Source organism: Gemmatimonadota bacterium, assembly GCA_016713785.1.
Classification (GTDB): Bacteria; Gemmatimonadota; Gemmatimonadetes; order Gemmatimonadales; family GWC2-71-9; genus JADJOM01.
In genome coordinates this window covers 1-57671 of record JADJOM010000001.1, presented here as the reverse complement: position 1 = coordinate 57671, position 57671 = coordinate 1, and the positions used below count along the sequence as shown (strand labels likewise).

Here is a 57671-nt window from a genome sequence, read left to right as displayed (position 1 = left end):
CTGCCACCTCTTCCGCCATTCCATGGCCACCCTCCTGCTCGATGGCGGCGCCGACGTGCGCGACGTGCAGGAGATCCTCGGCCACGCGAACCTTTCCACCACCGCCCGGTACACCCACCTCGCCATCGGGCGCCTGCTGGCCGTGCACGCGCGGCCCATCCGCCGAACGGCGCGGCGGCTAGACCGGCGCTACGGCGGATCGAGATGGACCACGAATGGCCCGGCCGTCCGACTGCCTGACCGCACAACCGACGCACCGGTCGCCACACCGGAACGGCTCGACAGGAGCCCTCGTGGACAGCATGTTCTATGATGCCCTCGGGCGCCGGGTGCGGAAGCAGATGGCCGCCGCGGACGAGTACTACGTATACGAGGGCGCCCAGGTCATCTTCGACCTCAACGCCGCGGGAACCGTGCTGCGGGAATACGCCTGGTATCCAGGGGGCGTGGACCAGCTCCTGGCCCTGCGGACCACGACCCCGGTCAGTGATACCCTGGCGGCGATCCTTGACCCGATCAACGGCACCGTGCGCGGCCTGGCCCGGCTCCGGACCGGCGCCAAGGTGAAGGAGTACGCCGAGGCACCCTGGGGCGACGCGGTCGCGGACACGGGGGTCGTGGTGCGGTACCGCTTCGCGGGGCGGGAGTACGACAGCGAGAGCGGGCTCTACTACATTGGGCCACAACCTGTGCGGGTCCTCGGGCAACGATCCGGTCAATGTAGTGGATCCGTGGGGATTGGATCCGTTGTGCGGGGAGGGCTGGGTTCAGATCGTGACCCGTGGCGTAGACGAGAATGGTGTCCCGACTTGGGATTTGAAGTGTGAAAAAGCGGGAGGAGCAGGAAACGGCGGCTTCATCGGTCCAGGTACGGGTCGCAACGCGCCTCCGGGGTCGTCATTTCCTCACCGGCCTGCAGGTCCAAGAGGCAGGGGGGCAGGCGGGCCTCGGGGGACTACGACAGAGCAGGATGGCTCCGGCCCACGCACTTCCACTCTCCGCGAGTGTGCCGCGAGGGGCCGCGAGTACTACCGCGACGGGCTGGGTAACCTGGCCGGAAGGGCGGCGAAGGTGTCATGGCGCTTGGCCGAGTCTATGCAACGGGTTCGATCCTGGGGCGGCGCCTTCCGTTCACTAGCCTAACTCAGCTGGCGTCCCGGGCCCCAGAGGTATGGGAGGTATGGCCACATCCGACATCTCCTATGGCAGGCTCGCTCGCCCTCGCTCCCAACCTCGCGGCGGTAGGGGCACAGGTGCTCAATACCGTAGGTGTCCTCGGGTGGGGCTTGACGGGGGGCGAGTGGGTCGGAACAGCAGCAATGTGCGCCTATAACTCCTCATGGTACGACTATTACTAGCATGCAGTGCCGTGCGATGGGTACGATGCCGCGCGATCTCAGTGCGCGGCAGCAATGATGAGGGATGTCATGGTGCTTGAGCGGAAGGGCGTGTCGCTATGGAGAAGGCTCAATCAGCCCCTCTCCGAACGGCACATGACTGCCATTGGAACATTGGGCTTCCTTGCTTTCGGCCTCAGCGGGCTCCTGAGTATGGTGGAGGGTGCACCATTCTCTGGAGAAAGAGCGCTCAGTCTGGTGGTGGGGATAGTCATGGGCGTCCACTGGCTTGGCTCGGCCCGTCGTACGAAGTCGTCCGGTGGAACTTCGTAGCACCATCCCCACAGGCGCGGTAGTTGACCGGCCCGCTTTGTCTGGTCCATTTGCTGCCAACGGTGATGGGGGCGAAGGATGCGGGCGTTTGTGCCGATGGGAAATGGCGCAGGCCTTGTCGTAATGGAAGAGGGCACTATGCCACCTGACGGCACGGAGACTGAAGTCGATTTCTGGACGTTTCTGCTGCTTTACGTCCTACTTGTCTCTGTTGGCGTAGCCCTCGCGCTCGCGGGCTCTAGGTTCTTATACCTTGATGGTACCTCAATTGTGGTCGCGTACTGCGGCGCGGTCTTCCTCTTTGCGGCGATTGAACGGCCCAGGGTGCTCTTCGTTGTTGTCCGGAGCATCGGGTGGTTCGCCTTGCTTCCGAGGCCGCTCATCAAGGCCCTCCTCATGATCTCCGGGGTGTTGCTGCTATTCGGAGCGCTCACGGGCAAGTTCCACTAACGTTGCCTTGAGGCCCGGTGACACGAGCTCGGTCGGCGCGGGGAGACCCGCTCCGTGGCGGCTGCGGCCGGCGTCGCGATCGTCACCGGAACAGACGCCCTTCTGGTCCTCGTCGCGCCCGGCCCGTCCTTCTGGCGTGAGGTGTCCCGATGCGGCGTGCGGAAGGCCCGATCATGAAGTACGCGATGCTCTACGCAACGGGGTCCTCTGTGGTCGCTGCGGTGCAGTACAGCCAGTCCGGCTGGGTACGAGCATCCCCTCCGCACCTCCCGATCGGCGTGACTGTCAGCCTGAACTTTGCTGGGGCGGCGATGGTGGGCCTTCTCGGCGATAGAGTGCGACCGCATGCCACGACGCGCTGGCGGGCCGCCGGGCTCGGCGCCGTGGTGTCGCTGCCGGTATTCCCCCTGGTCTATCTGACCGCCATGCCGGGGAGCATGACCCTGCGGCAGATCGTGATCGCCGTGGCGCTGTGCGGAGTGGTGGGAGCCATGTTTGGTGCGGCCGGATGGCTGCCAGACGAGTAGCTCCTCGTGGCCGGGTGGGCGTCACGCCCCGATGAAGGGCGGGCCGCCGGGATGCTGGGGGCTGAGTGCGCCAGACGTCCCCTTCGTCGGCTCGGTGAGCCGGGCTTTCTGGGGGGCTCTCGTGGGCCAGGCGATGTCTCGGTGAATGGTCAGCGATCGAGCACTGCGCCCGGTCAGCCGGTGCGCACCCACGGAGGAGGCATACGGCATGGCGTTCCCGAACCGCGCCTGCCTGCGCGTGACCGCGCTCCTTGCTGGGGGTGCAGGCACCTTCGCGTGTGGTGGCGCCACCACGAACGGCGCCGCGCAGTTCCAGGGGGCGATGCCGCAGGACTCAGCGGCCCTGGTGCGCGCCGGCCAGCGCGCGCTCGAGTCCACGCTGCCAAAGTCCGAGCGGCCGATGCTCGAGGTGGCCAGCTTTGTTCGGGATGCGGCGGGTGTGGTCGTCTCCTTTCTTCCCAAGCCATTGGCGCCGGGCGGAGGGTGTCGTCAGGGTATTCAAGGACGGACGCATCGTTGTGCTCGAACGCTGGGAGTAGTCGTGGCGCCTGGCGCGGCGCCCGGCGGTGATCCTCGGGCGGGAGTCGCAATGGCGACGAGCGGCAACATCACATGCGGTGGTCGTCGGTCCGCTGGCGGCGCTCCGGCTGCGGGCGGCCTTCTCCGACCCCGAGGAACCGTGACCGGGGTCGGGCCCGCCGGGCGGGACCCACGGTCAGGGGTGCTGGGCCCGGCCGCGCGGTAGCCCTGGCTGCCTTGTCAATGCCGATTGAATGTGGGACACTCGTGGCGGGTGAATCTGGGACACGAGTAGGGGGCTGAGCCCTATGGGGAGCGGGGGGCCTCCGCGGGGGTCGGCCGCCCAGCGGCGGTGGTGGAGTCGGCCTGGAGGCGGCGGGCCAGGTCGCGGTGCTGGCGGAGGCGGTAGCTGTTGCCCCGGATGTTGACGATGTGGCAGTGGTGGACGAGGCGGTCGACGAGGGCGGCCGCCATGACGTCATCCCCGAAGATCTCGCCCCAGTCCTCGAAGCCCTTGTTGCTGGTGAGGATCGTGGAGGCGTGCTCGTAGCGGCGACTCAGGAGCTGGAAGAACAGCATCGCCCCCGTGCGGGTGATCGGGAGGTAGCCGATCTCGTCGATCACCATCAGACTCGGAAAGACGAGCGTTCGCAGGCGGGGGCCAAGCGTCCGCCCGCCTGGGCCTCTTCGAGCGAGTGCAGCAGGTCGGCGAGGGTGGTGAAGTAGACCCGGCGTCCGCTCTGGGCGGCGGCCACGGCGAGCGACAGCGCCAGGTGCGTCTTGCCGACGCCCGGCGGCCCGAGCAGGACGACATTCTCCTTGCGCTCCAGAAAGCCCAGCGTGTGCAGACTGTCGATCTGCTCGCGCTTGACCGACGGCTGGAAGCTGAAGTCGAAGTCGGCCAGGGTCTTCACGGCCGGGAGCCGCGCACTCCGCATGGCGGTCTGCAGGCGGCGCGCATTGCGCAGCTCGATGTGGGCGCCGAGCAGGGCGGCGATGGCCTCGCCGGGGGCCAGGGCGCCATCGTCACAGCGCCGGAGCACGTCGTCGAGCGCCTCGAGGGCGCCGGGCATCTTGAGATCGACGAGCTGCGCCTGGACGCGCTCGCGGAGTGACGGGGCGGTGGGCGCGCGGCGGGTCATGCCTCCACCCCGCGAGCGCCGCGTGGGCGGCGAGGCTCCGGTGCTCCACGACAACCTGGGGCACCGCGAGCGGACGCGGGGGGCACGGCGCGTGGGGGCGGCAGGAGCGACACATAGGGCCGCAGCGGCAGCGGCTGCAGCCGCGCCCTGCTCCTCGGCCAGGAAGCGCACCGCGGGGACCACCCCGGTGGTGCCGTGCACCCGCGGATTGGCCACGGTGTCGAGCCAGTGGGCGACCTGTGCATTGAGATCAGCGTCGCTGACGAAGGTGCGGCCGTAGAGGAAGCTGCCCCGCAGGTAGCGGATGGGGCGCTCCACTTTGCCTTTGGTCTGGGCGCGATAGGGCCGGCAGACCCGGAGGCGGAAGCCATAGTGCTGGGCGAAGCGCTGGCACTCGGGATTGGTGAGCAGGCCGCCGCCGGCGAGGCGATCGTCGTCCGGGTGAGGACGCTCCGCATCTGGTCGAAGAGCAGGTGGCGCGGGACACCGCCCCAGTCGTCCAGGCAGGCGGCGAGCCCGTGCTGCAGCGTCCGCAGATCCTGGCGGGGATAGAAGCGGACCCACAGCAGGCGCGAGTAGCCGAGCACGACGATCAGCGCGTAGCGGATGCCCCAAGGAAGGCGGCAGTGCGCGAAGTCGACTTGGGCCTGCTCGCCGGGCGCAGTCTCGAAACGCACGACGGGCGCCGACGCGGGACGGAGGGTCCCGACGTAGGCGCGCAGCTGGGAGTAGCCGCCCGGGTAGCCCGCGGCGCGGCACTCGGCGAAGAGGCGGGTGGCCTGCAGCGCGGGGAACTCCGCCAGGCGGGCGTGAATCAACGGGTGATACGGCGCCAGTTTGCTGGGCCGCGGCGGGCGCGGGCCGTAGCGCGCGCGCAGGGTCTCGAGCGGGACGTCGAGGAGGCCCTCCTCCAGCCAGCGGTAGAGCGTCGAACGGCCGACGCCGGCGCGTCAGGCGGCCTCGCGGCGCGAGCCGCCGGCCTCTTGGAGCAGATGTCGTAGGTACACGCGGTCGGGGACTCCGTGCATGCTGGGCTCCACGCGGTGGAGCCCAAAGGTCGAGACGGAAGGGGCGGCGTGTGGCCCGCCCTCAGGAAGTGTCCCGTTTTCACCCGGCACGAATGTCCAATATTCAATCGCCACCTACATGCCTGGCTCCTACACCTGACGGCGCTCCGGGCTGCGTGGCATGCGCGCATGGCGCCATCTGTGAACTCACACGGTGGTGAGCGTCCCATGAGGCCTGGGGACAGCAGGGAGCGCCGCCGCGTGATCATGCAGCGAGCGAACAGGTGTGCGCACTATTGCGCGGCGGCGTTCCTCCTGAGTCTTGCCGCAACGGGAGGTCGTTCGGAGCAATGGCTGCGTCCTCCCTGATGGACCGTGCTGCTCGGGTACTATGGCGCTGCGCTCGGCCTCGGGCTGCTGATCGGGCAGTTGGGGCCACGGCGCTTGACCTGCCCTCCAATTCCTGGTCCAGGTGTGATGGACGTAGTTTCTACCCACACCCTGGAGGCCTGGTCTCATGGCGAAGCGACGGTACACCTCGGACGACATCATCCACAAGCTACGGGAAGCGGATGTCCTGCTCGGCCAGGGCAAAACGATCAGCGAGGCCTGCAAGGTCATCGGCGTCACCGATCACACCTACTTCCGCTGGCGCAAGCAGTACGGGGGCTTGAAGATTGACCAGGCTAAGCGGCTCAAGGAGCTCGAGCTGGAGAATGCCCGCCTCAAACGGGTGGTGGCCGAGCTGACCGTGGACAAGCTGATCCTGAAAGAGGTGGCGGAGGGACAATACTGAGCCCAGCACGGCGGCGGGACGCGGTGGCCGACGTCCGGAGCCGGCTGGGCTACTCCGAGCGGCGGGTCTGCCGGGCGCTGGGCATCGCCCGCTCCTCCATTCGCTACCTGCCCACGCCCCGGGCCGACGACGGCCCGCTCCGAGCGCCATCGTCCGACTCGCGGCCCAGTACGGCCGCTACGGCTATCGGCGGGTGCAGGCGCTGCTGGCCCTGGAGGGCTGGGTGGTGAGTCTGAGCCGCGTGGAGCGGATCTGGAAGCAGGAGGGGCTCCGCGTCCCTCAGCGCCAGCCCAAGCGGGGCCGGCTCTGGCTCGCGAACGGCTCCTGCGTGCGCCTGCGGCCGGCGCACCGGCACCACGTCTGGTCGTGGGACTTCGTCATGGACCGCACCGACGACGGGCGGCCCCTGAAACTCATGGTGGTGCTCGACGAGTGGACCCGGGAGTGCCTGGCGATCCGGGTGGCGCGTCGGCTGCGCGCGCCCCATGTGCTCGAGGTATTCGCCGACCTGATGGAAGTCCACGGGGTGCCCGCCCACCTCCGGTCAGACAACGGGCCCGAGATGGTGGCGACGATCCTGCGGACCTGGCTGGGGCGGGTCGAGGCGGGCACGCTCTACATCACGCCGGGGAGCCCATGGGAGAACGGCTACTGCGAGTCGTTCAACGGCAAGCTGCGGGACGAGCTGCTCAACCGCGAGGTCTTCGCCACGCTGCACGAGGCGCAGGTCCTGGTGGAGCAGTGGCGGGTGCACTACAATCGCGTGCGGCCCCACAGCGCCCTCGGCTATCGTCCCCCAGCCCCGGAGGCCATCCTGCCCAGGCCAACTACAGCAGCCCCGCAGGAGCCGCTCACCGCGGCCTAGACTGACTCACCAACTGGACCAGACAAAGCGGGCCGGTCAGCTGGCGAGCAGGCACGCATCGTCTTCAGGTTCGGATGTGACGCCGCCTGGTTGAGCGACGCGTGGCGCGCCGACACGTCGCCGCGAAGGCCGCCGAATGGGACCTTCAGTGCGGTCCTTGAGGCGGAGCTCATTCTGCAGGATGCCGTGAGACTATCGGAGGGGGAGTACCGATCAGTCTTGCTGGAGCGCGCCCGGGCTGCAGGGCTGCCTTGGGCGATGTAGCGCACAGGAAGAGCTGACGAGAGCGAGCATGAGGCGCGCCGGGGGTAGCGCACTCACCCGCGGGGCGACCACCGGCCGCCCCGCGCTGCGTTCCACCTTTCGAGAATGCCCTCAACCGTCTGGTGCGGGTGGCCCAGGGCGCCACGCTGATCGCGCGGTACGCCTACGACGTGCTCGGGCGGCGCATCGCCAAGCGGGTCTACTCCGCCGCCACCGGCGGCACGGTGGGCTTCACCCGGTTCGTGTATCACGGCGGGCAGGTGGCCTTCGAGACCGACTCGGCCGGCAGCACGATCGGCACCCGGTATGTCTGGGGTCCGGGGACGGACAACCTGGTGGCGTTCCGGACCAGCGCGGCCGCGACCGACCACTACTATGTGGCGACCGACAAGCTGGGCAGCGTCCACCAGATCATCAAGCGGGACGGCACCTGGGTCAGGACCTATGGCTACACGCCCTACGGGAGCGTCGCTGCCAATGCGGGGTCGGGGTGACGCTGCGCTACCGCTGGACCGGCCGGGAGTGGGATGCGGAGACGGGCTGGTACTTCCACCGGGCGCGGTACTACGACCCGGGCCAGCGGCGCTTCGTGCAGGAGGACCCGGCCGGGGTGGCGGGGGGTGAGAACCTGTATGCGTACGTGGGGGGGCGGCCGCTGGTGGCCGCGGACCCGTCGGGGCTTGGGCCGGACCCGAAGTTCACGCAGTGGCCCAGCGATTGTTGCGCGGCGAGTCATGCGGGATGGGATGGGTGGTTTGGGATAAGCGGTACCCTGCTTGAAACGACACAGATCTTCGTTGCCGCAACAGGGGAGTATCTCGGGAGCTGGAACATGTCCGTCCGGGCCGCACAACGACGAATGGAGGCGTGGAGCGGTGGACCAGGGCGCGTGCGGTGGTTTGGCCCCACCGGCGATGAAGGACAGTGTGAACGAGCCGACCTGCAATCTCTGGGTGATGACACTCGTGTCAGAAGGAGTCGATGTCACAATTGTGCGTCTGACACTGGACAACGAACCAGGGTGGAACACTGGAGGCGCTGCGGACCTCTTTGTTGCATACAATCCCAGCCAGTTCAGCGCCCATGCTGTCGCGTTGTTCAACGCAGGTACTCTTACGGCGCCGGTGATCGACATTGCCTCCGTGATCACGCATGAACTCGCGGAAGGCTACTTCTTGTGGATTCGGGGCAGTACCCAGTCATTCGCCTATCAGCAGGGTGTCGACTTCGAGAACCTGGTGCGGAACAGCAATCCAAGCTATTACGGCATTCGCACGCGGCATTAGCACGCCAACGATTGGAGGCACAGTGTTGTCATCAACAGCGGTCACTTGGGAGGCGGTCGCGCTGTGGTGCGCCGTGGCGCTGCCAGGAGCCCGCTCGCGGCTCAACACGAACAGCCTACTGCCGAGCAGTTGATCGAAAGGTCAGAGCGACACCTCCGGGCACTGCAGGACTCAATGCAGGATCCAGCGCCTCTCCTGGGCCTGTGGGAGTGTGTGCTATTCGATCCAGTGGGTGCGCGTCGCGCCGTGTACCGCCTCGAGTTCGTGGAGGATTCGGCGCGTTGGGGCGCTCATGTCGTTCGCATTCACTGTGAGCGGTGCACCCGTGGAGTGTACCGCGTCCTGTGGCCAGCTGCACCACCGGCCACAGGTCTGCGGGCGGACTCAGGAGCGATCGGATGGTTGCTCAAACAAGGGTCGTTCGAGGCTGTGCTTGGTGTGCCGCCATCTGGGGGGTCATCCTGAGCGGGACGATGGGTTCGCAGAGCGCACATGGTTCCTGGCGGACGACGCATGAATGGTCGCCGAATCAGGAAGGGACCTTTGAGTTGCGGCGCGTCGATAAGTCATGGGAATAGATGCACAGCTCAACCATCGTTTCGGAAGCCCCTCGTAGCCCCACGCCGGATTGCTCCTTGGTCGCCGCCGAAGGCATCCCGGTTCCGTCGACAGTGCGAGAGGTGGAGTTCCCAGCTTTCCGTGGAGCCTGAGCACTGACTCCTAACCGGCTCGGCGGCGACGCCTGTGAGCGGCTTCGAACTGCTCGGGGCTAACGCCCGCGAGGTGGCTGTGCCGTCGAACGGGGTTGTAGAAGTGATCGATGTCCTCGGCGATGTCCGCCAGGGCGACGTCACGGCTCGGATAGATGCGTTTCTTGATGCGCTCCTTCTTCATGCTGCTGAAAAAGGACTCCGCGACCGCGTTGTCCCAGCAGTTGCCTCTACGGCTCATGCTCGGTGTGAGCTGGTTGGACTGGCAGAACCGGCGCCAGGCGTCGCTGCCGTACTGCGTGCCTTGATCCGAGTGAATGATGGTCCCGCGTGGCCGCCGCTGCTTCACCGCGGCCGCGAGCGCGTTCAGGACCAGCTCGCGGTGGATGGTCGGGCCGGCGGCCCACCCGACGACCTTGCGGGAGAACAGATCGAGCACGACGGCGAGGTACAGCCAGCCCTGCCACGTGCGGATGTACGTGATGTCCGTCGCCCACGCCACGTTGGGCTGCGTAGGCGCGAAGTGCCGCTTGAGCAGGTGCGGCGTGAGGACCGCCGGCTTCCCCACCTCCCAACGACGCGTGCGATGGCCATGCAGGGCGCGCAGTCCGTTCTCGCGCATCAGGCGAGCGACCCGGTGCTTGCTGCAGATCTCCCCGGCCTCCCGCAGGTCGAGGAACACGCGGGGCGCGCCGTAGATGCCCTGGCTTGCCGTGAAGGAGGCGCGAATCAGGCGCAGGAGCCGCGCGTCCTCGATGGCGCGCTTCGACTGCGGGCACTTGAGCCACTGGTAGTAGCCACTGGGTGCGACGGCCCGCTCCCGACACATCACCTGAATCGGGAACTGCTGCCGGTGGGCCTTGATGAACTCGTACTTCCGCCGGACGCGGACTCCCTTTGGGCGTCGCTGGCATGGCATTCCCTCGCATTGAGGTGCTCGAGGTTAGCACTCTCCACGAACGGCTGGCAACTCCACTCTGGGAGTCTTCTCTCTTGGACCACCGATGTGTATGTCAATGGGGAATACTGGTATACGGTGGACGCTCCGAGGAGTTGGGTGGCCAAGTACCGACCGGACTACGAGGCCTAACTGAACGCCTTCATCGCAAAGCGTGAACGCGATAGGGGAGCCTCGACGAACTGACGGTGAACGGCACGCGGGTCGGTACTGTGGGAGATGCCCTGGCCGATGCGAAAGCACTTACGATCGAGCAGTGCGCCGCTGCTACTGCGCTCCAACTGAAGAAGGACGACCTGCGCGAACCGCTTCGTGATCGCCTCAATAGCGGCTACTGCGGTATTGGCAATGCAGCAACGGCCATGTATGGAAGTGCGGCGCACGGCACCGTCTGGGCCGCAACATTCGGCCCTTGGACGATTCTGACCGCCGAGCTATTCCGCAGAGGGCCGTTGGGGAACATCGTTGTTCACGAGTCCATTCACTTCTTCCATCCGGACTGGAATGAGGGAAAGGTATGCTGGGAGACAAATCGGCATGCAATCGGTCGAGTATCGTGCAACTGACCACGAAAACATTGTGCGGATGGTGGCTCGTGCTGGGCCTGGGTACGCTGATCGCCACCACTGGTGCGGCCCAGGGGCAGTACGGTGCGACAACGTCACCATCAAGCGCGATGCGCTGTGGACACTGCCCGATTCTCTGGACCCTTACGGGAATGGGCTGCCAGAGGCTCTCATCGACGCGTGGCGGGAAGAAGCGCGCCGCGGCACCTCGTCCTCGGGGACAACTGTCCCTGCATTCGTGGAGGAGCGCTGGGCGAGGGACTCTACCAGCACCAAGTATGCGATCGCCTTCCTGGTGGCTGAGGGCGGCTACTCCGGATTGTCGACGGCTCGGGAGGCGCACGCATTCGCAGTGCACTACAAGGCCATGTCAGGCGACCCTGCGCCATTGCTGTTGATCCTACAACGCCCCCCTCACGGATGACAGGGTCAGCATGGCGCTAGGTGCCGCGCGTGGGCCGCTGGCCGCCGAGCAGGCACGCATCGTCTTCAGGTGCGGATGTGACGCCGCCTGGTTGATCGACGCGTGGCGCGCCGACACGTCGCCGCGAAGGCCGCCGAATGGGACCTTCAGTGCGGTCCTTGAGGCGGAGCTCATTCTGCAGGATGCCGTGAGACTATCGGAGGGGGAGTACCGATCAGTCTTGCTGGAGCGCGCCCGGGCTGCAGGGCTGCCTTGGGCGATGTAGCGCACAGGAAGAGCTGACGAGAGCGAGCATGAGGCGCGCCGGGGGTAGCGCACTCACCCGCGGGGCGACCACCGGCCGCCCCGCGCTGCGTTCCGCCTTTCGAGAATGCCCTCAACCGTCTGGTGCGGGTGGCCCAGGGCGCCACGCTGATCGCGCGGTACGCCTACGACGTGCTCGGGCGGCGCATCGCCAAGCGGGTCTACGCCGCCGCCACCGGCGGCACGGTGGGCTTCACCCGGTTCGTGTATCACGGCGGGCAGGTGGCCTTCGAGACCGACTCGGCCGGCAGCACGATCGGCACCCGGTATGTCTGGGGTCCGGGGACGGACAACCTGGTGGCGTTCCGGACCACCGCGGCCGCGACCGACCACTACTATGTGGCGACCGACAAGCTGGGCAGCGTCCACCAGATCATCAAGCGGGACGGCACCTGGGTCAGGACCTATGGCTACACGCCCTACGGGAGCGTCGCTGCCAATGCGGGGTCGGGGGTGACGCTGCGCTACCGCTGGACCGGCCGGGAGTGGGATGCGGAGACGGGCTGGTACTTCCACCGGGCGCGGTACTACGACCCGGGCCAGCGGCGCTTCGTGCAGGAGGACCCGGCCGGGGTGGCGGGGGGTGAGAACCTGTATGCGTATGTGGGGGGGCAGGCGCTGGTCCTGCGAGACCCCTCGGGGCAGTGGGCGGAGGGGGGGCCGCCCCAGCCGTTTCAGGATCCGTGCCCGGGCTTCGACACCTGCTATGAGCACGGCATTGAGATTGATGGGGTATTCGTGAAGGGCTGGAATACGGAAATGGTAGCTCCGAGAGCCTGAAACGCGTCAACGGGCAGTACGTTCAGGCATGCGATGAATACCGTGACAACAGTGCATTCATGGGATCAGTATCCGCTACGTGGGATGCTACTGCGGCCGCCAACCAGGATCAGGGGCCGCTCGTCGACAATGCAGAGGCCGGCTTTTGGACTGGAACCGACTTCACCCCACTCGAGGAGCCACGGATCGGAACTGGCGCAACATGGAATAGTCCGCCCCCTTCAGGCGCACAAACCCCGGCCACCGGGACGGTTGATGCGTGGCAACCGGCACCTCCGCCAGATGGTACATGGTTCTTCCATGGACACCCGGGTGGCGACCCGACGTTCTCGCCCGGTGACTTGGACACATTCCGTCGTGGCAGGTATGATCCGTGGGGGCGCCCCCACCGAGCTTCTGGCGGTGTTGTCGCAGTTACACGAACGCACTTTGCACTCGTCGCGGCTGGAACAGGACCTTCGGGCACGAGGAATGCCACCTGCAGACGTTAGGGGCCAGCAATGTTCAGCCAGCGTATTCCGCGAGCAGCTCCAGCGGCGGTCCTGTTGGCCTTCTCGTTGGTGGGATGTGGCGCCCCACAACTGTCCAGGCCCGCGCCCGTCCCTTCTGGCCAGGCGGCTTGTCAGCCACCGGGCGGGCCACTCGCGGAGATTGAGTTGATCGACTTGCGGGGCGATTTCACGCTGGTCGCGTTCGCCACAGCCGGGCGTTCTCCTGGCGGCGCGTCGGAAGGACTTCTCAGTCTGAGTCTCGACCGTGGGTTGAGAGGAAGGAGCACAATCGACCTTCTTGCCATCGGCGTGACGGAGGTTAGTGTGTCGCCGAACACGGCGCTTCCGGCGTTGTCAGGTGTCGAAGGCGGCGAAAGCATCGGAGAGAGGGGTGTCGTGCTGTGGATGGGCCGAGGCTCAGCAATTCATGGTGGCGCACGGTTCCATGCGCTTGGCCGAGCGCAGGACGGAAGGATTGTCGGTACCTGGGAAGGGGATCGGGAGCAACCACGGCCTGTGGGGTACTTCTGCCTGAGTGCTTTGCGCGGCAGTTGAGCAGGACTCAGAGCCGGGTGTGGGGGGCACCGACCCAGTCTGCTCGACCCTCCTCCGAGCGTCAACTAGCTGCGGCTTCCACCGGGCGGGACCAACGGGGCACGATCGGGAGCAGTAGCCCGGTGCGCGAGGATGCGCCTGTACCCGCGGGGCGGCCACCGGCCGCCCCGCGCTGCATGACACCCTTCGAGAATACCCTCAACCGCCTCGTGCGGGTGGCCCAGGGCGCCACGCTGATCGCGCGGTACGCCTACGACGTGCTCGGGCGGCGCATCGCCAAGCGGGTCTACTCCGCCGCCACCGGCGGCACGGTGGGCTTCACCCGGTTCGTGTATCACGGCGGGCAGGTGGCCTTCGAGACCGACTCGGCCGGCAGCACGATCGGCACCCGGTATGTCTGGGGTCCGGGGGACGGACAACCTGGTGGCGTTCCGGACCACCGCGGCCGCGACCGACCACTACTATGTGGCGACCGACAAGCTGGGCAGCGTCCACCAGATCATCAAGCGGGACGGCACCTGGGTCAGGACCTATGGCTACACGCCCTACGGGAGCGTCGCTGCCAATGCGGGGTCGGGGGTGACGCTGCGCTACCGCTGGACCGGCCGGGAGTGGGATGCGGAGACGGGCTGGTACTTCCACCGGGCGCGGTACTACGACCCGGGCCAGCGGCGCTTCGTGCAGGAGGACCCGGCCGGGGTGGCGGGGGGTGAGAACCTGTATGCGTACGTGGGGGGGCGGCCGCTGGTGGCCCGCGACCCGACCGGGCTCGCGCCCGACTGGGAGCACTTCCGGAGCATTGCGCCACCGGAATGCTGTCACGTCGGCTACGAGGCCTGGACCAGCGACTTCAACAACGATGGCCTGGATGACCTCGATGCGCTTCTCTTCTATGTCTGGACGCAGAAGTGCAACCGTGTTGGAGGTTGCGCGATTGAATTCGAAGGGCCACGGGCTACCGAACTGAAGTCAGCCTACGAGCGCGCCAAGCATGTGCTCGAGTTGGCCGCCAACAGTGGCGGGGAGTTGGCGGAGTCGGCGAGGGAGTTCCTTGAGTACCTTGCGGCGTACGAGAGCATGGGCCTGCGAGTAGTCGATGATCCAGTCACGGCGTGGGACGCTGGGACGACGCGGAATGGGATAAGCTACATTGATGTCGGGTTTCACGATCGCCATCCGGACGCATTCTACCTGCCACTCACGATCGTCCACGAGCTCGGCCACCAATATACACAGCGCTCTGGGTTCTTCGGACTCTCGGAGACGTTGGCCCTCGGCTCGGAGAACGTGATTCGGGAGTTTCTGGGCTGGCCCGCAAGGGCCGACCACTCACACCACCCTATCTTTCCACGCCGGATGACTCCGTGAGCGATGTCGTGAAATGGGCCTGCCTTGCCTGCGCCATGTTGCTTCACACGAGCTGCATACAGGCCCAATCCAACACCGAGGTGGCGAGCTCCAGTTGGATTGCCGAGGCGATGCAAGCATGTTCACCGCTCCCACGGTATCCCGGAGGCGGCACCGGCCCGTTCATGATGTGCCAGAACGCCCGGGGGGATTCAACATTGCGGGTAGTCCTGAATGGTCGTGGTGAGAAGGTATTTGTTGGTGTGACGTGGCACCTCTCCGCGGAGGGGCTGCGCGCCAGATTCTCCAGCTTCGCGGGAGCTTGAGTCGGGAATTCGGCCCCCGTACCGCTTCTGCGAGGATCCAACCATTGCTACAGGTCATGAATGGGCTGCGCGTGACACCCGGTTTCAGCTGGCGGTACTCCCGCCAGACACGCTCTACTTGGCCGCTATTGCGGGGGCCCTCCCGCTGCGCTGAGAAGTCCGAATGACCGTTCACACCTTCCATTCGGAGTGGACCGAGGCATAGGTATTCTGAGAGATGAATCGGCATGTACTCGGTCGAGTATCGTGCAACTGACCCTGCCCCGATTTGGTGGACACCTACCTGAGCCTCCATTATGGAGGCAGGAGGTGTCCTATGAAGAAGCGAGCCCGACCGTCGTTCAGCCCTGACTTCAAGCTGGAAGCGGTCCGCTTGGTCGTCGAGGGCAGGCGACCCTTGAGCCAGGTGGCACGGGAGTTGGATCTGCGGCCCGAGCAGCTGCGGGGCTGGAAGCAGCAGCTCCAGGCCCGCGGAGACGTCGCCCGCCCCGTCTCGACCCTGAGCCTTGAGGAGGAGAATCGTCGGCTCGGGCGCGAGCTCGAGGTGGCTCGGATGGAGCGCGACTTCGCAAAAAAGCAGCGGCGTTCTTCGCGAAAGACCTGCGCGGCGGTTCGCGATGATCGCCCAGCACCGAGACGCGTATCCGCTGCGCCTGATGTGTCGGGTCCTGGCCGTGACCCCGTCCGGCTTCTACGCGTGGCAGCGCCGCGACCCCAGCGCCCGCTACCAAGACGATACCCTGCTGGGAGTCCAGATCGCCGCCTTCCACCGCCGGAGTCGGCGCCGCTACGGCAGTCCTCGGATCTGGAAGGATCTGCGCGAGGAAGCGGGCCGCCGGGTCAGCCGGAAGCGGGTCGCCCGGGTGATGCGCGAGGCCGGGTTGGTGGGGACGCCCCGGCGGCGCTTCCGGGTCACCACCCAGGCCGATCCGCGGCAGGCGCCCGCCCCAACCAGCTGGCCCGCCAGTTTACGGTGTCGCAGCCCAACCGGGTCTGGGCGGCCGACGTCACGTACCTCGCGACGGCGGCGGGGTGGTGCTATCTCGCCGTGGTCCTCGATCTCTGCTCGCGGCAGGTGGTGGGTTGGGCGCTCAGTGCCCGCCTGGATCGGCAGCTCGCCCTCACCGCCCTGGGCCGCGCGCTGGCCCGGCGTCGCCCGCCGTGGGGGCTGCTGCATCACTCGGAACGGGGAAGGAGTACACCAGCCGCGACTACCAAGCCCAGCTGGCTCAGGGGGGCATCGCCTGCAGCATGAGCCGGCGGGGCGATTGCTGGGACAACGCCGTGGTGGAGAGCTTCTTCGCCACGCTCAAACGCGAACTGGTGGCGGACGCCTGCTGGCCCACCCTCGCGGAGGCCACGACCGACCTGGCGCAGTACCTCGATGGCTGGTATAACGTCCACCGGCGGCACTCGACCCTGGGCTATCTCAGCCCGGCCGCCTACGAAGCGCGGCTGACCGCAGCCGCCTAACCTAGGTGTCCACGAAATCGGGGCAAGCCCAGGTCCGCGGGCAGCGGCATCGATTCCGTGACCGACCCCCGAGGTGTGAAGCGGCACTACCGCTACGATGCCCGGGGGCTCACGGTGGGCGAGGTCGATGACGCATCCCAGACCAAGCGCGCCTTCTACTCTGTGGGCGGGCTCCTCGACCTCGCTCCGCATGCGCAATGGCCTCACCACGCGGTTTCGGTATGACGCCTTCGGGCGGCGCACGGCCATGATCTACCCGAAGCGCGTGTTCCAGCTGCAGGAGCGGCCGGAGACGCCGGTTGAGTGGCAGATCCCCGGATGCTGCATTCGGGTCGACACCATTCCCGATGACAGCGTGAGCTACAGCTACGACCTGCTCGGCCGGATCACCCGCACCGCCAACCGATGGGGCGTGATCCGGAGCAGCTATTTGGCGGATGGCGCGCTGGAGACCCGGGTCACGGACCTCAACACGCTCGACGGCTCCGGCAACCAGATACACGCCATCCTCGACTCCCTCAGGTATGTGTATGACAGCGCGGGCGCGCGGACCAAGCTCATCATGGCGGGCGAGACGGGCCTGTACAATGCCTGGCAGGACTCGGTGCTCTACCGGTACAACGCCCAGGGCGACCTCGATACCCTCCGGGCCTGCTTCGGCAAGGCGGACAACTGGCAGGCAGGGCTGGTGATGCCACCCTGCCGGGCCTTCCGGTTCACCTGGGACAGCCTTGGCCGGCGCAAGACGATCACCTACCCCAACAGCGCCGTGGTGACGTCCACGTATGACCTGCAGGACGTGCTGGTGACCGTGGCCGGCGTCAAGACCGTCTACGAGCCGCCCACCGGAAAGAGCGACCGGTTCGACTTCAGCTACGGCGTGGGGTACGTGAACGCGGTGGGGCGGATCTGGTCCCAGAGCTACGCCTGCAACGACTGGACCCAGCAGGATCTGCCCGGCCTCCCCTGCGGCAAGGGGGGGGCCACCCGCCAGGTCACGAACGTCTACAATATCCGGGGCGAGCTGCTGCGTCAGACCACCCTGGAGGGCAGCACCTTCTACGGCGATACGACGCGGCATGACATCGGTGGCAACATGGACCGTCGGGCCCGCTGGGATGGGGGAACCCTGCAGCAGTACACAGTCGACAATTTCTCGACCGCGGGGGCCTCGAACCGCCTGCAGGCCAGCAGCCGGAGCGACACCTATACGCCCTTCGACCTGGCCTACGAGTATGATGCCGACGGCGCGCGGATCGCCCAGCGCCCGACGCCGGTCACGGCCGCCACGGTCGACCAGGACCGGCGCTGGTTCTATGATGCGATGGGCCGGCAGGCGGGGTACAAGTACGTCGAGTGGTCCCAGGGCGAGGCGCGGTTGCGCTCGGAACCCCGCAACGGCTGCCAGTATGATCCGGAGGGCCAGGTATTCCGGCCCTGCAACTACGGGGGGAACCTGCTGGCCTATGAGGGCGTCAACGTCTCCCGGTTCGCCAACGAGACCTACCGCTTCATCCACGGGGGCGGCACGGACGACCTGCTGATGGCGCGCTACTCCTATGGTAGTGCGGTCGAGGAGATCTACTTCGTCACGGACGGGCAGGGCCGCGAGCTGGCCGCCGCGGACTTCGATGGCAGCCGGAATCAGGCGGTCTGGGGGGATGGCGGCCATCGGGAGGCGGGCACCACCACCAATGGCTCATCCTTCGATGCCACCCGGATGGGCAATGCCGACCAGCCGGGGGTGTCCCTCTTCCGGAATCGCAGCTACGACGCCAACTCCGGGACGCTGGCTGCAGGAAGACCCCATCGGGATTGCGGGGGTGTGAATCTGTACCAGTTTAATGGGAACAACCCGGTAGCCTATACCGATCCGTTCGGATTGTGTCCCAAGCAAGACCTGCTCTGCCAGGTCTTCGTTTCAGGTGCCCAAGCCCTAGGCGGCGCAGCCGGGTTCTTCGGAGGGCTTGCCGAGGGCGGTCTGGAGGGCCTCGCCTGCGGGCCTGCTGCACCTGCCTGCTCACCCGCCTTGGCGCTAACGAACGCTGTCGCCGGCGCCATCGCAATTGGGACGGCGGCTGGTAAGGCCGCCGATGCAATCATGAGCGGTACCGAGCCGCTTCAGATGGCGAGGGCAGGCCGTGGCGGCGGCAACTCAGCTGAAAACCGGGCATCAAATCAGATCAAGAAGGAGTATAGGTTTACACCCGAAGGCGAGAACGCTTTCCACACAGAAATCGGCCGCCTCAAGAAATTCTACGATGTCAAGTCACTCACCGAGGAGCAGTTGCGTGAGGCGGCCGACATCGTCCGGCAGAATGCCAAGTACATCAGGCCACCGGAGTAAGAAATGCTGAACACCCGCGAGGCACTCTCCGCAGCCCTTCAGGGGCTAGTTGGCCAGCCGTGCACCGCCGTCAGCAACCCAATTGGTTCGACAATCGTGATCGACATTGGTGACATGAGGCACGTCGATGACGCGTCGGCTGGGCACCTACAGGGATGGCGGAGGATAACGATTGGTAGTCCCTGGCGCCTCCAGACAGTTCACAGGGTAATCTGCGATTGGAACAGTGACAGCTCGCCGGACGGTGAGCTGATCGCCTCGCTGGCTGCTCTCGTAGGCGTACGGCTCGATGCTATTAGCATATCTGGGCCAGCATGGGACATGGTCACTCACTGGTCAAATGGCTATCAGCTTGTTGTTTTCAGCGACTCGGATGACTTGCGTGAGTACTCGTGGTTCATTCTCGGCGCCGATGGCCTAGAGATCACGGTGAGCCCCAAGGCCGCCGGCGACGACACCTGGCGCATCAAACAGCCAGGAGGCCGCTCCTGACCAGCCGCGGACGAGCACGAGGCCCCTGCAGGAACCCGGGTGACGGCGCACCCGGCGCGATCGCGTGTCACGTGGGACGCGGCGCGCGAGGCGCCCGTCATTCGGATTGTCGGATCCGCGCCGGGTAGCTGCCCGGGCAGAGTGGAAAGTGAGCCCGCCCGCGATCAGGTGTTTCTCCGGAGGCCGCGCCGCAGCACGCCTCGGCTCACAACACGGATCCGCGCCGGGCCCGAGGCACACGATGAAGCCGAGTACGTCGATTGTCAAAGAGCGCCTGCCAGCTGACGGGCCCCGCGTAGCTCGATCCTAGCCCAACTCGGAGGCGTGGCCCGCTGACGCGGGCGACCCTCGACACCCCATTATCGGAGACTCGAGCGGACCCTCGGCCAGGGGAGCCGTGTAAAATGGGAGGCCAGCCCAATGGGCTGCCTCAAGCGAACAAGGGCTCCTTCGTCCCGGCCGGCCAGCCGTCCAGCATAGCGACTCAGGCCGAGACTGCTTGCCGCGCCGGCCGCTCACGCCACACCGGCGGCTCGGCCGTGAAGACCCGCCGGTCGCGCGCCACGCTGTAGAGGAGCCGAAGCCCCGAGCGCATCACCGCCACCACGGCCTTCATCTTCTGGCCGCCATTGCGCTGGCACAGCGCCTCGTACTCGGCCCGGAACAGGCCGTCCTTGGTGATACTCCGGACCGCGAACATGTACGCCGCTTGGCGGAGCAGCGGCCGGCCCCGCTTGGAGATCCGCTTGGTGCCGCGGAGTATCCCGCTGGAGCGCTCGATCAAGGAGAGCCCGGCCACCCGGAGGATCTGGCCGCTCGACTCGTAGGCCCGGGGATCGCCGATCGAGCCGAGGAAGACGGCCGCGGTAACCGGGGCGACCTTGGGGATGCTCAGGAGGTAGGGCGTCTCGGGCACCCCTTGCAGGGCGTCGACCATCGCCGTCTCCAGGCTCTTGATCTGAGTCTCGAAGAGCGCCAGCCGCTCGAGGACCAGGCCGATCTCCTGACGCAGCCGACCCTGCGCTCCGGGCAACCCCAAGGTGGCCTTCGCAGCGACGATCAGCCGCTCGTAGGTTTCGGCGCCCAGATGGCCGCGACTGGCCGAGTGCAGCACCCGGAGTACCTTGGCTTTCGGGGCCTTGAGGAGATCCTCCGGTGTCGGGAACGCCCGGAGGATGGCGAAGGGCGTCTTCTTCGTGAGCAGCGGAAAGATCGCCTCGAACTCCGGGAACACGACCTGCAAGAGGCTCCGCAGCTGGGTCATCGCCCCGCGGCGGAGCAGCGACAGCCGCTCCCGCGCCGCCACCAGGTAGCGGAGATCGGCGTAGGCCGGGGCCAGGAAGGGGAAGCGGACGAAATGCCCCTGCGCGAGGAGATCGGTGATGGTGCCGGCGTCCTTGGCGTCAGTCTTCAAGGGCTGGTTATGGGCGACGTCCTTCCAGCGCTTGGTGTGGGCGGGCAGCACGCTCACCACGGGAACGCCGAGCTGGGCCAGGAAGTGGGCGAAGGTGAAGCCGTAATTGCCGGCGAACTCGATCCCGACGAGGATCGTGGAAGGCGTGGCACTGGGGGCTTGCTGGCTGAGGAACGCCACCGCCGCCTCAAACCCCTGGCGGGTGGTGGGAAAGCTGAACGGCTTGCAGTCTGCCTGGCCCTTGGGCCGGACGACCAAGGTGTGAGAGAACTTGCCGGCATCGACGCCGACCACGGCGGCGGCCGTCTGGGCGCGCTCGCGCCGGGGAAGGAGATCATGGGAGCACTCCGGGTTAGGGGTGCTCCGAGGGTGCGCCGGCCGGGGCCGGCGGGCTAGGAGCTGGTGGTCACCCTCCACCCCCATCGGGCAATAGGGGTGTCACGTTCACGGATCCTTTTGGATTGAAGGCCGATACCGTTGAGATCGGATGCCGATCTGTCGAGGGGCTTGAGGGAGCAGCACAGCACTGCGCGGTGCGTGTGCACAATGAGAAAGTTGACAAGACATTCGAGCTTCTCAACGTGGGTGGACGAAACGTCATCGGTACTGCCCCAGCTGATCAAGTGGCAAGGTATGCCGGGAGCTGGGTCGTTTCGGAGGCCCCAGACGGCATGACCTCTCAGCAGTACGATAACGCCGTGTTGAGCAATGCGTCCACCATCGCGGTCGAGAGAAACGGGGCGAGGTACAGCCCCTTTGGAGGATCCAACTCGAATCGCTATGTGTACGACGTAGTCACGAGCAGCGGCGGGCAAGTGCCCGCTGGGGCGCTCTCCGGACGGACAGGGGTCGCGCCTGGTCTTTGTGGTGGGGTCGGGCTGATGACTGGGGCAACTGCTCAGTCCGCCACTAGGTCTACTCCGAGCGCGAGAGGTCGACATGTATTCGCCGGGGAAAGCAGGGTTCCGCGGAGCACTCGCTGGAGCCACCGCTGGGGTGCTCCTCCTCAGCCTCTTCTTGGGGTGGACCCGTTCCTCCCCGAGTGCCCACGAGGGCGCCTACGATGCCATCACCGTTACTGCGTACGTGCTCGGCTTCCCGGTGAGCTTCGGACTCGACCGACTCCTCGCCGCAATCGAAGCCGTAGGGCCCAAGTACATCATGTCGACCCTGGCGGTCTCGCTATTGAGCCTGCCGCTGAATTGGTGCTTGGTCGGCTTCCTGGTGGCGATCGTCCGGGGCCCAGACGGCAGACGTACTCGCGCCTGAATAGTGGACCGTTCGACCTCCAGGAGCACCTCCGGGTTGTCGGGCCTCGCCCTGGCCGGGCGGCCGAGTCTAGCGTCGCGTGCTCGCCGAGTGAGTGCAGGGGCGGCGGGCCCGGGCTGGTTAAGGGCCTTTGGGGCCGGTGCGCATGGCGGGCCTCGCCGCGAACGAAAGAGGGGTGGTGGGAGCCCCAAGGGTCCTGAAGACCGGCGGACACCGGCTTGCGCCGGGCCGGCCCCATGGTCGGATGCGAGCGGTCCTCTGCTCCATCAGCGGGGGCACGCGGAGGTCACCCCACCACCGCTGCCCCCAAGCTGCACACGGGTCCGTCGATTGTCAAAGAGCGCCGTCCTGCTGCGTGCGGTGGGACCGTCGCGCGACACTCACAGCTCGTCGGGCCTCGGGGGCCGTCACATCTTCATGGGCGATTCGGGTCCGAGCGAGCGCGTCAGGACCAGGCTTGAGGGGGCGCTCGGGGCGCAAGGCTCAAGGGCGGTCGGAAGCCGCTCGCTCCACGCTCGGCTCAACGGCAACGACGCGAGGGCATGGCGCCGCTACGCGGCCACTTGGTGGCGATTCCCACGCCAACGGCCCTCGTCGAACGGCTCCCCGGTCTGCATGATCCGGAGCAGCAGCGGCACCAGCTTCCGGGCCAGAGCGCACACGGCCTTGGTCCCCGGGATGCCCCGGGCCCGCATCGCCTCGTACTCGGGCCGGTACAGGCCCCGGGGCTGGCACCAGCGGCCGGCCAGCAGGAAGAGCTGCCGCCGGAGCATCGGCCGGCCCCGCTTGGACTGGCGCCGGCGGCCTCGGTCTGGCCGCTCTGGCGGCCGGTGAGATTCATCCCGGCGAGCTTGAGGACCTGGCGCGGGTGCTGGAAGTCGGCCGGGGTGCCCAGCTCGGCCACGATCGTGGCGGCACAGGCGGCGCTGATCTCGGGGACCGAGAGCAGCACCCGGGCTTCGGGGCACTGGTCCACGAGCGCGACGATCCGGGCCTCGACCACGGCCAGTTGCTCCCGGACCAGCGCCCAGCGAGCGAGGAGCTTGGTGATCTCCAGCCGCCGCTCCGGCGTGGCCTGGGTCAGCGCGATGGTCTCCTTCGCCGAAGCGATCAGCGTCGCCACCCGCTCCTTGGAGACGTGACCCCGGGACGCGGCGTGGATGTGCCGCCAGACGGCCTGGGGTGTGGCGGCGGCGAACTCCTGCGGCAATGGCCAGCGCGCCAGGATCGCGAGCGGGGTCCGCTTGTGGAGCCCGCTGAACTGCCCGAGGAACTCGGGCCACGCCAGATCGAGGACACCCTGCAGCCGGTTCCTGAACCGGGTGGCTTCGACGGTGAGCCGGTGCCGCTGGACGGACAGGAGCCGGAGCTCGACGTAGGGCGTCGTCAGGAACGGGAAGCGGACGAAGATGCCCATCCCGACCAGCTTGGCGATCTGGGCGGCATCCTTGGCGTCGGTCTTCAAGGGGCTGTTGTCCTCCAGCTCCTTGGACCGATTGGTGTGGGCCGGGAGCACATTGACCACGGGGGTAGCCCCGGTCAGCCAGGAACCGGGCGAAGGTGAAGCCGTGGTGGCCGGCGAACTCCAAGCCGACCAGCATCTGGGCGGGGGTGAGCCCCGGGAAGAGGTCCTGCAGGTGCGCGTGGGTGGCCGCGAAGCCGGCCCGGCAGACAATTACCTTGAAGGGCTTGGAGCGGCGTCCGTCAGGGCCCTGGGCCACCAGGACGTGGAACTGCTTGGCAGTGTCGACCCCGACATGCACGGGGAACTGGCGGGCGTAGGCCTGCTTCTCATCGGGGGTCATGGGGTGGCTCCGGGGTGAGGGGGCGGAGGAGCCACCGAAGACAGCGCGGGCCTCAGGGAGGCGTCAAGCGGGAATAGATGTCTAGCCTATACCGATCCGTTTGGTCTCACTCCTTGTAAGGATGCCAACGGTAATACCGTTCCATGTCCCGAGCCGGCTGGCGGACCTCCGATCCCGGTACCGGACGGGAAGGATGGCAAGCCGAACTCCTGGGAAGTGAAAGCGGGTTCGGGGAAGCGGACGAAGTGGGGACCGAAGACACCGGTCCCGAGCGAGAAAGGCGAACAGCCCAGTGCAAGCTGGGACCCTGAGGGACACTGGGACGTCAAGGGCATGGGCGGGCGGAATAACACCCGGCGCTTCAACCCGGACGGCACCGAAATCGGCGATCACGATGGTACACCGATCTACGGCCCGCAGCAGTGGCCCACGAAGAATCAGGTAGACGCAGTCGGTGCAGCCGCGACTGCCTACTTGATTGTCCGGACTCTCCTGAGAATCGCCGTCCCCGCGACTAACGCAATACCTGCACCCTGATAGGAACCGAAATGGAACTCCTTTCCGACGAACAGGCGATCCGCTGGTGTGCCGAGCGTGGGCTTCAGCCTGTCAACGAGCTTCCCAGCACACGCATCGGGTTTCCCGGAGGCGAGTCCTATCGGCTTCGCCTTGCAGTAGCCGGTTCGGCGACCGAAGTCGTCGGGTTGGGCTACGCGCTGGCCATGACGGCGGTTCCGGGGGACGATGAAACCGCGTTCCAAGGCGGCCTTCTCTGGCTTCAGGATTGGGATATTTGGAGCGAGACCACAGAGCGCGTTGGCCATCTACTTCTGAACTCATTGCGACAATCGGCGCAGGGTGCGGGCCCGGTACGAACATCACCGGCACACGTATTCCACCGATCCGAGTTTATCGAAGCCCACGCGGCGCTAGCTGTCGCGCTCCTGTTCCAATGGGACGCATTCTACGTTCCCGTCATCGGGGCGTTTTACGCCTTCCTATCTCACCACGGCCAGATTGAGGTGGTGGCTCGTGACAAGGTGACCTACAGTGACCTGCTCGCGCGCTTCGAGAGGGGCGGGTTCAGCCCGGCGGCTGTCGTTCATTCGTGAGCAGCGCCAGGGGGACCCGCCGCCACCCAGTCTCCCGCTCTGCGATGCTCCCAGCGCGATCGCGTGTCACGTCGGACGCGGCGCGCTAGGCGCCCGTCGCGTGGGTTATCGGATCAGCGCCGGTAGGCGCCCCGGACGAGTGGGAGGTGGACCAGCCCGCGATCAGGTGTTTTGTCGGAGGCCGCACTGAGGCCCGCCTCGGCTCACAACGCGGATCCCCGGTGGGCCCGGGCACACGATGGAGCAGGGTACCACGATTGTCAAAGAGCGACTGCCGGCTGACGGGCACCGCGTAGCCCGATCCTAGCACCACTCGGAGGCGTGGCCCGCTCCCGCGGGCGTCCCTCGACACCCCATTGTTGGAGACTCGAGCGGACCCTCGACCAGGGGAGAGCCTGTACGATGGGAAGCGAGCCCGGAGGCTCCTTCAAGAGAGTCATGGCTCCTCCGCCCCAGCCGGCCAGCCGTCTTTCAGGGCCGATTCAGGCCGTAGCCGTCGCCCGCGCCGACCGGTCCCGCCACACCGGCGGCTCGACGGTGAACATCCGACGATCCCGGGCCACGCTGTACAGCAGGCGGAGCCCCGCTTGACCTTCCCCACCGCGAACAGCGCCGATAGGAATGGGAGGACCACCGCCACGGGTGGTGCTGCTCGGGGTGCACCGGGCCACATTGTACCGTCGCCTCAAGCGCCGGGGCATCCAGCCCCCGGTGAACCCCGCGGGTGGTGCAGGACTGAACTAGTCGCACCGTGTCGCACCATTTGTCGCACGGCGGCGCGTTGTCGCAGCGACAAACTGGCGGCGCGCGAGCCAAGTGGCGCCATGCAAACATCTTGGGACCAGGCGCCAATGGCACGCCCCATGACATAGCAAGGAGGCATCCCCACTCCGGAGCCTCCCGGTGCGCCTCCGCCTCAGCTGGCTGTCCGTCCTCCTGCTCCTCCTCGCGTTCCTGACGCCCGGCCTCGTACCGTCGTTCCGCCGTGCCCTCGTTCCGGCGCCTGCCGTCCCAGGTACCGTCATCGTCACGCCGGATGGCGGCACGCTCATCGCAACGGCCCACGCCGCCTGGTTCCGGGCCGACTTCACCGTGCTCAATACCCGGACCCTGACCAGCACCTACACGCTGGCCTGCAGCTACACCGGCCAGGTCACCGGGTGCTTCCTCGACAGCACTTCCGAGACCCTCGCGCCCGACGAGGCCATCACCGTCCACGTCTACTACCAGACCGGGAACCTCGCGCTCTCCGGCAACACGATCACGCTGACCGCGAGCGGACCGGCCACCGACGCCGGCTACTACGGGGTCCGCGTCCAGTCCAGCATGATCGCCATGGTCACGCCGGGAGGCACCCAGAACGATGCCGTCGTCACCGTGCGGCGCCACCAGCCGGCGCTGCTCGCCCGGTTCCTGCTCAGCCCGGGGTACGCCACCGACAGCGCCACGATCGGCATGACCTGGCAGCGCCTGCCCGCCGGTCCGGTGGTCACGGTCACGAATGATGCGCGCCGGAACCGGGGCCTCATCGAGTGGGAGGTCGAGGACAGCCTCGCGCTGCAGAATCCCGGGGATTCCGCTCGCGCCACCGTGACGCACTGCACCACCGGCGGCGTCTGCACCGAGGAACGGCGCATCGTGAAGCTCGCCAACGACAGCAAGCCGCTGCTCGGCTTCAGCGGCGTGCCCACCGGCAGCCTGGCCGCCGCCTTCGGCGCCCCCTTCGGGCCCGGGCTCGGCGTGAGCGGCGTCGAGGTCGAGACCGGCTTCGGCACCGTGCCCTACTTCTCGATGGGCCAGGCCCGCTCCGCCGGCCTGGTCTACTCCACCCGACAGGCCTGGCCCCGCGTCACCATCCCCGTGGACGTGGAGCTGCCCTGGCTCGCCGCCGATCCCAGCGTGCTCACCCTGCTGGCGTGGGACGGCGCGGCCTTCAAGGACTCGGTCCGCTACACCAGCCCCGGCTGTCTCACCGGCGCGGTCCGGAAGTGCCGCGGCGTCATCACCGCGGATTTCCGGACCTCGAGTTTCGCCACCCCGATGCGCAAGTGGCTCAAGATCGAAGCCCGGGTGGTGCCCGCGGGGGGCGGTGCGGTGGTGTCGGCCACCGACTCGGTGGAGGTGGCCCTCGTGGACCGCCGCACCACCCGCTACGGAGCCGGCTGGTGGCCCGCCGGCGCCCTCCGCCTGGTGGCGGCCGGCGAGGACCGCCTGCTGGTCGGCGCCGACGGGGCGGTGACCGTCTTCCGCGGCAACGGCGACAGCCTCTACCTGCCGCCTCCCGGCAACTTCAGCGTGCTCAAGAAGGTGGGCACCACCTGGGAACTCGCCCCGCGCGGCAGCCTGGCCAAGCTGGTGTTCGATGCCCAGGGGCGGCTGGTCAAGCGGGCCGACCAGAACGGCAACCGCGACACCCTGCTGTACGGCGGCACCACCGACTCCCTGCTGGAGCTCGCGACCCGCTCGACAAGCGCATCCTGCTGGGCTACGCCAGCGGCAAGCTGAGCACCTTCACCACGCTGCACGGCACCGGGGTGCCGCGGACCCACGCCATCATCATCGACGCGGCCACCAACCAGCTCACCCGCGACTCCATCGGCGGCGCGCCCTACCGCACCATCTACCGCTACGCCGTCCGGGACGCCGCCACCAAGACCCAGCTCCTCGGCATCCGCGAGGGGATGCTCGGCGACTCCACCCAGGTGGTCTACGATTCCAGCGCCGCCGGCTTTCCTCTGGCGGCCGGGCGCCGTGCGGCTCCCCCGGGTGCCGGACGAGACCGGGGCGCTGGTCCTGCCGCAGATCACCTATACGGCGGTCCTCAGGCGCGGGGCCGGCACCGTGGTGCCGCTCGACAGCACGGGGCCCTGGGTCGAGATGCGCGACCCCCGGGGCAACTGGACGCGCTCCTGGCTCACGCGCTGGGGCCAGGCCCGGTACGTCTGGGACACCCTCGGTGCGCTCAGCCGGGCCCGCTACACCACCGACGGGCGGGTGGTGTGAGCGAGGCGCGGCGGGGGGTGACACGACCCGGGTGTACTCGGCCTACGACAGCCAGCAGCGGCTGGTGAAGTCCTGGACCAACACCGTCACCGGGCTCGGCCAGGGGGTGCGGCTCGACAGCCTGGTCTACGATGCCAGCCACCGGGTCATCGTGCACGTGGACAGTCGCGGCAAGGCCGACAGTGTCTTCTACGACGCCAAGGGCAACGTCATCAAGACGAAGGACCCGAGCGGGGCCGTCACCCAGTTCTGGTACAGCAGCACGACCGGCCAGCTCGATTCGATGCTGCCGCCGAGTACCACCGCGCGCCAGCGTTACACCTACGATGCGACGTGGAAGAACCCGACCACCGTGAGCGCCGGGGCCACGACGGCCGGCAGCGTGCAGCAGAGCCAGTCCACCTACGACAGCTACGGCCGGGTGGCGAGCACCCTGTCCTGGGTGCAGGTCCGGGTGACCGGGTCCACCGTGAAGTGGCAGTGGCGGAAGACGGTGCCCACGTATGTCGCCGCCACCAACGAGGTCACCACCCAGACCAGCTATCGCAGCGACACCTGCGATCCCTGCGTGGGCGGCCCGGCGAGTTGGCCGTCCGACAGCTTCCATGTCATGACCGTGAGCGTGTTCCGGGATGCGGCGGGGCGCGATACCGCCCGGGTCGGCGAACGCGGCTACCAGACCGTCTACACCTATGACCGCCTGGGCCGGTTGCTGGCGCGCCGGCCGCCGAGCGCCGGGGGCCCGCGCCCCGGGACTCGATGGTGTACGACGTCGCGGGCAACATCGTGAAGACCTACACCCGGCGGGGCGACCTGCTCACCGCCACCTACGACAGCCGCAACCGCCTCCTCACCCAGGTGGTGCCCGGCATCGGGACCATCAACCGAACCTACGCCGGTCCCCGGACCAGCTCACCCGCGTCTGGGTGACCGGGGCGGTGGACTCGATCGGCGGCGTCAATGGGGGAGGTCCGGTACGGCTTTGATGCGCGCGGGCACCTGCTCGCCGACACCGCCTATCGCAACGCCACCGCCCTGGTCACCACCTACACCCGCGACCAGTACGACCGCGACAGCGTGGTCACCGACCCCGTGGGGCCTGGCGGCCCCGCTACGAGACCGCGCGGGGCATCCCCGAGCGCCTGGTCACCCCCTCGGGGACTCGGTCAGCCTCACCCTCGACGGCCAGCAGCGGCCCGCCCAGCGCACCGTGCTGAGCAGCGGGCCGGCCTTCACCCAGTCGGTGCAGTACCTCGCGAGCAGCGGGGCGGCGAAGATCACCCAGACAGCCGGGGCCAGCGGGTACGAGGTGGGCACCTACGATCCCGAGGGCGCCCCGGACGAACCCACCCTCGGCGCCCCGCTCGGGCCCATCTGGGTGGAGCAGCACGGCCCCTCCCGCTGCTCCCCGACACCCTGGTGGACAGCCTGAGCTATGACGGGTGGGGCCGGCTGCTGGGGTGGCAGCATTTCCGGAAGGCGGACACCCTCCTCACCCTGCTGGCCAGCGACTCGGTGTGGTTCGACCGCACCGGCAACGTCCATGTGAACGGGGAGACGCGCACCCACGAGCTGCAGACCGACCGGCTGCTCACCCGGGTGGCGGGGGCGTGGACCTGGAGCTATACCTATGATGCCGGCGGCAACCTCACCCAGGCCAGCGGCAACACGCTGTCGCAGACCATCACCTGGACGTACCAGTACGACGCCGCCAACCAGCTCCGGAGCGTGCGCTACCGCGGGCATGGCTGGGGGGCGGACAGCCTGGTGGCCCGGTACGGCTATGATGTGCTGGGCCGGCGGATCGCGCGCCGGGTGTACTGGTCGCCGCTGCCGGGGGCGGAGGCGCGGGAGACGCGCTACCTCTACCAGGGCGGGCAGGTGGTGGCGGAGACCGACGCGGCGGGGGCGTTCAAGTGGAAGTACACCTGGGGCCCCGGGACCGACAATCTGGTGGGGCTGCAGGACTCGACCGGCACCCAGTTCTACGTGGTGCAGGACCAGCTGGGCAGCGTCCGGGGCCTGGTGCGGCGGGACGGCACCTGGATCATGAGCCAGCGGTTCACGCCGGCGGGGCAGCTCCTGGCGCGGGATTCGGTCGGCGGGCACCAGTGGCCGAAGGGCTTGCACGTCGGGTGGACCGGGCGGGAGACGGACCCCGAGACGGGGCTCAGCTTCCACCGGGCGCGGTACTACAGCCCGGAGCTGCGGCGGTGGACGCAGGAGGACCCGATCGGGTACGGCGGCGGGGGCAACCTGTACGCCTACGTGGGCGGGGCGGTGCTGGAGGGGCGGGATCCGAGCGGGTTGATCGAGGACCTGCGGGGCGGGGGCGGGCTCGGGCTGGCGGAGTCGTTCCGTCCCTTCACCCTCGACCCGACCGCGTCGTCCATGCTGGATCAGATCCCGTTGCCCAGCGGAGGCTCTTCGACAACGATAGACCTGATTGCAGTTCTGGCGAACGGTGACAGGGTGCCTTGCAGCGAACTGCCAGAGGCCTGCCGGGAGTTTCTTGAGCAGTCGGGCGACCCTCTCGTAGGTAACCCGCAGCTACTTGCAGACGTGCGCGCGAAGATGAACTTGGCGCCTTACGACTCAAAGTACCTGTCGTACCGTGTCGAATCCGGTGGATGGTGCACGGCAACCTCATGTACGGTGACATTCGGCGGCGTCGGGGGATAAAGCTGGGCAGTCAGCCAGCAGGCGCGATTCTCGGGTGGCACTCGCACCCCAATGTCGGGTGGCCTGCCGTTGGCGCCGATTACTCAAGGTGTCCGCCAGCCTCTCTCCCCGATGCCTGTCGCTACGGTGTCGAGCCGAGTACTCCTGACATCCAATCGGCAGGCAAGAACGGATACACAGTGCCAATGTACGTCGTCTCCAGACGAGTGGTGTGGAGGTACCAATGGGTAGCTGGACAGGGGTGGGTTCATGGGAGAGTGCAGTGAGAGAGTTGTGGCTTGGCAACCGGTTCCGAACGCAAAGTGTGCTGCCGTGTGCTTGCGCTGTCGTGGCCATGACGCTCCTTCTGTCGAGCGGCGCGTGCGTGAGCAGCCAGGTACTCGTGGGCGGGATGCCATCAGGCGCTCCGTATGGCTTCTTGGTTGTTGGAACAGCAATGCCGGCCACCTTCGGGTTCAGGCTCGGCGATACGCTACTGGAGAAGGAACCGCGTACCGTCCCGGGGGCAGTCATCAGGGCCACTGGGCACCTGGTCGGGGTTTCCGCGAGGCGCGTGGGATCCCGGTTGCACGAGGTGGTTCGCCACCGAGAATCGCTTCCTCGTGCTTTTGGTGGCTGACTGTCTGGCCAAGGACCCCAGTGAGTTCGGGCTTGCTGCTGCCGTCCTGGCAGAGAACGGTGTCTTCTGGGGAGGCCACCAACCTGGCATCCGGGCCTGCCTGGTCGATGCTCGAGCCCGCCCTTAGACCGCCTAGATGAGGGGGCGTGCTAGGCGGGGCCCCCTGAACGTGGGGCCACCCCGGCCCGTAACCGAGGACCGTTGCTAGGCCTTGGATACGTCCGGGGTTGGGAGATCACGCACGGGCGGCCATCAGCCGCCCGTGCCCCTTTCGCTGACTCGGCACGGCGGCTAAACCGCCTTAGCCAACCAGCTCCGGAGCGTGCGGTACCGCGGGCACGGCTGGGGGGCGGACAGCCTGGTGGCCCGGTACGGGTACGACGTGCTGGGCCGGCGGATCGCGCGGCGGGTGTCCTGGTCGCCGCTGCCGGGGCGGAGGCGCGGGAGACGCGCTACATCTACCAGGGGCGGGCAGGTGGTGGCGGAGACCGACGCGGCGGGGGCGTTCAAGTGGAAGTACACCTGGGGCCCCGGGACCGACAATCTGCGGGGGCTGCAGGACTCGACCGGCACCCAGTTCTACGTGGTGCAGGACCAGCTCGGCAGCGTGCGGGGGCCTGGTGTGGCGGGACGGCACGTGGGTGATGAGCCAGCGGTTCACGCCCTATGGGCAGCTCCTGGTGCGGGATTCCGCGGTCGTGGCGATGCCGAAGGGGCTGCATGTCGGGTGGACGGGGCGGGAGACGGACCCCGAGACGGGGCTGACCTTCCACCGGGCGCGGTACTACAGCCCGGAGCTGCGGCGGTGGACGCAGGAGGACCCGATCGGGTACGGCGGCGGGGGCAACCTGTACGCCTACGTGGGCGGGGCGGTGCTGGAGGGGCGGGATCCGAGCGGGTTGATCCGGGACTGCTCGGGCGGGGCTTGCGGCAACCCGCATGATTGGTCGGGGGTTTGGGGTCTGTCGGGCGATGGGAGCGACGCTTCCGGCTTTGGTGGCGGGGTCGGGAGCTACATAGAGGATGACGGCTATCTCGAAGACCTGATGGACGCGATGTACGGAGCAGCGAGGGGAAAGGAAGGCTGCTATGGCCAGGTATGCGCGGTCAACCAGGAAGAATACGAACGCTACAAGAACAGCAATCTCGAGTCGCGCACTATTGACGAGCAGCGCTTTCCTGCGCTTGCAGAACTTCTCAAGCCCACCCGGCAGTTGAGTAGCACGGAGTTCGCAATGTTAATGGGCGCTGCAGGCATCGCCGACGCGGCGGCCCGGCAGTCCCTGCTCGACCACCTTTTGGTCGGCGGCAGGGTCGGCTCGGCGAGCGACTGGAGGGCGGTGAGTCGCGATCCCGGGTACGCGCCGGGCTCCGCGGATCAATATTACGGGTGGTACTTCCCTGAGTCCCTCAGTGTTTACGGTGAGTAACCGAGACTCGGGGGCGCTCGCCAACTGTGCACTCCATGAGTACGCCCACGCCGTTCACCAGTTGGGCCATGGCCCAGGTGGTGCTCAGGACTTCGCGAACCGATACACGACAGGAAGGCGGATATGCGGCTAGGTGTTATCCGGGGCCTGTGCGTCTTGGCGGTAAGGGGAACTCTACTGGTGGTGTGGCCCAGCGGCGCTGCCTCCTCACAGGTGCCGCCGCCTCTCCCGCTGGCATGCCGAGATCCGGCCCTCTACCGTGCGGGCAGCGACATGGCGGAGGCAGGGAGCTCAGCGGTGTTGCCCTCGAGAACTGCCGCCCTGGGAATGGTGGAGGAACTCAGTCGGCTTCATGGCCTTGCGGTGCGCGAGCGGCTCGCACCGAGCGAGGTGCGCGCAGAGCTTGGACGCATTCTATCTAAGGCGCGGCGGCTGGATTCGACAGGTGCCAAAGGAGGGTTGGCCTATCTCGTGGTGAATGGCGATGCGATGTTGGCGCCGGACTTCTACTTGGAGGACCTTTCATGGTTGTACTTTGTGTCCTTCGGCGACGCTGCTCCGGTCATTCACATTCTCGAGTCCTGGCACCGCCCGGAGGCGCGCTGCGTGCGCTCCGAGCGATCCGAGCGCTTGATGGGGAAGCACAGCGGCGCACGGTAGTGGGAGTTGGGCCTGCGAAGCGGCATGGTTGCTGGTCGCGTATCACACCGCAGGTGCGTTGTCTGCGATCGACCCGCTCTACGAGCCGGCGATCGATGCTCGCCTCCTCCTGCCGCACGCTATGCGCCTCCTGGGACCGGAGGTGCGGTCGGAGTTTCTCCAGGTCGCTGATCGGCTCTACCCGCCGCCGCACAATGGGCGCGAGGCACTGATGGGGTATTGTGCACCCGACTGGGAGTGGACGCCCTGATACGGCCCTCCGCGTGAAGCGCGTGCGCGCGGCGCCTAAGCTCTCGGGCCCCGGACCGGTCGAGAGCACGGTGTCCAGACTATCGGGTGGCTGATCGCACTGACCCTTTCCCGTTGCAGGGCCACTCAGGCTCGGAGCATTGGGACTGAAGGGCCGGCCTCTCCGAAGTCTGGCCTCCAGGAGACGCCGACAGGCCGCCAGTTCGGTCGGAGGTCGGAACCATCGCCGTGAAGCACATTGACCGACCCCCGGGTGCCCCCTGCGCCGCGCGCTAAAGCCGACGACTGGCACGCGGCAGAGGGGGCAGCCGGGGGAGGCCCCGACCCCTCAAGTTACCACCAACCGCCGAACCGCCGAACCGCCCAACTTCTGGGCAGCGTGCGGGGCCTGGTGCGGCGGGACGGCACCTGGATCATGAGCCAGCGGTTCACGCCGTACGGGCAGCTGCTGGCGCGGGATTCAGTCGGCGGGCACCAGTGGCCGAAGGGCTTGCACGTCGGGTGGATGGGGCGGGGAGACGGACCCCGAGACGGGGCTCACCTTCCACCGGGCGCGGTACTACAGCCCGGAGCTGCGGCGGTGGACGCAGGAGGATCCGATCGGGTACGGCGGCGGGGGCAACCTGTACGCCTACGTGGGCGGGGCGGTGCTCGAGGGCGGGATCCGAGTGGGTTGATCCGGGACTGCTCTGGCGGAGCCTGCGGCAATCCGCATGATTGGTCGGGGGTGCCCGGCTTCGACTCCTACGGCGGGAATCTCGGCGGGAGCGGGGGCACGTGGGGGAGCGGGCGTCCGCGCCCTGCAGCTCTGGGGCGCAACCCAGACCATTCTGCGCGACATGTGGAATGACTACCGCTCACGATACGAGAAGCTCAAGGCCAGCTATGGCCAGAGTGCCAATAGAGGCATCGCCAGGATCTTCGCAGGCTCCGATGCCTTGAGCTACAGGGACTTTGCACGCACGCTTGCTGCGGCAAGAAGCGTCCTTGGGAGTCAGCCCTCGGATGCGCTGAACTGGGTCACCGAGCATCTCCTGAGCGGTGGGGTATTCTCCAACCCAGGCTACGTAGCCGCGAACGGCTCCGGCAGCGGGACGCTCGCGATTACGATCCAGACGTATGAGGACAACGGAACGTCATTCACTGCGGTCCATACGGGGCGTCTAAGGCTCCAGTCCGTGTCATACGCGGAGCTTGCCAATGTGCTACTCCACGAGACACTGCACGCTCATGGCTTTGGTGAATGCGCCGCCTATACCTGGGCGGACATGGCCACCGGCTACAACCAATCCTACAGGGGCAAGCATGCCAATAGACGTGCGCCGCTACGCCTCGGCGGTGCTGTTATGTCACCTGGCTCTGGCTCTGGCTGTGGCACCAGCCGCGCACTCTCAAGCGTTGCCCGCAGTGTGCCTTGCAGTTCCCCATGGGCTACCAGCCGTGTTGCCGGGGATCGCATCTCGGGCGATGATGTGCAACGCGCCGTGGTGGACTCGGCTGTGGTGGCACTCCAGGCCGGGACGGGGCACGGTATGCCACCCATGCTGAGAAGCGCCTGGCGGGCCGACTCCCTTGGAATAGCCGCAGGGCTGGCGGAGGCCGTGGCCGACCCGTCGAGATACGGGACCAAGGGTGCGGATGCGGCAGCGCAGCTCTACCGTGCACTGGGTGGCTGGCCACAGCCGATACTGCTTGTGGCAGAGCTGAACTTGGAGGCTTCACGACGTGCCGGCGTGCTGAGCGCGGTCCGATCGCTGGAGACCGTGCGCGACTCGGCGGCAGTGCTTGGATTTGCCTGCGATGCGACGTGGCAACTGTTGGCGTTCGTGGCGGAGCCCGCCTATGCCACCAAATGGGCGGTGGCGAGACATGACTACTGGCCAGATCTCGCGATCGCTGTCATCCGTGAGTCCGTCCGACTGCTTGGAGAGGAACGCATGACGCAGTTTGGGCCAGTGCTGAGTGCACTTGAGCGCTCACCATTGGCGCTAGAAAGCCCCATGGGTCCGTGACGGCATGGGTTGGCACAAGTCTCTCCGACCTCCAGCGAAGGCGTCCGTCGGTGGGCTTCTTGGAGTGCTAGTTTCCGGGGTGTTCTGTTCCGGCCACTGCAGGGTGTAGGTGGCGATTGAATATTGGACATTCGTGCCGGGTGAAAACGGGACACTTCCTGAGGGCGGGCCACACGCCGCCCCTTCCGTCCCGACCTTTGGGCTCCACCGCGTGGAGCCCAGCATGCACGGAGTCCCCGACCGCGTGTACCTACGACATCTGCTCCAAGAGGCCGGCGGCTCGCGCCGCGAGGCCGCCCGACGCGCCGGCGTCGGCCGTTCGACGCTCTACCGCTGGCTGGAGGAGGGCCTCCTCGACGTCCCGCTCGAGACCCTGCGCGCGCGCTACGGCCCGCGCCCGCCGCGGCCCAGCAAACTGGCGCCGTATCACCCGTTGATTCACGCCCGCCTGGCGGAGTTCCCCGCGCTGCAGGCCACCCGCCTCTTCGCCGAGTGCCGCGCCGCGGGCTACCCGGGCGGCTACTCCCAGCTGCGCGCCTACGTCGGGACCCTCCGTCCCGCGTCGGCGCCCGTCGTGCGTTTCGAGACTGCGCCCGGCGAGCAGGCCCAAGTCGACTTCGCGCACTGCCGCCTTCCTTGGGGCATCCGCTACGCGCTGATCGTCGTGCTCGGCTACTCGCGCCTGCTGTGGGTCCGCTTCTATCCCCGCCAGGATCTGCGGACGCTGCAGCACGGGCTCGCCGCCTGCCTGGACGACTGGGGCGGTGTCCCGCGCCACCTGCTCTTCGACCAGATGCGGAGCGTCCTCACCCGCGACGATCGCCTCGCCGGCGGCGGCCTGCTCACCAATCCCGAGTGCCAGCGCTTCGCCCAGCACTATGGCTTCCGCCTCCGGGTCTGCCGGCCCTATCGCGCCCAGACCAAAGGCAAAGTGGAGCGCCCCATCCGCTACCTGCGGGGCAGCTTCCTCTACGGCCGCACCTTCGTCAGCGACGCTGATCTCAATGCACAGGTCGCCCACTGGCTCGACACCGTGGCCAATCCGCGGGTGCACGGCACCACCGGGGTGGTCCCCGCGGTGCGCTTCCTGGCCGAGGAGCAGGCGCGGCTGCAGCCGCTGCCGCTGCGGCCCTATGTGTCGCTCCTGCCGCCCCCACGCGCCGTGCCCCCGCGTCCGCTCGCGGTGCCCCAGGTTGTCGTGGAGCACCGGAGCCTCGCCGCCTACGCGGCGCTCGCGGGGGTGGAGGCATGACCCGCCGCGCGCCCACCGCCCCGTCACTCCGCGAGCGCGTCCAGGCGCAGCTCGTCGATCTCAAGATGCCCGGCGCCCTCGAGGCGCTCGACGACGTGCTCCGGCGCTGTGACGATGGCGCCCTGGCCCCCGGCGAGGCCATCGCCGCCCTGCTCGGCGCCCACATCGAGCTGCGCAATGCGCGCCGCCTGCAGACCGCCATGCGGAGTGCGCGGCTCCCGGCCGTGAAGACCCTGGCCGACTTCGACTTCAGCTTCCAGCCGTCGGTCAAGCGCGAGCAGATCGACAGTCTGCACACGCTGGGCTTTCTGGAGCGCAAGGAGAATGTCGTCCTGCTCGGGCCGCCGGGCGTCGGCAAGACGCACCTGGCGCTGTCGCTCGCCGTGGCCGCCGCCCAGAGCGGACGCCGGGTCTACTTCACCACCCTCGCCGACCTGCTGCACTCGCTCGAAGAGGCCCAGGCGGGCGGACGCTTGGCCCCCCGCCTGCGAACGCTCGTCTTTCCGAGTCTGATGGTGATCGACGAGATCGGCTACCTCCCGATCACCCGCACGGGGGCGATGCTGTTCTTCCAGCTCCTGAGTCGCCGCTACGAGCACGCCTCCACGATCCTCACCAGCAACAAGGGCTTCGAGGACTGGGGCGAGATCTTCGGGGATGACGTCATGGCGGCCGCCCTCGTCGACCGCCTCGTCCACCACTGCCACATCGTCAACATCCGGGGCAACAGCTACCGCCTCCGCCAGCACCGCGACCTGGCCCGCCGCCTCCAGGCCGACTCCACCACCGCCGCTGGGCGGCCGACCCCCGCGGAGGCCCCCCGCTCCCCATAGGGCTCAGCCCCCTACTCGTGTCCCAGATTCACCCGCCACGAGTGTCCCACATTCAATCGGCATTGACACAGGGCAGTGAGTCGCGGGGCGGCCTTCGGTCGCCCCGTGCCACTTCTACTAGAGCGGCTGGGTCGCTGACCCGCCTTAGCCGCCCAGCTCCGCAGCGTGCGCTACCGCGGGCATGGCTGGGGGGCGGACAGCCTGGTGGCCCGGTACGGGTACGACGTGCTGGGCCGGCGGATCGCGCGGCGGGTGTACTGGTCGCCGCTGCCGGGGGCGGAGGCGCGGGAGACGCGCTACCTCTACCAGGGCGGGCAGGTGGTGGCGGAGACCGACGCGGCGGGGGCGTTCAAGTGGAAGTACACCTGGGGCCCCGGGACCGACAACCTGGTGGGACTGCAGGACTCGACCGGCACGCAGTTCTACGTGGTGCAGGACCAGCTGGGCAGCGTGCGGGGCCTGGTGCGGCGGGACGGCACCTGGATCATGAGCCAGCGGTTCACGCCGTACGGGCAGCTGCTGGCGCGGGATTCAGTCGGCGGGCACCAGTGGCCGAAGGGCTTGCACGTCGGGTGGACGGGGCGGGAGACGGACCCCGAGACGGGGCTCAGCTTCCATCGGGCGCGGTACTACAGCCCGGAGCTGCGGCGGTGGACGGAGGAGGACCCGATCGGGTACGGCGGCGGGGGCAACCTGTACGCCTACGTGGGCGGGGCAGTGCTGGAAGGGCGGGATCCGAGCGGGTTGATCGAGGACCTGCGGGGCGGGGGCGGGCTCGGGCTGGCGGAGTCGTTCCGTCCCTTCACCCTCGACCCGACCGCGTCATCGATGCTGGACCAGATCCCGCTGCCGGATGGCGGGGCGGCGGCACGGAAGGCGGAGCGGGAGAACAGGAAGGCCCAGGAGGGCGCCACAGGGCCTGAGTCCGATGTGCCCGAGCTTGGCGACCAGTACATGACTCAACCCGACGCGAAGACGGGCGAGGACTTCACCAAGCATGGAACCTTGGACTTCGCGACGACTTCCTTCGTTCACGTTCGTGACTTGGATGTGGCAGAGTCGGAGCGCCAGGGCAGGTTCGTGTTTTTCTTTACACTTGACGCGGATGCATACACAATGACCGCCAAGAAGGGTAACGTGCTGACGAAAGAGTACCAAGACCGCTATGGTCCTGGGGTTGTCGGCTACAATGGCTTCCTTCACAGTCGCGCGGAAGGATGGACAGTCCGTGTGGAAGGGCTCGTGCAGCGTGCCACTGGGCTCGGGGTCTGGACGGTCGCGGAAAGTAGACCCTAGCCGCAGGCTTCTTGCGGGAGAAATCCTAGAATGCAGCTCCCAGTTGAGGTAGCCGCCGCGCGGCTGGCATTGCTGATTCTCCACTCGTCGGCGGGGGACGGGCGGTCCTTTCCGGATTCGATCCGATGGGGGTATCCATCGATCACGATCAGCACCGACGAGGCGATCAGCAGGCTCGTCGGGTTGTCGAAGCCTGTACTCTGTTCCGGCTGGGCAGGGGCGGACCTGCTTGAGATCGTATGCCGTGTCTTGCCACCCGATGGCCTGTCCGCGCAACGTGAGGTCGCCGACATCACACTGGACGGGATTGGACCTTGGCTGACGGCGTTCGCTGGTGGCGGCGAGCGGATGTTGCTTTCAACGGCCGTTCTCCGCGAGGTGGCCGCATGTTACGTCTTCGAGGGGGTGTCGTGGGGGATCACGGTTCGTGCTCAAGTCTCAAAGGACAACGTTGGCGCGGACCTCACGATTGGCAGCGCAGGCTCCCTGCAACGCCTTCCGCCATAGGAAGCCGGCAGGGCCGGCAGGTGTAGTGTGGAGCTTCGAGCGCCAGGAATCGGGGGTATCCATGGAGTGTCAGCCAATAGGAAGGTGGCCCGGCGTCCCAACAGGGTGAACGGCAGCGGGATGTGTCGCCACGATGACCGGCGGCCGTGGCCTCGGGGCTGCGAGCCGTTCGACGCTGGCGTCCGGCCGTCCCCTCGCCTGGGCGGCGCCTCGGGTGCTCGGATACCCGTCGTGAATGTGGAGCGTGCCCGCCAGCGCACGTGGACACAGTGGGCGTGAACGGAGGCGCGGTGACAAGGCAGATGGCACGCGGTGTGATGGTATCCTGCCTTGCGGCGGTGTTGCTGGGCGTCGCCGGCCTGGCCGTGAGTGCCGTGCCCGGCGCAATGCGCAATGCAGTGTCTGAGCCCGAGGACGTTGCATTGCTCCTTGCAGGCGGTGTTGTGGCTCTCGGTGCGGGGGTGAGTTGCTTGTTGCTCGGGATCGCGCTGTGGGATCATCGGGGTGATGCCCGGAGGATACGCCGGGCCAGCACCACGACCATGGCGTGTGCCATTGTCCTGATGATCGCCGCCGGGCTGAGTGCCATGGCCGGCGGCGGAGCGGCCGTGGACGCTCTTGTCCTCGCCGCCCTGGCCATGGTGTTGGGCGACTGCGCATGGTATGCGAGGCGGCTAGGGCAGGAAGCCCCGGCGCCCCCCATGGGGTCGTGATGCGTCGCCGACTTCCCTCCGTGGGGGGTGTGATACGGCGGTTGCGATGTCGGCCGATGCAACGGATGGCGTCCAATGTGCCTGAGTATGGTCAGCTGCAAATCATCGTCCCATGAAGGCGGCGGAACGCGAGGTCCGGCACTCACGCACACCGCGGACGCGCGAGCCATGCGGCTGGTAGGACTCCTGCTCTGCGTGTCGAGCATGTGCGGCCCGCGGCCCACAGCCGCCCAGGCCCCCGCGCGCGGCTACCTCGTCATCGGGCGTCCTGCCGGTGTATCGATTCCCTATGCTCCGGGTGATACATTGTGGCAGGTTGCCCTGGAGCGAGTGCCCGCGCAGGTCCGGGCGGCCCACGACGGCCTGCGCTTGCCCGGAGTCGATGACGCCTGCACCACGGTCTTCACGGACACGCGCCACTTCCTGTTCCTGCTTCACAGCAGTTGCAGCGCCGAGTCGCCTTCAGAGGACAATGAGGCCGGAGTGGTGTTCCGCGCCGATGGTCGTCAGGTCGGTCCCGTCCACGCCCTCCTTCCGCTGCACTTCTATGCCGATCTTCACCTGATCCAGCCGTAGATGGGCGGTCAGAGGGGTCCGCCGGGCCACACAGTGGCTCGGTCCGGCAACCATCCACGGGGCTGCCAGCAGCCGCCCCGTGGTGATGGTGGCGCCGAGACTGGCCGGCCCGCCCCGCTTCCGCCAACCAGCTCCGGAGCGTGCGCTACCGCGGGCACGGCTGGGGGGCGGACAGCCTGGTGGCCCGGTACGGGTACGACGTGCTGGGCCGGCGGATTGCGCGGCGGGTGTACTGGTCGCCGCTGCCGGGGGCGGAGGCGCGGGAGACGCGCTACCTCTACCAGGGCGGGCAGGTGGTGGCGGAGACCGACGCGGCGGGGGCGTTCAAGTGGAAGTACACCTGGGGCCCCGGGACCGACAACCTGGTGGGGCTGCAGGACTCGACCGGCACGCAGTTCTACGTGGTGCAGGACCAGCTGGGCAGCGTGCGGGGCCTGGTGCGGCGGGACGGCACCTGGATCATGAGCCAGCGGTTCACGCCGGCGGGGCAGCTCCTGGCGCGGGATTCGGTCGGCGGGCACCAGTGGCCGAAGGGCTTGCACGTCGGGTGGACGGGGCGGGAGACGGACCCCGAGACGGGGCTCAGCTTCCATCGGGCGCGGTACTACAGCCCGGAGCTTCGGCGGTGGACGCAGGAGGACCCGATCGGGTACGGCGGCGGGGGCAACCTGTACGCCTACGTGGGCGGGGCGGTGCTCGAGGGGCGGGATCCGAGTGGGTTGTTTGCGGAGGTGGGGGATCTCGGGCTCGGGTTCGCGGAGCAGGAGACCTTCAGCGGCGGGGGCGAGTTGTCGATGTGCCTGGTGTTCTGCACCGACGCAAGGGATCGGGATGAGCAGAAGTGGGAGGAGTGGTTTGATGAGCAGGCCGAGCAGGTGTGGGAACGGAACCGGCAGGCGCAGCAGGGAAGAGGTCCGAATCTGAATACCGGCGACCAGAATCTCGACAATGCGAAGCTTCGAGCGATGATCGACGACAACCTCGAGAATGCACCAGACGTGTACTGGAACGGTCAGGCAGGTTACCGGGCGGAGGTTGGCGGCTGGTGTACGAAAAGGGAATGCACCCGCATTGTCGGAACCAAGGATGGCGTTGACATCGGCCCCCCGCCTACGGGCGCACTATTCGCCTATCACTCACATCCCAACGTTGGGCTGGCTTCCGGACCGGGCGGCGCACGCTATTCAGCTGCGCCGAGCGCCTGCGACCGGAGCACTGGAAATGGGGACATGTGCGCATACTACATCAGGGGGCGCACACAGAACACGTATGTCTTTTCGGACAACCAGATTGCCCGCGTGACCCGGCAATTCGGGTTCCGCCCGCGCGGAGGTGATGTCTTCCAGCGCTGGCATCCGTAGGCCGCTCGGACCTGGGCGAGGAGGAGTGTACATGAAGTGGCGTTCCCTGGGCTTGTGTGCAACCGCGCTCGCCGTCATCGGAGCCTGTGCGGCGAACAGGCCCGACCTCGCAGTGGGTAGGCCAGCACCCGGCAATGAAGCGCTCCGCGCAGCGCTGCAGGTTGTGCTGTTGCAGGAACAGGACCCCCACGAGTCCATAACCATTCTCAGAGTGGCGCATTCTTCCTTGCTGGAGGGAGCTGGAGTCGAAGTATGGGATGACCTTTCTGTGTGGGCTAGCCAGTTGGCACTGGTGGCTTCGGACTCCGCCTTTGAGGCACCGCTAGAAGGGGAGTTGCAAATGGTCGTCTCGCGTTCGACTGGCTGTGCTCGCCAGAGTGAAGAGTGCTTCTCGGTGAGAGCGATGCGGATCGGTCACGGTGTGTCGTACTTGGTCGGGGTGGGGAGGGACGGCAAGGATGCGCACGTGGAGCGTCGGGCACCGTAGTGAACCTGACCCTTCCCCCGTTTCAGGGCCGCTCAGGATCGGAGGATCAGGGTTGAGGAGTGCCCCTCCTCGGGGGTGAAGCGTGCGGCGTACTCCGCTGGGGTGCTGTTCCCCAGGCTGCTGTGCGGCCGCTCGGTGTTGTACTCCTGGCGCCACTGCTCGATGCGGTGTCGGGCTTCGGCCAGCGTGGCGAAGTGGTACTGGCTGAGGCACTCGTCTCGCAGCTTGCCGTTGAAGCTCTCGATGAAACAGTTCTCCACGGGGTGGCCGGGGCGAATGAAGTCGAGGTGGATGCCCTGGCGACTGGCCCAGTGATCCAGGGCCTGACTCACGAACTCCGGCCCGTTGTCGCACACGATGGCCAGCGGCCGGCGGCGCAGCACCAGGAGCATGTCCAACGCCTCGACCACGCGCCACGCCGGCAACGACCGATCGACGAGGAGCAGCGGACACTCGCGGGTGGCGTCATCCACCAGCGTCCACACTCCGGAACGGGCGGCCCTCGGCCGTCGTGTCGCGCACGAAGTCCATGCTCCAGCGCTGGTCCGGGCGGGTCGGCATCGGCGTCGGCACCCGCGACACGGCCACTCGCTTCCGCCGGGGGCGCTGGCCCACGAGCAGCCGCTCCTCCCGCACCAGCCGCTCGATCCGCTTGTGATTCACCTCCCACCCCTCCCGCTGCAGCCGCCAGGTGAACCGCGGACTGCCCCAGCGCGGCTTGGCCAGCGCCAGCTCGCCCAGCCGCTGGCGCAGCGCCGTCTGGGGCGCCGCCCGCGACCGGTACTGCAGCAGCGAGCGGTGGATGCCGAGGTAGCGGCAGGCGCGCCGCAGCGGGAGCGCCCGCCGCGCACGGGTCTCGGTGACGACTGCCCGCCGCTGAGCCGGCGTCACCACTCTTTTCCCCAAGGCGTCCTTCAGGACCTGGATATTCAGCGCCTGGTCCGCCACCATGCGCTTGAGCCGGCGGTTCTCGTCCTCCAAGGCCTTCAGCCGCTGCAGCTCGGCCTTGGTCATCCCACTGTACTGCCGTTTCCAGCGGTAGAAGGTGTCGAGCGCGATCCCGTGTCGCCGGATCACTTCCTTGGCGGTGACGCCCCCTGGTGCTCCAACAGGATGGCGACGATCTGCTCATCCGTGTACTTCCGTTTCCCCTTCATGGGTCCACCTGGCCCAAGGCCGGTCAGGACCCTCCGATGCTAGCTGGCCCGGTTTCCGGGGGAAAGGTCAACGATGGAAGCCTGGACTGCGCGTATGATCCGGAGGGCCGCCTCTACCTGCCGTGCGAGCATGGGGCCTGGGCCATGGCGATGGACCATGGCAACGTGATCCGGGTCGGCCCGATGTGGCGGTTCGCGCATGGTCCCGGAGTGGACGACCCCTTGATCGGCCGCATTGCCTACGCCAACGGGACGGTGCGTGAGGTGTTCTTCGTCACCGATGGGCAGGGGCGCCAGCTGTCGCTCGGGGAGCCGAACGGGACCTTCGCGAATGCACCCTGGGCCGACAGCTTCGATGACTACAAGCAGTACCGTTGGGCCGGGGCGGCCACCAAGGCCTTCAGCTTTGCGGCCGAACGGCAGAGCAATGCGAATCAGCCGGAGATTTCCCTGTTCAGGAACCGGGCCTACGACTCACGGTCGGGCCGCTGGCTGCAGGAAGACCCCATCGGGATTGCGGGGGGGATCAATCTGTATCAGTTTAACGGGAACAACCCCGTAGCCTATACCGATCCGTTCGGATTGTGTCCCAAGCAAGACCTGCTCTGCCAGGTCTTCGTTTCAGGTGCCCAAGCCCTAGGCGGCGCAGCCGGGTTCTTCGGAGGGCTTGCCGAGGGCGGTCTGGAGGGCCTCGCCTGCGGGCCTGCTGCACCTGCCTGCTCACCCGCCTTGGCGCTAACGAACGCTGTCGCCGGCGCCATCGCAATTGGGACGGCGGCTGGTAAGGCCGCCGATGCAATCATGAGCGGTACCGAGCCGCTTCAGATGGCGAGGGCAGGCCGTGGCGGCGGCAACTCAGCTGAAAACCGGGCATCAAATCAGATCAAGAAGGAGTATAGGTTTACACCCGAAGGCGAGAACGCTTTCCACACAGAAATCGGCCGCCTCAAGAAATTCTACGATGTCAAGTCACTCACCGAGGAGCAGTTGCGTGAGGCGGCCGACATCGTCCGGCAGAATGCCAAGTACATCAGGCCACCGGAGTAAGAAATGCTGAACACCCGCGAGGCACTCTCCGCAGCCCTTCAGGGGCTAGTTGGCCAGCCGTGCACCGCCGTCAGCAACCCAATTGGTTCGACAATCGTGATCGACATTGGTGACATGAGGCACGTCGATGACGCGTCGGCTGGGCACCTACAGGGATGGCGGAGGATAACGATTGGTAGTCCCTGGCGCCTCCAGACAGTTCACAGGGTAATCTGCGATTGGAACAGTGACAGCTCGCCGGACGGTGAGCTGATCGCCTCGCTGGCTGCTCTCGTAGGCGTACGGCTCGATGCTATTAGCATATCTGGGCCAGCATGGGACATGGTCACTCACTGGTCAAATGGCTATCAGCTTGTTGTTTTCAGCGACTCGGATGACTTGCGTGAGTACTCGTGGTTCATTCTCGGCGCCGATGGCCTAGAGATCACGGTGAGCCCCAAGGCCGCCGGCGACGACACCTGGCGCATCAAACAGCCAGGAGGCCGCTCCTGACCAGCCGCGGACGAGCACGAGGCCCCCTGCAGGAACCCGGGTGACGGCGCACCCGGCGCGATCGCGTGTCACGTGGGACGCGGCGCGCGAGGCGCCCGTCATTCGGATTGTCGGATCCGCGCCGGGTAGCTGCCCGGGCAGAGTGGAAAGTGAGCCCGCCCGCGATCAGGTGTTTCTCCGGAGGCCGCGCCGCAGCACGCCTCGGCCTCACAACACGGATCCGCGCCGGGCCCGAGGCACACGATGAAGCCGAGTACGTCGATTGTCAAAGAGCGCCTGCCAGCTGACGGGCCCCGCGTAGCTCGATCCTAGCCCAACTCGGAGGCGTGGCCCGCTGACGCGGGCGACCCTCGACACCCCATTATCGGAGACTCGAGCGGACCCTCGGCCAGGGGAGCCGTGTAAAATGGGAGGCCAGCCCAATGGGCTGCCTCAAGCGAACAAGGGCTCCTTCGTCCCGGCCGGCCAGCCGTCCAGCATAGCGACTCAGGCCGAGACTGCTTGCCGCGCCGGCCGCTCACGCCACACCGGCGGCTCGGCCGTGAAGACCCGCCGGTCGCGCGCCACGCTGTAGAGGAGCCGAAGCCCCGAGCGCATCACCGCCACCACGGCCTTCATCTTCTGGCCGCCATTGCGCTGGCACAGCGCCTCGTACTCGGCCCGGAACAGGCCGTCCTTGGTGATACTCCGGACCGCGAACATGTACGCCGCTTGGCGGAGCAGCGGCCGGCCCCGCTTGGAGATCCGCTTGGTGCCGCGGAGTATCCCGCTGGAGCGCTCGATCAAGGAGAGCCCGGCCACCCGGAGGATCTGGCCGCTCGACTCGTAGGCCCGGGGATCGCCGATCGAGCCGAGGAAGACGGCCGCGGTAACCGGGGCGACCTTGGGGATGCTCAGGAGGTAGGGCGTCTCGGGCACCCCTTGCAGGGCGTCGACCATCGCCGTCTCCAGGCTCTTGATCTGAGTCTCGAAGAGCGCCAGCCGCTCGAGGACCAGGCCGATCTCCCTGACGCAGCCGACCCTGCGCTCCGGGCAACCCCAAGGTGGCCTTCGCAGCGACGATCAGCCGCTCGTAGGTTTCGGCGCCCAGATGGCCGCGACTGGCCGAGTGCAGCACCCGGAGTACCTTGGCTTTCGGGGCCTTGAGGAGATCCTCCGGTGTCGGGAACGCCCGGAGGATGGCGAAGGGCGTCTTCTTCGTGAGCAGCGGAAAGATCGCCTCGAACTCCGGGAACACGACCTGCAAGAGGCTCCGCAGCTGGGTCATCGCCCCGCGGCGGAGCAGCGACAGCCGCTCCCGCGCCGCCACCAGGTAGCGGAGATCGGCGTAGGCCGGGGCCAGGAAGGGGAAGCGGACGAAATGCCCCTGCGCGAGGAGATCGGTGATGGTGCCGGCGTCCTTGGCGTCAGTCTTCAAGGGCTGGTTATGGGCGACGTCCTTCCAGCGCTTGGTGTGGGCGGGCAGCACGCTCACCACGGGAACGCCGAGCTGGGCCAGGAAGTGGGCGAAGGTGAAGCCGTAATTGCCGGCGAACTCGATCCCGACGAGGATCGTGGAAGGCGTGGCACTGGGGGCTTGCTGGCTGAGGAACGCCACCGCCGCCTCAAACCCCTGGCGGGTGGTGGGAAAGCTGAACGGCTTGCAGTCTGCCTGGCCCTTGGGCCGGACGACCAAGGTGTGAGAGAACTTGCCGGCATCGACGCCGACCACGGCGGCGGCCGTCTGGGCGCTCGCGCCGGGGAAGGAGATCATGGGAGCACTCCGGGTTAGGGGTGCTCGAGGGCCGGGGCCGGCGGGCTAGGAGCTGGTGGTCACCCTCCACCCCCATCGGGCAATAGGGGTGTCACGTACACGGATCCTTTCGGGTTGTGTCCAAAGGATGGGGTCGAAGCCGTCCTCTGCAACGCAATCGAGGCCACCTCCACCGCACTTGGGGCTGCTGTCGGGTGCGCGATTGGCTGTACAACGGGGCTCTGGTTACCGCCGGTTCCGGTGGCCTAGCCCCTACCCGCCGGGGCTGCAGTTACCACCGTAGCGATTGGAGGGGGAGCCACAATTGGTTTGGGCGTAGGCAAGCTCGTCACGAACGTGCTGTTTGCGGACGCAGCCGGCACGCCAGCCGGCGGTGCCGGCGAGCAACCCAAGTCCCCCACTGCCCAAGAGATCATTTCCAATCCAAGAAGGGCTCCATCAATCGCCGCTTCCCGGGTGAAATGCTGGGAAAGACGATGGAGGAGATCGAACGGCTCGCGAAGGCCGGTGACCGTGCAGCGCGGACGGCAAAGAAGCTGCTAACTGACAGTAGATTTGATAAGTAGCGCGTAGACAGTGCCCTTACTTGCCCGCTTCCATCTGGGGAGTGGACGGGGCGGAGTTCATGAGCCACTGCCCGGTGAGAGTTCATGACGGCTAGGTTGAAATGGTATTCCGCGACGTTAACATTCGCGAGCCGCGTTGGCGGTATCAGGAGCCTGCGCCCGTTGTGCGAGGAGCGAGTGGTGCTCATTCGAGCGCCGACTGAGTCACGAGCACGTGTTCTTGCGGCACAGTACGGACACGCCGAGGCGCATTCCTACGCGAACGCACGTGGCGAGCAAGTTGAATGGCTGTTTGCAAAGATTGATCGCCTGGAGCAGCTGGAACCGCCGCCGGCGCAGGGCTGCTGGGAAGTTGCAAGTCGTTTCAACCGACGGCGCCAACGTGACCTCCGCGAGTGAGGCCCCCCCGGCGAGATCACGTGGGACGCGGCGCCGGGGCGCCCGTCGCGTGGGTTGTCGGATATGCGCAGGTAGCCGCCGGGGAAGAGTGGGAAGTGGGCCCGTCCGCGATCAGGGGTTCTCCGGAGGCCTCGCCCAGGCGTGCCTCGGCTCACAACACGGACCCGCGGGGGGCTGGGGTGCACGATGCACCGGGGTACCACAATTGCCGAAGAGCGCCTGCCGGCTGACACGGGCACCGCGTAGCTCGTGACCTTTCCCCCCGATAACAGCGCCAGCAGGAATCGGTAGACCCCAGCCAGGGCCGGTGCTGCTCGGGGTGCACCGGGCCACATTGTACCGCCGCCTCAAGCGCCTGGGCATCCAGCCCCCGGTGAGCCCCGCGGGTGGTGCAGGACAGAACTAGTCGCACGGTGTCGCACCGTTTGTCGCACGGCGGGCCGCTGTCGCTGCGACAAGCTGGCGGCGCGCGAGCCAAGTGGCGCCACGCAAACAACTTGGGGCCAGGCGCCGATGGCACGCCCCATGACATAGCAAGGAGGCATCCCCACTCCGGAGCCTCCCGGTGCATCATCCCGCGAACGTCGCGTTCTCCCGTTGGACCCTCGCGGCCGCCCTGGTCCTCGTTGGCGCCAGCGCCGCCCCCCTCCGCGCCCAGATCGAGGCCCCGCTCAGCGGGTGTGCCGGCCTCGACATCACCACCACCCCGACGGGCGTGGTCCGGGCACAGAACACGGGCCCGCACAACCAGACGTTCACGGTCTCCAACTGCGGCAGCACCCCCATCACCGGCATCACCCTGACCTGCGAGCAACTCACCCCGGTCAGTTGCGGTTCGGTGACGCCGAGCAGTCGCAGCACCCTGGCCGGCGGGGCGTCGTTCACGGTGACGCTCGCCTACTCCGTCGGCAGCCCCGGGATCGGGCAGGCGTACCTGCGCGCCAGCTGGGGGGAGGACGACACCGCCATCGGCATCCTCGGTGTTACCGTGCACGGCCCACCGCTCATCACCCTCAGCCCGGCGAGCACCGGGCCCCTCGGGCCGCGCCGTGGTGCGCAACCGCATGCCGATCGTCCGCGCGCAGATCGCGGCCCAGTACGCCGCGCTGGACACCACGAAGACCGTGCTGGCCTGGCGCACCGACACGGTCACCCGGTGGCGGTCGGATTCCCTCACGGTCGCGCGCTGGAATCGCGGGCTGATCGAATGGGCCGTCGACTCGGTCCGGGGCCTCAACGTGCTCAACGGCGACTCCGCCCTGGTGACGGTGACGGCCTGCTCGGTGTACTCCCTGTGCACCACCCTGACGCGCTGGGCCGTGCTCCCCCACGACAGCATGCCCGTGGTGGGCCTCACCGGGGTGCCGGTGGGTGCCCTCGGCAGCGCGTTCACCGCCCCCTTCGGCCCGGGGCTTTCGGTGGCGGGTGCCGAGGTGGAAACCGGCGTCGCCACCGTGCCCTACTTCTCGATGAACGCTCCGCGCAGCCTGGGCCTCGTCTATTCGACCCGGCAGTCCGCCCCGCGGGTGCTGGTCCCCGTGGACGTGGAGCCACGGCTGCCGCCGGGCACCAGCCTGGATGTGGTCGTCCTGCGGCTCCTCGACGGCCTGACCAGGCTCGATACCCTCCGGATCGCCGCACCGTCCTGTGTCACGGGCGCGGTGCCCCGCTGTCGCGGCGTGCTCGCGGGGACTTCACCTCCAGCAGTTTCCCGGTCCCCACGCGCAAGTGGCTGCGGGTGGAAGTGGCGGTGACGGCCAGCGACAGTACCCGGACCGTGAGCGACTCGGTGGAGGTCGTGCTGGTGGACCGCCGGAGCTCCATGTACGGCAACGGGTGGTGGCCATCGGTGGCGACGAAAGTCGTGGCGGCGGGGACGACCGCCTGCTGGTCGCGCCGTCCGGTGCGGCGACGGTCTATCGCGGGTTCGGGGACAGCCTGTATGTCCCGCCGCCGGGCAGCTTCACCTTCCTGACCAGGACCGCCACGGGCTGGGTGCTCCGCGCCCGGGGGGACAGCGCGGTCGTCCGGTTCGACAGCTACGGGCGCCTGGCCGCGGCCGTGGACCAGAACGGCAATCGCGATTCCCCTGGTGTACAAGGGGGCCACCGACACGCTCTGGAAGGTCCGCGATCCGGTCGGGTCGGAGATCGTCCTCACCTACACCGGGAACGCGCTGTCTTCCATCACCACCTCGGGCGGGCGGGTGGCCACGGTGACGGTGAGCGGCGGCCTGCTGACGGCCTTCACCCCGCCTCCGGGAATGGCGGCGGGTACACGTCCACCTTCGCCTACCAGTCGGTGGCCGCCGGCACCCTCCTCCAGCGGGTGATCGGGGTGCTGGGCGACACCACGGCCGTCACCTATGACCCCGCCCTCCGGTACCGCCCCACCCTCGCCACCCTGCCCAAGGTCCGCAACGAGGTCGGGGACAGCCTATCCCCGACCCTTGGCTACACCGCGGTCGAGACCCGGGGCCTCGGGGGCTGGTCTCCTGGACAGCGCCGGGGCCTTTGTGGAGCTGCGGGATCCACGCAACCACTGGACCCGTGCCTGGCCGAATCGCTGGGGCCAGGCCCGGCTGAGCTGGGACGCGCTCGGCGTGCTGGCCCGGAGCACCTTCAACGGGGATGGCTTCCTGCGCTGGAGCGAGGGCAAGACCGCGGATTCGAGCCGGTCGTACGTGGCCTACGACCACCTCTGGCGCGTCACCGGGCGCTACCTGGTGCGGCCGGCCGGCGAAGGCGGGGTGCTCCGGCTCGACAGCCTGCTGTACGATGCCAATCACCGGGTCGTGCAGCGCATCGATGCCCGGGGCCAGGTCTGGAAGACCGACTTCGACACCAGGGGCAACGCCATCCGGAGCATCCGGCCCAACACCCCGGGCCCCGATACCACCCAGGTCTGGTACCGGTCCGACGGCATGGTGGACTCCACCCGCGCCCCCGGCGATGCGGCGGCGACGCTCTACAAGTACAGTGGCCCGCTCAAGATCCTCTCCCAGACCATCACGCCGAGCCGGGACACGGTGGCGCGCAACCTCATGTGGGACGCCTTCGGCCGACCCTACCAGGTGGAGCGCAAGGTGCCGGTGGCCCTGGGCAAGGTGCAGTGGCGCCGGACCCAGACCTTCTTCAGTGCCTCCTCCAACCTGGTCGATTCGATCCGGACCATCCGGAGCTTCACCTGCGATACGCCCTGCGCGACGCCCACCTGGCCAGTCCCACTCGATAGCGACTCGGTACTGGTCGAGCGCGTTCGTGTGCGCTATGATCGCGCGGGCCGTGACTCGGTGCGCATCAGCGAGCGGGGCATCAAGACAGTCACGATCCGGGATCGCCTGGGGCGCGTGGTCAGGGCCTACCCGTATGAGTACCCATCGCAAGGGGTAGACTCGTTCGCGTATGACATCGCCGGCAACCTCCGGAAGACCTGGACCCGGCGCGGCCACCTGATCACCGCCGACTACGACAGTCGTAACCGCGACACCCTGACGGTCATCCCGACCGTCGGCACGGTCCGGAAGGCCTACGCGGGCCCGCTCGGCCAGCTCACGCGCATCTGGGTCACCGGGCTGGTGGATTCCGTCGGGGGGGCCCGCCCCGACCTCAGCCTGGTGTATGACCAGCGGGGCCGGCTCAAGGCGGACACCGTGTGGAGCGGGGGTGGCTCGCGTCACCACCTATGCCCCCGACCGGTACGAGCGGGACAGCCTCATGACCGATGCCCTGGGCAGCTGGCGCACGCGATACGAAGCGGTCCGTGGGCTCGTGGATGCCTTGATGACGCCGCTGGGAGACACGTTGCTGCTGAGCTTTGACCACCAGGGCCGGTTGGTGGCCGACTCCATCCGGAGTGCGGGCCTCCGGGTCACCAACGCGCTCAGCTATACCAGCGACGGCACCCCGAAGCGCTGGTCGACGGCGATGCAGGTCCCTCGACCTGGGGGGCCGGTGCGGATGACCAGGGGGCGCAGAACGACGCGCTCCCGGCCCTGCAGCCGGTCTGGAACCAGATCCGTGGGCTCGGGGGCGCCGCGGATACTCTGCGGGCCGAGCTCCTCTACGACGCCCGGGAGCGGTTGAGCACCTGGGACGGCATCGGCAGCCTGTCGGGCGGCGTGACGGAGAGTTACACTATCGACCGGGCCGGCAACCTCGGCACCGTTGGCGGCGGCGAGGTCTTCCACGGCACCACCAACCGCATGTTGCGCCGCGCCAATGGGGCGAGCCGCGCCTGGAACTACAGCTACGACGCCGCGGGCAACCTCATCCAGGCCGTGGATTCGGGGACGGTCAGCGTCACCTACACCTATGCCTACGACGCCCTCAACCGTCTGGTGCGGGTGGCCCAGGGCGCCACGCTGATCGCGCGGTACGCCTACGACGTGCTCGGGCGGCGCATCGCCAAGCGGGTCTACTCCGCCGCCACCGGCGGCACGGTGGGCTTCACCCGGTTCGTGTATCACGGCGGGCAGGTGGCCTTCGAGACCGACTCGGCCGGCAGCACCATCGGCACCCGGTATGTCTGGGGGCCGGGGACGGACAACCTGGTGGCGTTCCGGGCCACCGCGGCCGCGACCGATCACTACTATGTGGCGACGGACAAGCTGGGCAGCGTCCACCAGATCATCAAGCGGGACGGCACCTGGGTCAGGACCTATGGCTACACGCCCTACGGGAGCGTCGCCGCCTCCGCGGGGTCCGGGGTGACGCTGCGCTACCGCTGGACCGGCCGGGAGTGGGATGCGGAGACGGGCTGGTACTTCCACCGGGCGCGGTACTACGACCCGGGCCAGCGGCGCTTCGTGCAGGAGGATCCGGCCGGGGCGGCGGGGGGTGAGAATTTGTATGCGTATGTGGGGGGACAGGCGCTGGTCCTGCGAGACCCCTCGGGGCAGTGGGCGGAGGGGGGGCCGCCCCAGCCGTTTCAGGATCCGTGCCCGGGCTTCGACACCTGCTATGAGCACGGAATCGAGATCGATGGGGTCTTCGTCAAAGGCTGGGATCTCGGCATGGTCGCGCGCTTCAACTTCAAGACCAATAGTGAACGAGCAGGAAACGGTTGTCCGGCGTGGTTGAACGAGGCATCCGTGGAGGGCGCCATAAATGATGTATGGGACGCCTCGATGAGTTCTCAGCCAGATGACCTTGGAAGAGTGCCAGAGTTCGGCGTCGCACTCTCAGGCTCCGCTGGGGGACTTGTAGCCGGTGGCCTGATCGAAGGAAGTCATGACCCGAATGATGCGTTCGGTGTCAGTGCGTCATTGACTGCCGGTCAGCACTTTGCGCTGGTGCATTCGCATCCCAATGCCGGCAAGCCCTGGCCCGAACTAGGGAGCGGGATGACCTTCGGCGACAAGCTCAGCGGAACGTTCGGTGATATCGGAAGGGGCGGTGACTGGGCGATCGCAACCCAGGGGTTTTGGGTGGTCGCGGTCGGGAAGAGCAGCAACTCGCGGCGGCTGGGGCTACGTGTGGGCTCCCCGGAGGGAAAATCGTCGATGTGCTCTGTCGCGAAGCGTGTTTCTGCGCCATGAATGCCGCCTCGAGCACCTACGCGGTGCGCCCCGCGCAACCAACCATCAGGCTCGGTGCTTTGATGGCGTGCATGTTGCTGGCCTGTTCGCGCGCTGCAAGCCGCGGTGGGGCCCAAGTCGACTCCTCCACGCCAGCGCCTGAGGAATTGGCTGTTGCGGAAACCGCCCGCCAGATTCGCTCCTCTCTGCTCAAGCTGGATCTGGCCGGGGGTGGCCGTCTCACGATGAGCCCTGTTGCGGGCCGCTACTCGCCTGGGGACTCGCGCCGCGAGCGGGTCCCTAGGAGCCACGCCGAGGGGCTTGTGCAGCAGCTGGTCGAGCGGGGGATCGTGCGCGGCACCTGCATGGAAAGGTATCTCTGGAGTTGTGCGGACACTGGAGCCCGCTACTTTCTCTGGATCGCAAGTCCCAGTTGGCTCGCTCCAGACACCCTTGGAGTGCAGGCGAAAGTCACCGAAATGCCTTGGCCTTGGCGGACTGCCGATGCTCCCGGTGGGCTCTTGCGCCGTGAGTATCTGCTGCGGTTCGTCTACGCTGAGGCCGAGGTGCACCTGACGCTGCTTGAGGAAAGGCCGATTACAGAATAGAGTTGCGTTGACGCAGTCCCACCGGCATCCACGAAGAGAACGGAGGGGGGCGGGGCAGCAGCGCTGTGGCGGACCTCCCCAAAGTAGGACTATCAGGGCCGGCGGCTCCGGGGCAAGGAGACGGTACCCGCCGTGAACGGGATCCGCCGACCTGCGGGTGCCCCCGGCGCCGCGTGCCAAAGCCGACGACTGGCGCGCGGCAGAGGGGGCACAGGGGAGGCCCCGACCCCTCAAAGAGCACCAATCGCCCTCTCCCTCGCCCCCAGGTCGCGGCTCCGCCGCTCCCGAAAGGGGCTCGGTCGCGCCCAATCGCCCAATCGCCTGATCGCCCAATCGCCTGATCGCCCAATCGCCTGATCGCCCAATCGCCCACGCGCATTTCCCCGCTCCCCTTCGCAACCGATTGCGCCCTGGCCGCCGCCGAGCGTATGGTACACTGGGCACCGTCCCGAACCTGGCGAGGTGCCCATGCCCGTGACCGCGCGGCTGTCGAAACGCTTCTACGACACCTTCGGCGACGAGATCGCCAACGATCTCGTGGAATGGTTCAACCAGGTGGATGCTACCTACCGGCAGGAACTGCGGGAGCAGAACGACTTCAACTGGGGCCGCGTCGAGGCGCGCATCGGCCAGGCGGAGTCCCGGATGGAGTCCCGCCTGGTCGAGATGGAGACCCGGCTCCGGTCCGAGTTCCAACAAGGCCTCACGACCCTCGAGGCCCGCACCCACCAGGAACTCACCGGCCTGCGGGCCGACATGGACGTCAGCCACGAACGCCTGCGGTCCGACCTGCTCAAGTGGATGTTCCTCTTCTGGTGCGGCACCGCCCTGACGGTGCTCGGCCTCAGGTAGGCGGCTCGGCGGCTCGCCGGCTCGGACGCTCGCTGGCTCGGCGCTGCGGCGCCTCCCCCCGGGGTGCTCCCGCCGCCGCGTGCCAAAGCCGACGACTGGCACGCGCCAGAGGGGGCAGCCGGGGGAGGCCCGAATCCCTCGAAGACCACCCATCGCCGAATCGCCGAATCGCCGAGTCGCCTAACCGCCGAACCGCCCCCGGATCGACTACTCTCCCAATTCCGCCAGATCGGCCAGGTCCTTGGGCCGCCCGGCGGCACGCTTGTTCTGGATCAGGCAATCCCGGCCGAGGACGGGGACCGCGAGCCCCCCGACCGTCGCGGTCAGACGGCTGGACCAGCCCTGCTCGAAGCTGACTCCTGAGATGCTCGTCAGGAAATCGATGCGCGCGGGGGGAACCCCGATCTGGTAGACCACGTCGGGGGTGACCAGGTCCCCGACCGTGAGATGGTCCAGTGGAGCACCGAAGCGTTGCAGGGCGGCATAGACGCGCCGGGCATTGTCAGGGGTCGGGCGCACCCAGAGGTCCAGGTCACCCGTGGCGCGGGGACGTCCGTGCGCCGCCAGGGCGTGGGCCCCGACCACCAGGTAGTCAGCGCCCGCCGCGTGTAACTCGGCCAACATCTCGACGAAGTCGGGTTCATCGGCGAGCTCGGTGAGAAGGCCCACGCCTGCAGGGTGAGCGGCCAGACCATGGCCATGCGGGCGGACGGGGTGAGGGGCGTCGAGGGCGGAGTAATCCTCGGGATCCTGCAGGCGCCGTCGGCGGACCGGGTAGTGGCGGCGATCGACCATGGGGAGGAATCTAATCGCCCGGGAGCCAGGCCGCGCCGCCATCTCCCCGAAAATCCCGCGCGGCAAACGTCCCGCCGTACCGGCGTCCCGACCGAATGTCCCGGCCGTCGTTCCCCCGTCCCGACGTCCCGGAAACCCCGCGCGACCCCCGTTCCGCCGTACCGACGTCCCGGCAGCATCTCCCGACCGTCGTCCCGGCGTACCGGACTCCCGAAAATCCCGCGCGAGTCCCGTTCCGCCGTACCGACGTCCCGGCAGCATCTCCCGGCCCTCGTCCCGCCGTACCGGCGCTCCGGCAGGTTCTCCCGGCCGTCGTCCCGCCGTACCGGCGTTCCGGAATCCCGCGCAACGCTCAGGACGATCGCCGGACCCGCGGGAAAATTTCTGAAAGCGGAAAGCGCCAGCCGCCCCCCGCGCCGCCCGGCGACGGCCCCCGCGCGCGGGGGACCGAGGAAGCGGCCCCGGCGAATAGGAAGGCGAGGCGAGTCCACCAGCGGCTTTCATCCCGTCCTGAGAGGGATCCCTTCACGTGCTCGCGGCTAAAGCCGCGGCTCGGCTGCAGGCGCTGAAGCGCCTTCGCGCGGGCGGGTCCAGCCACGGGGCCGGAGGGTGAGGATGTTCTCGCTTTAGCGATGGATGCCGAGCCGCGGCTTTAGCCGCGGATCGCGGGGTCGCGGGGCGGGGCGCACTGCCCCCGTTTCCCGCTTCCCGTTTCCCGTTTCCCTCTTCCCGCTTCCCTCTTCCCTCTTCCCGCTTCCCGCTTCCCGCTTCCCGCTTCCCGCTTCCCGCTTCCCGCTTCCCCCCCGGCCAACGCCCGGCCTACTTGTCCTGCCCCGCAAACATCCGCAGCACCCGCTGCAGGATCCCGCCGTGCCGGTAGTAGTCCAGCTCCACCTGGCTGTTGAGCCGCACGATCGCCGGGAACGTCGTGACCGTGCCGTCGGCCGCGATCGCGGTGACCTTCACCCGGCCTCCGGGCGCCAGTCCCTGCGCGATCCCGGAGACGCTGAACGTCTCGCGCCCCGTGAGCCCCAGGCTCTGCCGGGTGGTCCCCGCCTCGTACTGCAGCGGCAGCACCCCCATCCCCACCAGGTTGCTGCGGTGGATCCGCTCGTAGCTCTCCGCGATCACCGCCTTGACCCCCTGCAGCGCCGGGCCCTTGGCGGCCCAGTCGCGGCTGGAGCCGGTGCCGTACTCCTTTGCCCGTCAGGATCACCAGCGGCGTCCCCTCCGCCTGGTACCGCATCGCGGCGTCGAAGATCGAGAGCACCTCGCCGCTCGGCACGTGGAGCGTCCAGTTGCCTTCCTTGTCCGGCGTCAGCGTTTCTTGATCCGCACGTTGCCGAAGGTGCCGCGCATCATCACCTCGTGATGCCCGCGGCGGGCGCCGAAGGTGTTCCAGTCCACCTGCGCCACCCCGTGCTCCAGCAGGTAGCGCGCCGCCGGCCCGTGCTTCGGGATGGAGCCGGCGGGGGAGATGTGGTCGGTGGTCACCGAGTCGCCCAGCGCCGCCAGGACCCGCGCCCCCTGGATGTCCTGGAGCGGGCCCGGGACGGCCGGGAGGTTCTGGAAGAAGGGCGGCTCCGCCACGTAGGTGCTCCCGGGGTCCCAGGCGTAGCGGCTGCCCGTCGGCACCGGCAGCGCCTGCCACACCCCGTCGCCGTCGAAGACGCTGGCGTAGCGCTCCCGGAACATCTCCGGCTTGAGCGCCGCCGCCACGGTGTCGGCGATCTCCTGCGGCGAGGGCCAGATCTCCTTCAGGTAGACCGGCTTCCCGTCCGACCCGGTGCCGATCGGCTCGGTGGCCAGGTCGATGTCCACCCGGCCCGCGATCGCGAACGCCACCACCAGCACCGGGCTCGCCAGGTAGTTGGCCCGGACGCTCGGGTGTACCCGCGCCTCAAAG

39 protein-coding genes and 8 pseudogenes (1 of these 47 running past the window's edge) are annotated in these 57671 nt (G+C 67.8%); 37 read left to right on the top strand and 10 right to left on the bottom strand.

Features of this window, described 5'->3' with window-relative positions; translation table 11 throughout:
• From IPJ95_00235 to IPJ95_00220, 4 genes are all read left to right on the top strand, one after another.
• Positions 1–313, top strand: the 3' end of a protein-coding gene (locus tag IPJ95_00235; GenBank protein MBK7922060.1) for a tyrosine-type recombinase/integrase. It extends 734 nt beyond the left edge of the window; the window shows 313 of its 1047 coding nt (coding positions 735–1047); the start codon falls outside the window, past its left edge; its stop codon occupies positions 311–313.
• The gene (locus IPJ95_00230) at positions 294–827 is read left to right on the top strand and encodes a hypothetical protein (protein ID MBK7922059.1); all 534 of its coding nucleotides are present in this window, start codon (positions 294–296) and stop codon (positions 825–827) included. Before IPJ95_00235 ends, IPJ95_00230 begins: the two co-directional genes overlap by 20 nt.
• Positions 828–1808: 981 nt before the next feature.
• Complete coding sequence (locus IPJ95_00225; GenBank protein MBK7922058.1) at positions 1809–2120, top strand: hypothetical protein; 312 nt, start codon at positions 1809–1811, stop codon at positions 2118–2120.
• Positions 2121–2293: 173 nt separating this feature from the next.
• Positions 2294–2647, top strand: coding sequence for a hypothetical protein (locus IPJ95_00220; protein MBK7922057.1), 354 nt, complete (start codon positions 2294–2296; stop codon positions 2645–2647).
• Positions 2648–3255: 608 nt separating this feature from the next.
• Here IPJ95_00220 and IPJ95_00215 read toward each other — a convergent pair.
• Both IPJ95_00215 and IPJ95_00210 read right to left on the bottom strand, forming a co-directional pair.
• A pseudogene (locus IPJ95_00215) lies at positions 3256–4308 on the bottom strand (ATP-binding protein).
• A 443-nt stretch (positions 4309–4751) separates the two neighbouring features.
• Positions 4752–5030: pseudogene (locus IPJ95_00210) on the bottom strand (DDE-type integrase/transposase/recombinase).
• Positions 5031–5832: 802 nt separating this feature from the next.
• Here IPJ95_00210 and IPJ95_00205 point away from each other — a divergent pair.
• The 3 genes and pseudogenes from IPJ95_00205 (at position 5833) to IPJ95_00195 (ending at position 8396) form a co-directional block, all read left to right on the top strand.
• Positions 5833–6976 (top strand): annotated as a pseudogene (locus tag IPJ95_00205) (IS3 family transposase).
• A gap of 386 nt (positions 6977–7362) precedes the next feature.
• The gene (locus IPJ95_00200) at positions 7363–7734 is read left to right on the top strand and encodes a hypothetical protein (GenBank protein ID MBK7922056.1); all 372 of its coding nucleotides are present in this window, start codon (positions 7363–7365) and stop codon (positions 7732–7734) included.
• Positions 7731–8396: an RHS repeat-associated core domain-containing protein gene (locus IPJ95_00195; protein MBK7922055.1), complete on the top strand. Its 666-nt coding sequence runs from the start codon at positions 7731–7733 to the stop codon at positions 8394–8396. The genes IPJ95_00200 and IPJ95_00195 overlap by 4 nt, the downstream gene beginning before the upstream one ends.
• An 850-nt stretch (positions 8397–9246) precedes the next feature.
• On the opposite strand, the gene IPJ95_00190 is transcribed toward IPJ95_00195, so the two are convergent.
• Entirely contained in the window at positions 9247–10155 is a 909-nt protein-coding gene (locus IPJ95_00190; protein MBK7922054.1) for an IS3 family transposase, read from the bottom strand.
• A 227-nt stretch (positions 10156–10382) separates the two neighbouring features.
• On the opposite strand from IPJ95_00190, the gene IPJ95_00185 reads away from it, so the two are divergent.
• The 6 genes and pseudogenes from IPJ95_00185 (at position 10383) to IPJ95_00160 (ending at position 19298) form a co-directional block, all read left to right on the top strand.
• Positions 10383–10760 (top strand): hypothetical protein, encoded by a 378-nt coding sequence (locus IPJ95_00185; protein ID MBK7922053.1) that lies wholly within the window; start codon positions 10383–10385, stop codon positions 10758–10760.
• 811 nt (positions 10761–11571) lie between these two features.
• Positions 11572–12267, top strand: coding sequence for an RHS repeat-associated core domain-containing protein (locus IPJ95_00180; GenBank protein ID MBK7922052.1), 696 nt, complete (start codon positions 11572–11574; stop codon positions 12265–12267).
• 1469 nt (positions 12268–13736) lie between these two features.
• Positions 13737–14681: an RHS repeat-associated core domain-containing protein gene (locus tag IPJ95_00175; protein MBK7922051.1), complete on the top strand. Its 945-nt coding sequence runs from the start codon at positions 13737–13739 to the stop codon at positions 14679–14681.
• Between the two features lie 621 nt (positions 14682–15302).
• Positions 15303–16459 (top strand): annotated as a pseudogene (locus IPJ95_00170) (IS3 family transposase).
• Between the two features lie 190 nt (positions 16460–16649).
• Positions 16650–18806, top strand: coding sequence for a hypothetical protein (locus tag IPJ95_00165; protein MBK7922050.1), 2157 nt, complete (start codon positions 16650–16652; stop codon positions 18804–18806).
• 3 nt (positions 18807–18809) lie between these two features.
• Entirely contained in the window at positions 18810–19298 is a 489-nt protein-coding gene (locus IPJ95_00160; protein ID MBK7922049.1) for a hypothetical protein, read from the top strand.
• A gap of 484 nt (positions 19299–19782) precedes the next feature.
• Here the strand turns inward: IPJ95_00160 and IPJ95_00155 are convergent, their stop codons facing one another.
• Both IPJ95_00155 and IPJ95_00150 read right to left on the bottom strand, forming a co-directional pair.
• The gene (locus tag IPJ95_00155; GenBank protein ID MBK7922048.1) at positions 19783–21006 is read right to left on the bottom strand and encodes an IS110 family transposase; all 1224 of its coding nucleotides are present in this window, start codon (positions 21004–21006) and stop codon (positions 19783–19785) included.
• A gap of 1495 nt (positions 21007–22501) precedes the next feature.
• On the bottom strand, positions 22502–23506 hold the full coding sequence (locus IPJ95_00150; GenBank protein MBK7922047.1) for a transposase: 1005 nt from the start codon (positions 23504–23506) through the stop codon (positions 22502–22504).
• 828 nt (positions 23507–24334) lie between these two features.
• Between IPJ95_00150 and IPJ95_00145 the strand changes: the two genes are divergently transcribed.
• The 17 genes and pseudogenes from IPJ95_00145 (at position 24335) to IPJ95_00065 (ending at position 42091) form a co-directional block, all read left to right on the top strand.
• Entirely contained in the window at positions 24335–24898 is a 564-nt protein-coding gene (locus IPJ95_00145) for a hypothetical protein (GenBank protein ID MBK7922046.1), read from the top strand.
• Positions 24899–25801: 903 nt separating this feature from the next.
• Positions 25802–27403, top strand: a complete 1602-nt coding sequence (locus IPJ95_00140) for a hypothetical protein (protein ID MBK7922045.1) — start codon at positions 25802–25804, stop codon at positions 27401–27403.
• A gap of 246 nt (positions 27404–27649) precedes the next feature.
• The gene (locus IPJ95_00135) at positions 27650–27901 is read left to right on the top strand and encodes a hypothetical protein (GenBank protein MBK7922044.1); all 252 of its coding nucleotides are present in this window, start codon (positions 27650–27652) and stop codon (positions 27899–27901) included.
• A 31-nt stretch (positions 27902–27932) separates the two neighbouring features.
• Positions 27933–28691, top strand: coding sequence for a hypothetical protein (locus IPJ95_00130; GenBank protein ID MBK7922043.1), 759 nt, complete (start codon positions 27933–27935; stop codon positions 28689–28691).
• Positions 28664–28831: a hypothetical protein gene (locus IPJ95_00125; GenBank protein ID MBK7922042.1), complete on the top strand. Its 168-nt coding sequence runs from the start codon at positions 28664–28666 to the stop codon at positions 28829–28831. The genes IPJ95_00130 and IPJ95_00125 overlap by 28 nt, the downstream gene beginning before the upstream one ends.
• A 280-nt stretch (positions 28832–29111) precedes the next feature.
• Positions 29112–29333 carry a hypothetical protein gene (locus IPJ95_00120; protein ID MBK7922041.1) on the top strand — a complete coding sequence of 74 codons (222 nt, stop codon included), beginning with the start codon at positions 29112–29114 and terminating at the stop codon, positions 29331–29333.
• A complete protein-coding gene (locus IPJ95_00115) occupies positions 29321–30583 on the top strand; it encodes an RHS repeat-associated core domain-containing protein (GenBank protein MBK7922040.1) in 1263 nt (420 codons plus the stop codon). The genes IPJ95_00120 and IPJ95_00115 overlap by 13 nt, the downstream gene beginning before the upstream one ends.
• A 1263-nt stretch (positions 30584–31846) precedes the next feature.
• The gene (locus IPJ95_00110) at positions 31847–32632 is read left to right on the top strand and encodes an RHS repeat-associated core domain-containing protein (GenBank protein MBK7922039.1); all 786 of its coding nucleotides are present in this window, start codon (positions 31847–31849) and stop codon (positions 32630–32632) included.
• 327 nt (positions 32633–32959) lie between these two features.
• Positions 32960–33292, top strand: a complete 333-nt coding sequence (locus tag IPJ95_00105) for a hypothetical protein (GenBank protein ID MBK7922038.1) — start codon at positions 32960–32962, stop codon at positions 33290–33292.
• Positions 33293–33999: 707 nt separating this feature from the next.
• Positions 34000–34218 (top strand): RHS repeat-associated core domain-containing protein, encoded by a 219-nt coding sequence (locus IPJ95_00100; protein MBK7922037.1) that lies wholly within the window; start codon positions 34000–34002, stop codon positions 34216–34218.
• Positions 34219–34380: 162 nt separating this feature from the next.
• Positions 34381–35553, top strand: a complete 1173-nt coding sequence (locus IPJ95_00095) for a hypothetical protein (protein MBK7922036.1) — start codon at positions 34381–34383, stop codon at positions 35551–35553.
• Between the two features lie 244 nt (positions 35554–35797).
• Complete coding sequence (locus tag IPJ95_00090) at positions 35798–36805, top strand: IS21 family transposase (protein MBK7922035.1); 1008 nt, start codon at positions 35798–35800, stop codon at positions 36803–36805.
• Positions 36802–37717, top strand: a pseudogene (locus IPJ95_00085) (ATP-binding protein). The gene IPJ95_00090 and the pseudogene IPJ95_00085 overlap by 4 nt, the downstream one beginning before the upstream one ends.
• An 86-nt stretch (positions 37718–37803) precedes the next feature.
• Complete coding sequence (locus IPJ95_00080) at positions 37804–38934, top strand: RHS repeat-associated core domain-containing protein (protein MBK7922034.1); 1131 nt, start codon at positions 37804–37806, stop codon at positions 38932–38934.
• A gap of 30 nt (positions 38935–38964) precedes the next feature.
• Positions 38965–39441, top strand: a complete 477-nt coding sequence (locus IPJ95_00075) for a hypothetical protein (GenBank protein ID MBK7922033.1) — start codon at positions 38965–38967, stop codon at positions 39439–39441.
• Positions 39442–40484: 1043 nt separating this feature from the next.
• Positions 40485–40730 carry a hypothetical protein gene (locus IPJ95_00070; GenBank protein ID MBK7922032.1) on the top strand — a complete coding sequence of 82 codons (246 nt, stop codon included), beginning with the start codon at positions 40485–40487 and terminating at the stop codon, positions 40728–40730.
• A gap of 140 nt (positions 40731–40870) precedes the next feature.
• Positions 40871–42091: an RHS repeat-associated core domain-containing protein gene (locus IPJ95_00065; GenBank protein ID MBK7922031.1), complete on the top strand. Its 1221-nt coding sequence runs from the start codon at positions 40871–40873 to the stop codon at positions 42089–42091.
• Between the two features lie 519 nt (positions 42092–42610).
• Here the strand turns inward: IPJ95_00065 and IPJ95_00060 are convergent.
• Positions 42611–43735, bottom strand: a pseudogene (locus IPJ95_00060) (IS3 family transposase).
• 36 nt (positions 43736–43771) lie between these two features.
• Here IPJ95_00060 and IPJ95_00055 point away from each other — a divergent pair.
• Positions 43772–44782 carry an RHS repeat-associated core domain-containing protein gene (locus tag IPJ95_00055; protein MBK7922030.1) on the top strand — a complete coding sequence of 337 codons (1011 nt, stop codon included), beginning with the start codon at positions 43772–43774 and terminating at the stop codon, positions 44780–44782.
• A gap of 3 nt (positions 44783–44785) precedes the next feature.
• Complete coding sequence (locus IPJ95_00050; GenBank protein MBK7922029.1) at positions 44786–45274, top strand: hypothetical protein; 489 nt, start codon at positions 44786–44788, stop codon at positions 45272–45274.
• 486 nt (positions 45275–45760) lie between these two features.
• Here the strand turns inward: IPJ95_00050 and IPJ95_00045 are convergent, their stop codons facing one another.
• The gene (locus IPJ95_00045) at positions 45761–46213 is read right to left on the bottom strand and encodes an IS110 family transposase (GenBank protein MBK7922028.1); all 453 of its coding nucleotides are present in this window, start codon (positions 46211–46213) and stop codon (positions 45761–45763) included.
• 289 nt (positions 46214–46502) lie between these two features.
• Positions 46503–47027, bottom strand: a pseudogene (locus IPJ95_00040) (transposase).
• 650 nt (positions 47028–47677) lie between these two features.
• Here IPJ95_00040 and IPJ95_00035 point away from each other — a divergent pair.
• The 5 genes from IPJ95_00035 (at position 47678) to IPJ95_00015 (ending at position 54970) form a co-directional block, all read left to right on the top strand.
• Positions 47678–47992: a DUF4288 domain-containing protein gene (locus IPJ95_00035; protein MBK7922027.1), complete on the top strand. Its 315-nt coding sequence runs from the start codon at positions 47678–47680 to the stop codon at positions 47990–47992.
• Between the two features lie 1064 nt (positions 47993–49056).
• Positions 49057–49746 carry a hypothetical protein gene (locus tag IPJ95_00030; GenBank protein ID MBK7922026.1) on the top strand — a complete coding sequence of 230 codons (690 nt, stop codon included), beginning with the start codon at positions 49057–49059 and terminating at the stop codon, positions 49744–49746.
• A gap of 761 nt (positions 49747–50507) precedes the next feature.
• Positions 50508–51812, top strand: a complete 1305-nt coding sequence (locus IPJ95_00025; protein ID MBK7922025.1) for a hypothetical protein — start codon at positions 50508–50510, stop codon at positions 51810–51812.
• A 261-nt stretch (positions 51813–52073) separates the two neighbouring features.
• The gene (locus IPJ95_00020; GenBank protein MBK7922024.1) at positions 52074–53531 is read left to right on the top strand and encodes an RHS repeat-associated core domain-containing protein; all 1458 of its coding nucleotides are present in this window, start codon (positions 52074–52076) and stop codon (positions 53529–53531) included.
• Positions 53532–54586: 1055 nt separating this feature from the next.
• Positions 54587–54970 carry a hypothetical protein gene (locus IPJ95_00015; protein MBK7922023.1) on the top strand — a complete coding sequence of 128 codons (384 nt, stop codon included), beginning with the start codon at positions 54587–54589 and terminating at the stop codon, positions 54968–54970.
• A gap of 207 nt (positions 54971–55177) precedes the next feature.
• Here IPJ95_00015 and IPJ95_00010 read toward each other — a convergent pair whose 3' ends face one another.
• Positions 55178–55594: a hypothetical protein gene (locus IPJ95_00010; GenBank protein MBK7922022.1), complete on the bottom strand. Its 417-nt coding sequence runs from the start codon at positions 55592–55594 to the stop codon at positions 55178–55180.
• A 990-nt stretch (positions 55595–56584) separates the two neighbouring features.
• Positions 56585–57671 (bottom strand): annotated as a pseudogene (locus IPJ95_00005) (aconitate hydratase).

Coding starts and splice junctions, on each gene's coding strand:
- IPJ95_00225 (MBK7922058.1), top strand. CDS start 1,809: ATGCCACCTGACGGCACGGAGACTGAAGTCGATTTCTGGACGTTTCTG.
- IPJ95_00160 (MBK7922049.1), top strand. CDS start 18,810: ATGCTGAACACCCGCGAGGCACTCTCCGCAGCCCTTCAGGGGCTAGTT.
- IPJ95_00045 (MBK7922028.1), bottom strand. CDS start 46,213: ATGGTCGACGCCCTGCAAGGGGTGCCCGAGACGCCCTACCTCCTGAGC.
- IPJ95_00010 (MBK7922022.1), bottom strand. CDS start 55,594: ATGTTGGCCGAGTTACACGCGGCGGGCGCTGACTACCTGGTGGTCGGG.
- IPJ95_00030 (MBK7922026.1), top strand. CDS start 49,057: ATGCCGATCGTCCGCGCGCAGATCGCGGCCCAGTACGCCGCGCTGGAC.
- IPJ95_00105 (MBK7922038.1), top strand. CDS start 32,960: ATGGTGGAGGAACTCAGTCGGCTTCATGGCCTTGCGGTGCGCGAGCGG.
- IPJ95_00095 (MBK7922036.1), top strand. CDS start 34,381: ATGTGGAATGACTACCGCTCACGATACGAGAAGCTCAAGGCCAGCTAT.
- IPJ95_00110 (MBK7922039.1), top strand. CDS start 31,847: ATGAGCCAGCGGTTCACGCCCTATGGGCAGCTCCTGGTGCGGGATTCC.
- IPJ95_00165 (MBK7922050.1), top strand. CDS start 16,650: ATGCGCAATGGCCTCACCACGCGGTTTCGGTATGACGCCTTCGGGCGG.
- IPJ95_00055 (MBK7922030.1), top strand. CDS start 43,772: ATGCTAGCTGGCCCGGTTTCCGGGGGAAAGGTCAACGATGGAAGCCTG.
- IPJ95_00015 (MBK7922023.1), top strand. CDS start 54,587: ATGCCCGTGACCGCGCGGCTGTCGAAACGCTTCTACGACACCTTCGGC.
- IPJ95_00075 (MBK7922033.1), top strand. CDS start 38,965: ATGCAGCTCCCAGTTGAGGTAGCCGCCGCGCGGCTGGCATTGCTGATT.
- IPJ95_00190 (MBK7922054.1), bottom strand. CDS start 10,155: ATGCCATGCCAGCGACGCCCAAAGGGAGTCCGCGTCCGGCGGAAGTAC.
- IPJ95_00220 (MBK7922057.1), top strand. CDS start 2,294: ATGAAGTACGCGATGCTCTACGCAACGGGGTCCTCTGTGGTCGCTGCG.
- IPJ95_00145 (MBK7922046.1), top strand. CDS start 24,335: ATGGAACTCCTTTCCGACGAACAGGCGATCCGCTGGTGTGCCGAGCGT.
- IPJ95_00035 (MBK7922027.1), top strand. CDS start 47,678: ATGACGGCTAGGTTGAAATGGTATTCCGCGACGTTAACATTCGCGAGC.
- IPJ95_00050 (MBK7922029.1), top strand. CDS start 44,786: ATGCTGAACACCCGCGAGGCACTCTCCGCAGCCCTTCAGGGGCTAGTT.